Below are 57,671 nucleotides of genomic sequence, written 5' to 3'. Positions count from 1 at the left end.
ATTTTTATTTCATCATTTATATTGTCTTTTGAAGTAACTTTATATTCTAAATTTGGCATTTTATACTCTGTTCTAAGTGTTGCAGCAGTTTCTCTTGCCATTCCTATCATACTTAAACAATCTGGTCTATTTGATGTTATATCAAAATCTAAAGTTTCCTTTTTAAGTTCTAAATATTCTTTAATTTCCATTCCAATTGGAGCATCCTCTGGAAGAATCATAAGTCCATCTACTTCATCTTCTCCCTTTAAGCCAAGTTCTGCCTCTGAGCAGAACATTCCATTTGAAACAACTCCTCTAAGCTTACCTTTTTTAATTTCTGAACCATCTGCTAAAGTTGATTTATGAAGGGCAACTGGCACCTTATCTCCAACTTTCATATTAGTTGCAGCTGTTACTATTTGAAGTTCTTCCTTTTCTCCAATATCAACAAGACAGATACTTAACTTTTCTGCATCTGGATGTTTTTCTATTGAATTAAATTTACAAACAACAACTCTATTTATTAAATCTCCTTGAACTATTATTCCTTCTAATGCTGAACCTGTTAAAGTTAATAAATCTCCAAGTTCTACTGCATTTACATTTATATCAACATAATCTTTTAACCAACTATATGGTACTTTCATTTTGTTACCTCCTACTTTAAAACTAAAATATTTTAGAATTGATCTAAGAATCTCATATCACTTTCATATAGTAATCTTATATCATCTATACCATATTTAAGCATTACCATTCTGTCTACTCCAAATCCAAAAGCAAATCCTGAGTATACTTCTGGGTCTATTCCAAAATTTCTAAGTACTTGTGGATGAACCATACCACAACCTAATATTTCAATCCATCCGCTTCCTTTACAAACTTTACATCCCTTTCCTCCACAAACAAAGCATGTAGCATCCATTTCTGCTGAAGGTTCTGTAAATGGGAAGTGGTGAGGTCTAAATTTAGTTTTTACTTTGCTACCAAACATTTTCTTTGCAAATAATTCTAAAGTTCCTTTAAGATCTGCAAATGTAACTCCCTTATCAATTACTAGTCCTTCCATTTGGTAGAAGATTGGTGAATGAGTAGCATCTACATCATCTGATCTATAAACCTTTCCTGGTGATATCATTTTTATTGGTGGCTCTTGATTTTCCATAGTTCTAACTTGAACTGGAGAAGTTTGTGTTCTTAAAACTAGACTATCATTTATGTAAAATGTATCTTGTTCACTTCTAGCTGGATGATTTTTAGGAATATTTAAAGCCTCAAAATTATATTTATCAAGTTCTATTTCAGGTCCCTCTTCAATAGTAAATCCCATTGATATAAATATATCTTTCATACTTTCAAGAGTTAAATCTAGTGGATGTCTCTTACCTAATCTTTCTTTTTTTCCTGGTAATGAAATATCTATAATTTCTTTAGATAATTTTTCATTCTTTTCTTTATTCTTTATTTCTTTAGAAATACTTTCTATCTTTTCTTCTAATACTGACTTTACTTCATTAACCATCTTACCAACTATAGGTCTTTCTTCATTAGAAAGGTCCTTCATTCCTCTAAGTATAGTTGTAAGTTCCCCTTTTTTACCAAGGTATTTTACTCTTATTTCTTCAATTTTTGAAGAAGTTTTAGCATCTTCTATAACCTTTAATGCTGATTCTTGAATATCTTTTAGTTTTTCTCTCATATTCAAAGTCTCCTTTCCTTAACAATTTTAAATTAATTTTTCATAATAAAAAAACCGCCCCTAATAAAAGGGACGGAATATCCGCGTTACCACCCTAATTGGTTTAATATAATAATTAAACCCAACTCGTAAATTTAACGATTTTACCCGCTAACTGCTACTAAAAACTTTCGCAGCTAGAACTCCTGAGTGAACTTCAATATAATTCTTTTAAAGTGGCTTACAGTCTATGACCACTTCTCCCTTAAAAAGTTACTTATATTTACTCTCTCTATCAATGCTTTATTAATTTAAGATTATATCCTAGATTATACACAGTATTTTCTAAAAGTTCAATACCTATAAAGCTTTCTTTTGCCTAACTCTTTCATAAAGAACAATTGAAGTTGCTACTCCTACATTTAAAGATTCAGCTCCTCCTGGCATTGGTATTTTTACTTTTTTGTCAGAAAGATTGTATATTTCATCTGAAACTCCATTTCCTTCATTTCCAACAGTAATAACTATCTTACCTGTTAAATCTTCTTCAAAAAAATTGTTTTTCCCTTCTAAAGATGTTGAAAAAATTGAAAAGCCCATTTCTTTTAAAGATTTTATAATAGTAAGGTCATCATCCTCAATTATTGGTATATAAAACATAGAACCCATAGTTGATCTAATAGTTTTTTCATTATATATATCAACAGTTCCCTTTGTTAATATAATACCATCTATTCCTGCTGCATGGGCTGTTCTTATTATCGTTCCAAGATTTCCTGGGTCTTGTAATTTATCACATAACAAATAAAATTCTCCATTTATATCTATTTTATTTTGTTCCATTATTACAACTCCAAGAATTCCTTGAGGATTTTCTGTTCCGCAGCTTTCTAGAAATAAATTTTTATTTAAGCCAAAAATTTTGCCTTTATAATTATATTTATTTACTAATTCTTCTGTCTTTTCTTCAAGTTCCTTAAGACAAAATATAGTTTCTATATTAGCACCAGCTTTTAAAGCTTCCTCTACTAATCTAAAACCTTCAATTAAATATTTTTTTAATTTATTTCTATTTCTTCTTTCTTTTAATTTTTTTGTTTCTTTATATATAGCATTATCTTTACTTTCTATATAAATCAAAATCTGCACCTCAATTAAGTTAGAATTTAACTATCATGCCTTCTAATTTGCTTAAATCCTCTGCTGAACCTATAGCTACAAATATATCTTTACTTTCCACTACAAAATCTGCTGGAGGAGAAAGATTTATTTCATCATCTCTCTTTATGGCCATAACATTTATTCCATATTTACTTCTAAGTTTTAATTCTCTAATAGTTTTATTTTGCCATTCTTCTGGTGCTTCTATCTCCATAATACTATAATCTGGTGATAATTCTATAAAGTCTAATATACTTTCTGAAACTAGATTATGGGCAACTCTAACTCCCATATCCTTTTCAGGTAATATTACTCTATCAGCTCCAATTTTATATAATACTTTAGCATGTAAATCGCTATTTCCTTTTGCAATTATATACTTAACTCCTAATTCTTTAACTAATAGTGTTGCCATAACACTTGCTTGAATATTAGAACCAATTGTTACAACTGCTACATCAAAATTTCTAAGGCCTAAAGTTCTAAGTGCACCTTCATCAGTTGCATCCATTTGTACAGCATGAGTAACTTTATCAGATATATCTTGAATTAAATCTTCATCTTTATCTATAACAAGAACATCATTTCCAAGAGTATATAAAGTCTCTGCAATAGATGATCCAAATCTTCCAAGACCTATAATTACAAATTGTTTTTTCATCATATAATTCATCCCCTAACCAATTAAAATCTTGCCTTCTGGATATTTATGTGTTTGCTTTTTCTTGTTTCTTAAAAATGCTAAGGCTACAGTCATAGGTCCAACTCTACCACAATACATTGTTATTATTATGATAATTTTTCCAGCTGTACTTAATCTTTGAGTTACTCCTGTTGTAAGTCCAACTGTACCAAAAGCTGATGTTGCCTCATACATTAAATTTACAAATGACTCATTTGGATCTGTTATAGATAATATAAGTGTAACTCCTATAACAAGAGACATACCTATTATTAAAAGAGCAAAAGATTTATAAACTAAGTCCTTTGAAAATCTTCTTCCAAAAACTTGAGTATCTTCTCTTCCTCTAATTACTGAAATTACAGTTAATATAATAACTCCAAATGTAGCAGTTTTAAGTCCTCCTGCTGTTGACCCTGGCGATCCACCTATAAACATTAAAATTATTGTTAAAAACTTTCCAGCGTTTGTCATTCCATCTGTTGATACACTGTTAAAGCCAGCTGTTCTTGGAGATACAGAAGCAAAATAAGAATTTAGTATTTTATCTCCAACTCCCATTTTACCCATTGTTTCTGGATTGTGCATTTCAAATAAATACATTAATATAGTTCCACCAATTATAAGTATAGTTGTAATTAATAAAACAACTTTTGAATGTACAGATAATTTTTTAATTCCCCTATAATTATATAATTCCATCCATACAGTAAATCCAAGTCCACCTATAATAATAAGGCTACTTATAGTTAATAAAACTACAGCGTTGCTAGAATAGGATGTAACTGAACTAAATCCTCCAAATAAGTCAAATCCATCATTACAAAAAGCAGATATTGAATGAAAAACACTAAAGTATATTCCTTTTCCTATACCAAACCTTGGAATAAATTGAGTAGATAATAATAGTGCTCCAAAGAATTGTACTGCAAAAGTAAAACTTAAAACATACTTTACCATTTTTACTAGCCCTTGAATATTAAATGTATTCATAGCTTCTTGCATTAACAACCTATCTCTTAATGTTATCTTTTTACCTAACAAAACTGCTATAAAGGTTGCAAAGGACATAAATCCTAAACCACCAATTTCAATAAGTAACATTATAACTACTTGACCAAATTCATTCCAGTATGTTCCTGTATCCAAAGTTACAAGACCTGTTACACATACAGCTGAAGTTGAAGTAAATAAGGCATCTAAAAAATTCGTGCTTTCTCCACTTTCTGATGAAATTGGTAAGCTTAAAAGTATTGCCCCTATAAATATAACTATAAAAAACCCAAGTGCTAGAACTTGCACTCCACTTAACTTTTTTTTCATTAAACTTTTTTTCATTTAACCACCTCAAAGGTTTAGATATAACACTTAATATCTATTATACACAATATATTATAAAATATCAGAAACTTAATTTTACTATTCCCATGTTAAAGGATTATTATATCTATATTAATATTTTATAAATATGTAAACATTTCCTTCAAATTCCCCCTATATATAAAGAAAATGCGACCTAAGTCGCATCTTTATAATTAAGCGTTTATATGTTTTTTAGCTACTTCAACTAATTCTGCAAATGCTTTTGGATCGTTGATAGCTATTTCTGATAACATTTTTCTGTTTATGTCTATTCCAGCTAATTTGATTCCATTCATGAATCTTGAGTATGAAAGACCATTCATTCTTGTAGCTGCGTTTATTCTAGCTATCCATAGTCTTCTGTAATCTCTCTTCTTTAATCTTCTACCAACATAAGCATTTCTTAATGCTCTTATAACTGATTCATTAGCTGTTTTAAATAACTTGCTCTTTCCACCGTAGTATCCTTTTGCAAGCTTTAACACTTTTTTATGATTCTTACGAGCGTTAACTGCTCTCTTAACTCTTGCCATTTAATAAAACCTCCTGCGTCCAAACTCTTATAGGTATGGTAATAATTTCTTCATTACTTTTTCTTGTGCTACTGATACGTATCCACCTTTTCTAAGTTTTCTCTTAGTTTTTGAGCTCTTCTTAGTTAATATGTGGCTTCTGAAAGCTTTAGCTCTCTTAAGTTTTCCTGTACCTGTCTTTCTAAATCTCTTTGCTGCACCTCTATGTGTCTTCATTTTTGGCATGATGAAATCCTCCTCTCAAAAGTTATGCCTTTTTTGGTCCTAAAATCATTGTCATGTTTCTACCTTCTCTTTTAGGAGCTTTTTCTACGATACAAACATCTTCAAGTTTTCCGACGAAGTTGTCAAGAATTCTTTGGGCAATATGTCCTAATTCCATCTCTCTTCCTCTGAATCTTACAGTGACTTTGACTTTATCTCCATCTAATAGGAACTTCCTTGCTTTTTTAGCTTTAATTGCAATATCATTTTCTTCAATAGTAAGACTTACTCTGATTTCTTTGATATTTATAACTTTTTGTTTCTTCTTAGCTTCTTTTTCTTTTTTTGATTGCTCATATATAAACTTACCTAAGTCCATAATCTTGCATACTGGTGGATTAGCATTTGGTGATATCATCACTAAATCTAATTCATTTTCTTCTGCAATCTTAAGAGCTTCTTTAGTTGGTAATATACCAAGCTGCTCTCCATCTTTAGATATTACTCTTATTTCCTTTTTTCTAATATCTTCATTTACGATATAATTTTTACTAATGGCTTCCACCTCCGAAATTTTTAACATATAAATAAAGGACGGCACAAAGCCGTCCTGATTAATCTACAATTTAAACAAATCAAACCATACTAATAACTTAAAACTAAGCATTGCAGGTGAGAAACGGCTGTTTCTTCTTTACATAAATATATTACTATCTTCATTTATCTTTGTCAACATTTTTTTGAATTTAGTTATAATAAATTTTTATCACATTCATTAATAAATTCAACACGCTTTTCAAAGACATTTACTATTGTATCAATGAATTCTTTATTTGTACAGTACTTTTTTTTAAAAATATTAATTTTTTTTGGAGCATTAGTTATTAACCCGCTTATTATTACATCTTCAACATTTGCATCTACGCCTAATTTGCAATCTGATAGCTCCTTCATAAATTCATCAAAAAGATCAATATTATTTTGGTCTACTACACTGTACCCTCCATCTTTATTAATTATAATATCAACTCTTTCAAGTTTACTCTCTTGTATATCAACAAAATACTTTAAAAGTTTTATAAACTCTCTATATTCTTTTTCTACCATATATTTTTCAATTACTTTATCTATAACTCTTTCTATATCACCTTTAAGTTCCTTCATTCTAAATGTTATAAATCCATTTATATTAAATTCATTGTTTTCATCTAAACATTCTTTTATATTAGATGTTATTTTATTTATTTTATTTTCGCAATAAACGCTTACCTCATCTTTAATAGATAATTTCTTATAAAATGTATCCATTATACTTTTTTCTATTTCTATTATTTCATCCTGCTTTAAGAAAAAATAAGTATCTGTTAAAAATTCAAATAATTCTTTTTCCTTATAATTTTTAATTACTATTTTATATAATATTTCACTTATATATATTTTAATTTTTTCAAAAATTTTATCACTATAACACTCTTCATCACACATAACTTTTACAATATGAATTTTACCTTCTATTTTTTCAACTAAACCTATTACTATATCTTTATTTTTTAGTAGGGTTTTCAATTCTTGTAACTCTTTTATAAAGTCTAATTCTCCCATATAAGCTAACTTTAGCACAAGCATATATTTCACTCCCTTCTTAGTAATAGTATGTATTAAATACATTTTACCTATACCTTAAATCATTTTGTAAAACTTCCTATTTTTATTGATTTTTCAGCATATTAGTAGTAATTTAATTATATATTTATATTAAGGAGGATAATTTATGTATTCTTTTGTTGATTATAGAATATCAGAGGAAGAAATAGTAAATTTAAAAAGTGAAGGTGTAATTCCTATTAAAGTCCCAAAAACTACTCTTGTTTATGATGCAATTTGTGGTCATGTTGATATACAATTAAATATTTTAAACAAAAAAAATAAAACAGTAATAGTACATAAAGATATAGATAAAACCTTTTTAAAAAAATTAAAAGAGTTTTCTATAAATTATATTTTTTCTAATAACTCATTAGGAAATAAATACCCTAGTGATATTATTTTAAATGCTTTAATAACAGAAACTTTTTTAATGCATAACCTTAAATACACAGATAAAAATCTATTAGATAACTCACCATTAAAGAAATTAATTAATGTATCTCAAGGCTACACAAAATGTTCTGTATTAAATATTTATGATAAAGCCTTCATAACATCTGATAAATTAATATACAATTCTTTATTAGCTGAAGGTTTAGATACTCTTCTCCTTCCTCCTGGTGATATTATTCTTGAAGGACTAGATTATGGATTTATAGGTGGTACAGGAGGTACAATTGGCAACAACAAATTAGCTTTCTTTGGTAACTTAAATTATTATAAGTACGGAGAAGAAGTATTGAACTTTTTAAAAAAGCACAATGTAGAACCTGTTTATTTAAGAAATTCAAAGCTTATAGATAGAGGCAGCATTCTAACTTTATAAGCTTCTATATATATTACGTCCCCATATATAAAATGTTTCAATTTATAATAAAATAAAAGCTATAAAAGTTTGAACTAACAAACCTTTATAGCTTTTATCTATTTAATGAAATTTAAATTTTTATTACCACTATCTCTATATTTTTCTAAAAATTCATGGATACTAGCAATTATTTCTAATTTACCTTCTTTATCTAATCCACCTCTACCTAATCTATCACATAAAAAAACTAATGTAATATCATTTATATCAACATTTTTTATCATTTCTTTTTCATTTCCAAAGGGAAGATTATTTTTTATATATAAAAAGTGCATATGATATTTTATTAAATTTCTAACCTTCTCTATAAACTCTTCATCATTACATCCTAATTTCTTTAAAAACTTATATCCTTCCTCTGAGCCTACATTGTCATGATTATAAGATGTCCATCTTCCTTTCCTCATTTTTGTTGTTTTAATCTTACCTATATCATGTAAAAGAAGAGCCCACATAAAGGCTTTTTTATCATTTGCATATTCTCTATAATAAGCTCCATTATCAACTACTAACATAGTATGATTCCAGACGTTTCCTTCTGGGTGATGCTTTTTTGACTGCATAACATCCTTTAGTTTCTCTATTTCATTTAATGGCTCTTTTTTTAATTTTCCATTTTGTAATAAATAATTAAAATACTCAGAAGGTTTTTTATCATAAAGTAAGTGGTGTTCAATATCTTTCATTTGTAATACATCCATAAAAAAGCACTCCTTTCCTATATAATAAGTTTATCCATAAAAATTTTTTAAATGTATTTTTTATTTTTTAGTAATATATTTTTTTTATTTTAATATACTATAAATATAAGGCGCTGTGGCCAAGTGGTAAGGCAGAGGTCTGCAAAATCTTTATTCCCCAGTTCAAATCTGGGCAGCGCCTCTTTAAAAAATATAATATACAAAAAGTAGGATTCAAATTTGAATCCTACTTTTTTTTGTAAGGTACTATTAAAAATTGCTTCTATAAAGTATTATTTTATTTTTTACACTTTTCTAAAAGTTCTCCAATTTCTTCATGAGTAATCTTATATTTTTTATTACAGAAATGACAAACTATTTCTTCGTCTTTTCCATCTTCATAAATTTCTTTAAGGTCTTTTTCACCAATACTTATTAATGCCTTTTCTATTCTTTCTCTTGAACAGTCACATTTATATGTTGGTTCCATAGTTTCTAATATTTTTGGATCCATATCTTCAAAAATATCTTCCATTATTTCTTCTATTGTTTTTCCTTCTTCTATAAGAGTTGTTATTGGTTTCATATCTTGAAGTCTATAAGTTATTATATCTGCTAAAAGATCATCAGCACCTGGCATCATTTGAATTATAAATCCTCCTGAAGCCTTTATTGAAAAATCTTTATCAACTAAAACTCCAAGGGCAACTGCTGATGGAGTTTGTTCTGACACTGTAAAATAATATGCTAAATCTTCTGCTATTTCTCCAGTATAAATTGGAACCTGTCCTACATATGGATCTTTTAATCCCATGTCCTTTATTACATAAAGTAATCCCTTTGTTCCAACTGCAGTACTTACATCAAGCTTTCCATTTTCTTTTAGTGGTAAATCAACATTTGGATTTCCTATAAATCCTTTAACAGAACCATCTGAATGTCCTGTAACTGTAACACCTTTTAGTTCTCCGCCACCATCAATTTTTAATGTTATTGCTTCTTTATCTGATTTTAATTGTACTCCCATTAATGAACATGCTGTAAGCATTCTACCAAGAGCTGCTGAAGCAACTGGTGTACACTCGTGCATTTTAGTTCCTTCATTAACTAAGTTAGTAGTAATACCTCCTATAAATCTTATCATTCCATCTTTGGCTGTACCTCTAATAATTTTATCTTTCATAAACTATACCTCCCCGTCCTTCTTAACTACATATAAAATTCTCTCTGAAAGATCACAAACCTTTTTATTTGAATACCCTTCAAATTTTCCTAATACATGTAATTTACATTTTTTAAGTGCATCTTCTAAGAATTTCTCTTTGTATGCTCTTTCAAAATGTTCTTCTTCAAATCTTTCATACAGTTCTCCTTCTTTAATGAAAAAAGTTAAAAACATATTTGTAATTTCATCTTCAAAGGTATTTTCCCATGAATAAAATACATCTTCTGAATTGTATGTATAAATATTATTACCTAATATAGTAGATAATTTATAATATGAATTTATATCAAATATAAATATTCCGTCCTCTTTTAAGTGGTTATAGATTCCATTAAAATAATTTAAAATTCCAGAGTCTTCTAATATATAATTAGTAGAATCTAAAACACAAGTTATTAAATCAAATTTATGATTAAGATTTAACTCAGTCATATCTTGGCATACTATTTGACTTTTTATTTTTTCCTTTTTAAACTTTTCAAAAGCTTCCATTAACATATCATCTGAAAGGTCTACTGCAAAGGATTTTTTAAAGTCTTTTGCAAGCCTTAATGAAACATTTCCTGTTCCACAGGCTAAATCTAAATAATCTGTTTTTTCTACTTTATATTCATTTAAAATTTCTCTAATTCTATTTGCTATTTTTTCATAATCTATATCTTCATTTATTAGTTGATCGTATATCTTAGCAAATTCACCATATGCCATATAATTCCCCCATTCATTTTAGAAAAACACTACCATTTATATTATAATTATTTCTACATTTAGTCAAACTAATTTAATTACATTTTTATTAGTTATTATTTTCTTCCTAATATTTCATCATTTGTTGGAATGTGAAGCTTCTTTTTTCTACTTGTCATCATTCCACCTATCCTTCCTGTTTCCTCTGCTGTTAGTGCAGACCAGCCTCCATTATCTACCTTATCTTTTAATCCAAGTTCCTCTGCAATTTCATATTTTATTTTTTCTCTAAGTTTTTCTATTTCTGTAAGTTCTTTATTTGCTTTAATCTTAGATTTTATTATTTTTTTTAAAGGTGTTTTACTCATATTTATTCCTCCATTCTTTATATATCTTTTCCATAAAGAATAAAAAAATGTATTATATTTCTAAGGTTTTAATATAATTATGTGAAAAGTTTTTTTGATACATCTTTTTTATAAGTATTTTTTCTATAACTCTTGATATTTCTTTAATAAATACTTATAGTTATTGTATAAATATATTGTAGAAATACAATTTACAAAAAAGTATTGGAGGGATTAATTTGTATAACATTGCAATAGTTGGGGCTACTGGTAATGTCGGTAGAAAAATATTAAGCATCTTAGAAGAAAGGAATTTTCCAGTAGATAATCTTTATCTTTTTGCTTCAAAAAGATCTGCAGGCAAAAAAATGGAGTTTAAAGGAAATGAATATATTGTTGAAGAAACATGTGAAGAAAATATTAAATCTAAAAAATTAGATTTTGCATTATTTTCAGCAGGTGGTGATACAAGCCTAAAATTTGCTCCTATTTTCGCAGAAAATGGTGCTGTTGTAATAGATAATAGTAGTGCTTGGAGAATGGACCCTAAGGTTCCTTTAGTTGTTCCTGAAGTAAATCCAGAAGATATAAAATGGAACAATGGAATAATAGCAAATCCAAACTGTTCTACAATTCAAGCAATGCCTGTTTTAAAAGCAATTCACGATAAATATGGATTAAAAAGAGTTATCTATTCAACTTACCAAGCAGTATCTGGTGCAGGAATGCAAGCTATAAAAGATTTAGAAGATGGACAAAAAGGTATTGCACCTAAAAAGTTCCCAAAACCAATAGCAGGTAATGTTCTACCTCATATAGATGTATTTTTAGATAATGGATACACTAAAGAAGAAATGAAAATGATAAATGAAACAAGAAAAATTCTTCATCTTGATGATTTAAAGGTAACTGCTACAACAGCTAGAGTTCCTGTTTTAAATTCTCATAGTGAAAGTATAAATGTTGAAGTTTTAAAACCATTTGAATTATCTGATATATTTAAAACTCTAGAAGAAGCTAAAGGGGTTACTCTTTGTGATGATGTTGAAAACCTACAATATCCAACACCTCTTGAAGCATCTGATAAAGATGATGTTTTTGTTGGAAGAATAAGAAAAGACTTTAGTGTAGACAATGGATTAAACCTTTGGGTTGTTGCAGACAACATAAGAAAGGGTGCTGCATTAAATGCAGTCCAAATCGCTGAGTTAATGATTAATGATTAATAATAAATAATTAAATAAATTTTGGAGGTTTTAATATGGCAATTTTTGAAGGTTCAGGTGTTGCATTAGTTACTCCTTTTACTAATGATGGAGTTAACTATGACAAGTTAAAAGAAATTTTAGAATGGCATGTAAAAGAAGGAACTGACTCTATAATAATATGTGGAACTACAGGTGAAGCTACTACTATGACTTTAGATGAAAAGAAAGAAGTTATAAAGTTTACAGTAGACGTTATAAATGGAAGAATTCCTGTAATTGCAGGTACTGGTTCAAATAATACTAAAGCTGCTGTAGAAATGAGTAAATACGCTGAAAGCGTTGGAGTTGATGCAATTTTAGTAATTACACCATACTATAATAAAACAAACAATAAAGGTTTAATAAAACATTTTGAAGCTGTAAATGATGGAGTTAATATTCCAATAATAGTTTACAATGTTCCAAGTAGAACTGGTATGAATGTATCACCTGCTACTTTAAAGGAGCTTTCAAAGCTTAAAAATATTGTAGCTGTTAAAGAAGCTAGCGGAAATTTAAGTCAAGTTGCACAGATAAAAGCTCTTTGTGGAGATTCAATAGATATTTATTCAGGAAATGATGATCAAATCATACCTATTATGTCTCTTGGCGGAAAGGGAGTTATATCTGTTCTTGCAAATGTAATTCCAAAGGAAGTTCATAATATGACAAGAATGTATTTAGATTCTAAATGTCATGAAGCATCAAAAATTCAAATAGATACTTTAGAACTTGCAAATTCATTATTTTTAGAAACTAATCCTATTCCAGTTAAAACTGCCCTTAACTTAATGGGATTTGAAGTTGGTCCTTTAAGACTTCCTTTATATGAAATGGATGAAACACTAAAAAATAAATTAGAGGATACATTAAAAAAATATAAATTAATGTAAGGAGATAAAGTTATGACTAAAATAATATTAAACGGAGCTTCCGGTAAAATGGGAACTGTTATAACAAATATAGTAAAAGATTTTAAGGATCTTGAAATTGTAGCAGGTATTGACAGATTTCCAAAAAAAGATTCACCATACAAAATATTTGCCTCTCCTTCAGATGTAGATATTGAATATGATGTTTTACTTGATTTTTCAAGAGCTGAAGCTTTAAAAGGATTATTAGAATTAACAGAGAAAACAAAAAAGCCATTAATTATATGCTCAACTGGTTTTTCTAAAGAAGATTTAGATCTTATAGATGAAAAGAGCAAAACTCTTCCTTTATTTAGATCAGCAAACATGTCTCTTGGCATTAACTTAATAAATTCTTTATTAAAAAAGGTTGCTCCTTTATTATATGGTAATTATGATATTGAAATAATTGAAAAACATCATAACCAAAAGGTAGATGCACCAAGTGGTACTGCTCTTCTTTTAGCTGACACTATTAAAGATTCTTTAGATGAAGAAACTAAATATGTTTATGGAAGATCTGGTCATCATAAACGTGAAAAAGAAGAAATAGGAATTCACGCAATACGTGGTGGTTCAATTGTTGGAGATCATGATGTAATCTTTGCAGGTACTGGAGAAGTTATTGAATTAAATCATAAAGCGATTTCAAGGGAAGTATTTGCAGTTGGAGCTTTAAAAGCTTGTGAATATATGAGTAAAGTTACAAAACCTGGTTTGTATACTATGGATGATGTAATCGGATTATAAAAGAAAAAATATGGTAGATATAATATCTACCATATTTTTATTATAATTTTTTAATTAATGAGCTTCTACATAAGCTTTATCAAAAAATACTTGACCTAAAGTTGATGCTCTAAATCCTTTTACATAAGGTTGTGCCCCATGTATTTTAGTGTAATCATAAATTGGTATAACTGCCATTTCTTCTAATAATATTTCTTCTGCCTTTTTCATATATTCAAATCTCTTCTTATTATCTTTTTCTTTTTTAGCCTTTTTAATTAATTCATCATACTCTTTATTAGAAAAATGAGCATCATTATTTCCCCAACTATTTTTATCCTCTGCATTTCCACTTAACCACATATCTAAAAATGTCATTGGATCTGTATAATCTGCTGACCATCCATGTCTTGAAATTTGGTAATCTCCATTTTGTCTTGTATTTAAAAATACTGCCCATTCTTGATTTGTAAGTTTAACTTTAACTCCAATGTCCTTCCAATTTTGCTCAATAACTTCCATAATAGCTTTATGTCCACCTTCTGAATTATACATAAGTTCAATTTCTGGTAGTCCTTTTCCATCTGGATATCCAGCTTCTTTTAATAACTTCTTAGCCTCTTCTACATTTTCTTCCTGTTTTGTAGGATCAAATTTATTATTTTTAAATTCTTTTCCATCATCATCTTTAAGTCCAGATGGTACAAAACTTGCTGATGGTACTTGTTCTGCCTTAGCAACATCTTCAACTATTGAAACTCTATTTATAGCTAATGAAAGTGCTTGTCTTACCTTTTTATTAGAAAGAGCTTTTTGAACATTTTTATCTAGTTTATCAAATTCATTTCCTACATTTACACATATAAAATATGTTCCTAAATTAGGATATATTTTAACTAATCCCTTTTCTTTACCATCATCTATTCTTTCTATAGGAACATTTGATATAACATCAAAATCTCCAGATTCTAATGATGCATAGGAACTTGTTTCATCAGTTGCCATTTTACAAATTAACTTTTCTAATTTTATATTATCTTTATCCCAATAATTTTCATTCTTTTCAAAAGTATAAGAATCCTTCATTTGATAATCTGTTAATTTAAATGGTCCATTTGAAATATAAGTTTCTGGTTTATTAATCCACTTATCCTTATTAGCTTTTATAACATCCTCTCTTACAGGCATATATGTTGGAAATGCCATAAGTTCTATAAAATATGGAGTTGGAGAATTTAATTTAACTTCTAAAGTGTTATCATCAATAACTTTAATTCCTAAATCCTTATCTTTAACTTTTCCATTATAATATTCTTCTGCATTTTTAATATAAAATAATTGATATGCATATTCTGCTGCTGTCTTTTTTGTTAATACTCTCTTCCATGCATATTCAAAATCTTTTGCAGTAACGGCTTTACCATCTGACCATTTTGCATCATCTCGCAATTTAAAAGTATAAGTTAAGCCATCCTTTGATACTTTCCATTCCTTTGCAACTCCAGGAATAGCTTTATCATTTTCATCAAGCTTTACTAATCCTTCAAATGCATTTGATATAATTGTTGAACCATCTACTGCTGTATTAAGTGCTGGATCTATTGTTTCAACAACAGCCCCAATATTATAAGTAATTTTTTGCTCTACAGAATCAGTTCCAGATCCAGAGCCCCCTTCATTAGAATTTCCACACCCAGTAAAAACAGATGCACTTATGGCCACTGCTAAAGTAGTAGCACAAAGTTTTTTGATTTTACTTAATTTCATTTCTTATCCCCCTTTTATATTTAGTTATAATAAATTATCTATTAGATAATGAATTATTCTTAATTAAACAAATGACATGCTACGAAGTGATCTTTTTCAACTTCTTTTAAAACCGGATCTTCCCTATTACAAATATCCTTTGCATATTTACATCTACCTTTAAATCTACATCCAGGTTTTGGGTCTATTGGAGATACAACATCTCCTTCTAAAACAATTCGCTTATTTTCCTTTGCAATTTTAGGATCTGGAATTGGAACTGCTGATAAAAGTGCTTTGGTGTATGGATGTTTTGGCTTAAGATAAACATCATCACTTGGTCCCTTTTCAACCATTTGTCCTAAATACATAACTCCAATATGTGTTGAAATATGCTTAACCATAGATAAATCATGAGCTATAAAAAGATAAGTTAAAGAAAGTTCCTCTTGAAGCTCCTCTAACATATTTATTACTTGTGCTTGAATAGACACATCTAATGCTGATATTGGTTCATCACAAATAATTAATTCCGGTTCAACTGCAAGAGCCCTTGCAATACCAATTCTTTGTCTTTGCCCTCCTGAAAATTCATGGGCATACCTATTTATATGGCTTCCATTTAATCCAACCTTATTAAGTAGATATCTTATTCTCTCTTCTCTTTCCTTATCTTTATACAATTTGTGAATATCTATTGCTTCTCCAACAATATCCCCAACTGTCATTCTTGGATTTAATGATGCATATGGATCTTGAAATATCATTTGCATCTTTCTTCTTAATGGAATCATTTCTTTCTCAGATTTTTTTGTTATATCTTCTCCATTAAAAATTATCTTTCCTTCTGTTGGCTCATATAACTTTAATATAGTTCTTCCAGTTGTAGTTTTTCCACATCCAGATTCTCCTACAAGACCTAAAGTTTCACCTTTTTTTATAGAAAAGGATACATTATCCACTGCTTTAACAAAACTTTTTTTACTAAAAATACCCTTATTTGCAGGAAAATACTTACATAAATTTTCAACTTCTAAAATTGTATCTTTGGATTCTTTCATTACTCATCCCCTCCTATAGACAAATTAACTTTTGGAGCATCTTTATGACATAACCAACAAGCTGTATCATGACCTTCATCTATATTAAATAAAGGAGGTCTGTTCTCCATGCAAATCTTCATTGTATAATCACATCTATCTGCAAAAGGACATCCCTTAGGTGGATTTAAAAGATCTGGAGGTCTGCCTTCTATAGGTGTAAGTTTTTCTTTAACTTTTTTCATAGGATTTGGAACACTTCTAAGAAGTCCTAAAGTATATGGATGTGTTCCTCTATAAAAAATATCTTCAGCACTTCCTGATTCTACAATCAGACCTCCATACATAACATTTATTCTTGCACAAAGGTCTGCAACCACTCCAAGGTCATGAGTTATAAGTATAATTGAAGTATTTAACTTTTCCTTTAAACTTTTCATAAGATCTAGTATTTGTGCTTGAATAGTAACATCTAAAGCTGTAGTTGGCTCATCTGCAATAATTAATTTAGGTTCACAAATCAAACTTATTGCTATCATTGCCCTTTGTCTCATTCCTCCTGAAAATTCGTGAGGATATTGCTTCATTCTTTTTTCTGGACTTGGTATTCCAACTAATTTAAGAATTTCTATTCCCTTTTTTATTGCTTCTTTTTTAGAAATTTTTTTATGCTTTACTAAATGCTCTGTTAATTGATCTCCTATAGTATAAAGAGGATTTAAGGAAGTCATAGGGTCTTGAAATATCATCCCCATATCATTTCCCCTTATTTTTTCCATATCTTTTTCTTTATATTTACTAATATTTTTTTCATCAAATATTATTTCATCACTTTCTATAATTGCATTTTCTGATAAAAGCTTCATTATTGACATCATTGTAACTGACTTGCCACATCCAGACTCTCCAACAATTCCTAAAGCTTCTCCCTTATCTACATAAAATGAAACCCCTCGTACTGCTTGTACTTCACCTAAATGTGTATGGAAGGAGGTTCTTAAATTTTTAACTTCTAATAATTTACTCATAATTTCTAATTCCTCCTATCTTTGATGTTTAGGGTCTAAAGCTTCTGTTAATCCATCCCCTAGCATGTTAAATGAAAGTATTATTAAACATATCATAGCTGCTGGGAAAAATAGTTGATATGGATTAGTATATATTGCTGGCATTGCATCATTACATAATGTTCCTAAGGATGCAAGAGGTGCATTTAGCCCTAATCCTATAAAGCTTAAAAAAGCTTCAGTAAATATAGCTTGAGGAATTAAAAGAGTCATTGTAACTATAATTGATCCCATACAGTTTGGTATTAAATGTCTAAATAAAATTCTCTTTTTTGATGCACCTAAAGTTTTAGCTGCAAGAACAAACTCCTGCTGTTTTAATTGCAAAATATCTCCTCTAACTATTCTTGCCATACCAACCCAGTAGGATATTGAAAGAGCCACTATAATACTTAATATCCCTGTATCATCAAAGGCTGTATCTTTTAAAACTGCCATTATTATTACTACATATATAGTTGTTGGTATTGAATAAAGACAATCAACTATTCTCATCATAATATTGTCAATTTTTCCACCAAAGAATCCTGAAATTCCTCCATATAAAACTCCAACAAATAAGTTAATTACAGCAGCTGCTCCTCCAATAATTAATGAATATCTAGCTCCCATCATAACTCTTACAAATAAATCTCTTCCAAGTTTATCAGTTCCAAAAAAATGTACTCCATTAGGTTTTAAATCTTTAAGTTTTAAATTTTGAGCATCATATGAAAATTTTGAAACCATTGGAACTATTATTGCAAGTAACACTAGTACTATTACTACTATTAAAGAAATTAATGCTATTTTATTTTCTTTTAATCTATTCCATGCATCTTTCCAATATCCAACACTTGATTTTATATTCTGATCAAAACTTTTCTCTTCCTTAGATAAGGGAGCAAACATATCTTTATTAAATTCTAAATTTTCCATAAATCTTTCCCCCTATCCTTCAACATCTTCAAGTTTTATTCTTGGATCTATAATTACATATAAAATATCAACTAATAAGTTACAAATAACTATTAAAGTACAAAAGAAAACTACAACTCCAAGTAATGCTGTATAATCTCTATTTGTAATTGTTGAAACAAATTCATTTCCAAGTCCAGGTATTACAAATATTTTTTCAACAACAAAGGATCCTGTAAGTATTGAAGCTACTAGTGGTCCAAGATAAGTTACAACAGGAATAAGTGAATTTCTAAGTGCATGTTTAAAAACAACTACATTTTTATCTAATCCCTTTGCCCTAGCTGTTCTAATATAATCAGATTTTAATACATCTATAAGTTTGCTTCTTGTAAGTCTTGTTATAAACGCCATTGAACTTCCTGCAAGTGCTATAACTGGCATTATAAATGTTTCAGGTCCCTTAAGTCCTACTGCTGGAAGTAATCTTAATTTAACTGTAAAATAATAAATTAATACAGCTCCAATTACAAAACTTGGTACAGTTATACCTAAGGTTGATATAAACATACAAAACTTGTCTGGCCACTTGCCAGCTTTAAGTGCAGAAATTACTCCAAGTAATGTTCCAGCTACTAAAGAAAAAATTATAGAAACAATACCAATTTTAGCTGACTTAGGAAATGAATAAGTAATTATTTCATTTACTTCTCTTCCTCTATATTTTAAAGATTCTCCTAAATCACCCTTTAATAGATTTTTCATATAAATTGAATATTGCTCACTTAACGGTTTGTCTAGTCCATATTTTTCATTTAATACTACTTTCATTTCAGCTGTAATCTTTTCCCCATCAAATGGTCCTCCTGGCATAGCCCTTACCAAAAAGAAGGTTAATGTAACAACTGCCCATATTGTTAAAATACTAGTAAAAACTCTTTTTCCTACGTACTTTAGCATTTTTACCACCCCATTTTCTTTTTCTTGTTTAAAATGTAAATATTTGTTATTAATTATATTATATCTATGTTCATTGTCAAGGAATAATGTTAATTTTATTCTTTTATTTTTGATAAATTATCATATATATTTTTATTTTTTTGATAAACTATCAAAATATTTTCACATCTTTTGAATACGTTTACTACAGCTTTAACAGGTAATTTTTGTAAGTTATTTGTTTCTATTTTTATTTTTTTATGTATCATTATTATTCTTAAATTTAATTAATTTTAAAATTTTTATATTAATTATTTATTTACATTTATTTTCAAACATTTTTTATTTTTTGTTCGTATTTTAAAATCATATCTTATAACCTTTTTAGTAATTAAATTATCTATTTAATAATTATTTTTATATACAACTTTTTATTTAAGCAAATACCTAATAACATTTATTTAAAATTTATAATACATTTTAACCTAATGTTAATTTTAAATGAGGTTTTAACGCTTCTTAATATGTAATTAGAGTTTAATTATCCATAAAAAAATAGCAATTACAAAATGTAACTGCTACACAATAATTTATATAATTATAATTTGTCTATAAACTTCTTTATTTTATTTAAAGCTAATTCTAACTCTTCCATAGAGTAGCAATAAGAAATTCTAATAAACCCTTCTCCACCTACTCCAAAGGCTGTTCCTGGAACACAGGCTACCTTTTCTTCCTGTAATAATCTTTCACAAAATTCATCAGAGGTTAATTTAAATTTTTTAATTGAAGGAAAAACATAAAAAGCACCTTTAGGATCATTAACTTCAAAACCAATTTCTCTTAATTTATTTACAACATAATTCTTTCTGTTTAAAAACTCATTTTTCATTTTTAATACATCATTCATACCATACTTTAATCCTTCAATCATTCCATATTGAACAATAGACGGTGCACAAGATACTCCATATTGGTGAACTTTCATTATTTCCTTCATAATATTTTCACTACATGCTACATATCCAATTCTAAGACCTGTTGCTGAAAACATTTTTGAAAAACCACTAATATATATAATTTTATCTTTTATGCTCTCCTCTTGTGCTACAGAATAATAATCATCATAAATAATTGAAGCATATATTTCATCTGTAATTACAATTATATTTTCATCTTTTATAAATTTTATTAATTCATCTCTTCCACCTTTATCAAGTATTGCTCCTGTTGGATTAGTTGGAAAAGATAAAACTAAATATTTGCAATCTTCTTTTTTAAATTTTTCCTTTATATTATCTACATTAACTGTAAAATCATTATTTAATTCATAATTTACAACTGTTCCTCCAACCATATTTACAATACTTTCATAAGCTGGATAAGCTGGTGTTGGAATTAAAACTTTATCACCTTCATTTAACAATGCCATAAGGCTTGAAAATATTCCTTCGCTGCCACCAACTGTTATACATATTTCTTCTTTATTATATTTAATTCCTAATGTATTTAAATATTTTGATATTTCTTCCCTTAATTCATCAAGTCCTGCATTTTGAGTATACGTTGTTTTGTTCTCTATTAATGCTTTTTCCACACCTTTTTTTACAACATCAGGAGTATTAAAATCTGGCTGCCCAAGAGTTAAAGAAATAGCTCCTTCAACTTTTCTAACTTTATTATAAAATTTTCTTATTCCAGATATTTCAACATTTTCTACTCTATTATTCATTAAAATTCAATCCCCTTTCTTGCCTTAACACCTTCTTTAAAATAATGTTTTACTTCTCTCATTTCTGTAACTAAATTAGCTCTTTCTAATATTTCCTCTGGTACATTTCTTCCTGTCATTATTAACTCTACATTTTTAGGTTTTTTATTTATAATTTCTAAAACTTCTTCAACAGTTAAAAATTTATTTTTAAGAACACCCATAACTTCATCTATAATAAGTACATCACATTTTTCATCTTCTAATATTGAAAGTATAAAGTTATATGCAACCTTTACTTCCTTTTTAACTTCTTCCTTTTCCTCTTCACTAAGGTTCCAAACAAAACCTCTTCTTTTTTCAAACCTAAATATTTGAAAATTACTTCCTAATTCATCTACAGTTTTAAGTTCTCCTGTTTCTCCACTTTTTAAAAATTGAACCATTATAACATTAAGTCCATTTCCATAAGCTCTCATACCTTGACCTATTGCTGCAGTAGTTTTTCCCTTTCCATTACCTGTATATATCTGAACAAAACCTTCTTTTAGTTTCACAAGTATCATCTCCTTTAAAAATATTTTACATTAATCTTAATCTACTATCAAATTTTGTTCTTTTTTCACGCTAACCCTTTCATTATATAAGTTTTTTTATTATAATTAGTTTATTATTAATAAATAATGATTTTAGAAAGGATGATACTATGGAATACAATTTTACTGATCCATATGAAATAGCAAGATTTATAAAAGAAGCTAAAAAATCAACACCAGTTAAAGTATATGTAAATGGTGATTTAAGAGAAGCAAATTTAGAAGGAATAGAATGGTATGGAACTAATGGTTTCTACATATTAATAGGTGAATCTGACTTAATATCAAAGGTTATATTAGATAATAAGCATTTAATAAATCACTTTAGAATAGAAAATGATAGAAGAAACTCTGCAATTCCAATGCTTGATATTCTTGAAGTAGAAGCTAGAATTGAACCAGGTGCTATAATTCGTGATAGAGTTACTATTGGTAAAAATGCTGTTATTATGATGGGTGCCGTTATTAATATAGGTGCTGAAATAGGCGAAGGCACAATGGTTGATATGAATGCTGTTATAGGTGCTCGTGGAAAACTTGGAAAGAGAGTTCACTTAGGTGCAGGAGCAGTTGTTGCTGGAGTTTTAGAACCACCAAGTAAATCTCCTTGTGAAATTGGCGATGATGCTTTAATTGGAGCAAATGCTGTAATATTAGAAGGAGTTAAAGTTGGAAATGGTTCTGTTGTAGCTGCAGGTTCTGTTGTAACAGAAGATGTTCCAGATGGTGTTGTTGTAGCAGGTTCTCCAGCTAGAATAATCAAAACAGTTGATGATAAAACTAAAGACAAAACTCAACTTCTTGATGATTTAAGAAAATAACATATAAGAAAAAGGTATTTGAAAAATTCAAATACCTTTTTTATTTAAAATTAAATTTTATACTGCGCCTTCTTGGCCTTCATTAACTTCTTCTTTTTTAGATCTTTCCATTTTTGATATTGAAACTTCATAGGCTATCTTTTTTATTACTTCTGTTTCTGATATCTTTTTTTGATATTCTCTACTTTGTAATCTTCCCCAAACCTTAATATTATCTCCAACTTCTAATGTCTTGCAAAATCTTGAATTTCTTCCCCATGCAATTGTTGGTATATAGTCTGATTTATTATATGCTCTGTTTACTGCTAGTAAAACGTCTGCAATTTCTCTTCCAAATGGAGTAGTCCTGTATACTGGTTCCTTGCATATATATCCATCTAAAAAAATCTCATTAGGATTTTTGCTTCTTTCTATACAAGGTTCAATATTTCTAGCAAAAACTGTAAGTATTAATTTGTTAGAGCCATCTATAAATTTGTTGTATGATCTTAATTGCCCCTCAACAATTACATCTTTACCCATACTAATATCAAAACCAGCTAATAATCTTTCTGAGATTGTAACATTCAATAAATCTACTGAATCGCTTAACCTCTGTACTTCAAGGCCAAATGTATAGAACCCTTCACCATACATTTCATGACTATACTCTAACTCTGAAACTACCTTTCCTTCAAGATAAATTTTGTTGTTTAACATTAAATTATCCATTGTAAACCCTCTCTCCCTTTGTAATAAACTAATTTGTATAAAATAAAAGACCCCACTTATACTCTTTAATTATAATACACAATTTATGCCATTTTCAACATAAATTATATTTTTTTATGTTGAAGTCCTTCTGAATCAATATAATAATTTTCTTTGTAGATTATTTCACCTACAGTTTTAAACTCATACCCTTCTTCTTTAAGTTCTTTTATTATTCTTTCCAAATTTTTAGTTGTATATTTTGCATTATTATGATAAAGAATTATAGAACCATTTTTAACCTTCTTTTTAACTCTTTCATATTCTACCTTTTCTCCATCTTCACGCCAGTCTATAGAATCAACATCCCATTGAATTGGAATATATCCAAGGTCCTTAACCTTTCTTACTGCCTTTTCATTATAATCTCCACTTGGAAATCTAAATAATTTACTTACATCCTTTGTAAATTTTCTTATTGTTTCATCTGTTCTTCTTATTTCCTTTTCTATTTTTTCGTCACTTATTTGAGAAAAATTTGGATGAATATAACTATGATTTCCTATTTCGTGCCCTTTATCAGCTATTAATTTTAATTTTTCTCCATTTTCTTCTGTATAATTTATCCATGATCCCATTACAAAAAATGTTCCTTTTATATTGTATTTCTCCAGTATGTTTAATATGTCATTTAAATAATCTTTTTCTGCAAAATTTACATCAAAGGTTAATGAGATCTTTTTATCTTCAACATTCACTGAATGAATTGGTAAATTTTTCTCCTTAGCTAATACATCCTTTGTTTCATTATATTTTTTAGTAATAAGTATAATTGAAAAAAATAAAATTATTAAAGTTACTATAGATATAAACTGTAGACTTTTTTTACTTTTTAAATTCAATCTCCTCTCCCCTCTACGCTTTTTATTATATGCTGTTATATTTTTATTTAATTACACTATATTCATTATTTTAAATTTTATGCTATAATTATTAATATACCTAATATAAAATGGAGGCTTAATTATGTACGAAGAGAGTTCATTAGAATTAGCAGAAAATAAATTATTGCTTTTATATATTTTGAAAACCTTAAAACAACCTATTTCTAATACACAACTCACTGAAATAGTTCTTGAGAATAGTTTTATTAACTATTTTACTCTACAACAATACATATCAGAACTTGATGAAGCAAAATTTATTGAATATACGGAAGTAATAGATAAAAAATTATTAAAGCTTACTGATAAAGGTGATAGTGTTCTTTCATTTTTTAAGGATAGAATATCAAAATCAAAAATATCACTTATAAATGAATATGTTAAATCACATATAGATTTAATAAAAAAAGAATTAACAATACATAGTGACTACACTATAGAATCAAATGATAGCTTTATTGTTGATATTAAAGCTTTAGAGGATGATTGCACTTTAATGGAGTTAAAACTTCAAGTGCCAACAAAAAAACAAGCCACCCATCTATGCGACAAGTGGCAAAAAAATCCTTCTGAAATCTATACTCAAATAATAAATCTTTTATTTAATGATTTGAACTAACTAGAATCATTGCATTAGGCTCATTTCCTATTGCAATGGTTTTTAATTTTTCCTGTTTTTCATCTATTACATATAAAATCCCATTAATATAATCACTTATATACATTTCATTTTCTGTTTTAATAACTTTATTTAACATACCACCTAAATTTATCTTCTTAATTTCTCTCCCAGTTTTTATGTTTATTACCCTAACTGTTCCCTCTCCAAAATTAGTAACGTATATCTTTCCATTGTACTCAAATATATCTGATGGAATACTTCCGACCTTTATTCTTTTAATAAGCTTAAAATCATTAATAGAATATATTCCAATAAAACCATCTTTGTCTTCTCCTATATTAGTTTCGCAAACATAAAATAAATTTTTATCCTTTGAGAAAATTATTTTTGATGGATACTCTCCAACTTTTATTACTTTATCTAATTTTCTATTTTTTAAATCAATGCAAGATACTGTACTTTCCATTAAATTAGAAACTAACATTAAATCATTTTTACTATCTATTGTAAAACTTTCTGGATAACTTCCTGAAGGAATTACAAAATCTATAGTCTTTGACATAACATTGTATAATATTATTGAATTTATTTCATTACACAAAATACAGACATATTTTTTATAGAACTTAATATCCTTAGGATTAGGTCCTATATATTCTCTATAGTATTCATTTAAATTTATTAAATCTAAAAAAGAAATACTATTCTCATAACTATTTGCTACTACTCCAATACCTCCTTTTATATCAATACTTCTAGGTCCTATTTCTTTTCCCTTTGATTTTAATTGTAACTTTTCTAAATTAAAACCTTTCACATCTATTCTCCTTATGCAATCATCACAAGTATTACAAATATAAATATTTTCTATTAGTAACACCTCCTAAGGAGTATCTATATCTTTATATATTATGATTTTCATTTCTATTTAGCGACAAAATATACTTTATTTCTTTTATTTTTCTAAGTATAATTAATTTGAGAAATTTTATTTTGGAGGTAGTTATGTATACTTATAAAACAAGTGGTGTGTGTTCAACAGAAATACATTTAGATGTAGAAAATAATATTATAAAATCTGTAGAATTTGTTAGAGGATGTCCTGGAAACTTATTTGGAATTTCTAAACTTGTAGAAGGCATGGATGTTGATGAAGCAATTTCAAGACTTCAAGGTATTAAATGTGGAAGTAAAGACACATCTTGTCCTGATCAATTATCAAAGGCTTTAAAAGAAATTAAAGATAAAAATTTATAAAACTAAAAGAAAAGCAAAATAATAAAACTTTAAAGGATGACTAATTTTCATCATAGTATTTTATTATTTTGCTTTTTTATATTTTTATTCTATAAAATTTAATTCTTTTTTCATGCCATCATAAGCTATATGTGAATTAGTAAATACTTCCGTAGCATTATTTGTAAACTCTTCTGGATTCAACATAGAAGGAGAAAAATGAGTAAAGATTAATTCATGTGAAAAAGATCTTTTTGCTAGGGTTGCTCCTTCTTTAAAGGTCATATGTTTATTTTTAATAGCCTTTTCTAAGTCCTCATTATCCCCATAAGTTCCTTCGCATATAAATAAATCACTTTTACAAATAAAATCTATAATACTATCTATAGGTCTGCTATCTACTATATAGCTTAATACTATTCCTTTTCTTTTTTCTCCTAAAACTAAATCACTAGTATACCTAACACCTTCATAATCTACTACCTCGCCCTTTTGAAGTTTACTCCAAATAATCTTTGGAACATTATTTTTAATAGCAAGGTCTTTATCAAACTTTGCTCTTCTATTTATTTTTATCTTAGCTCCAATACAATCCATTGAATGTTCTAATGGTAAAGTATCTATTTCTATTTCACTTAACTTTTCATCACAAAAATTAATTCTTCCATCATTTAAATTAAAAAATAATTTTTCTTCTTCGCATTCAATAATTTCAATAGAGTATGTAAGATATCTAGCTGTAACCATAAGTCCTTTTATAATATCCTTAATTCCTTTAGGTCCTATAATTATTAAATCTTTTTCTCTTCCACTATTTCTAATAGTTGATAAAAGTCCTGAAATCCCATTTACATGATCTCCATGTCCATGAGTTATAAATATAATATCAATACTTTTAAAACCTAAAGAATACTCCCTTATTCCTATTTGACACCCTTCTCCACAGTCAATTAAAATTTTTCTTCCTCTATAATTAATCATAAGAGAGGAAAGATGCCTATAAGGCATAGGTATACTTCCGCCAGTTCCTATAAAAGTTAAATCTACCATAAAATCCACCTACAATCACCTTTAAATATTTTATCTAATATCTATAGTACTCTTATATTATTAAAATTGTATTATTAAAATATAAATAAACTAAAAGTAATCTTTATATATACTTTTAAACTACATAATCTAATGAAGCTTTATTTTATTTATTATTCCCCTCATCTCTCCAATCATGTATAAAGAACCTGTTACTAAAATTAAATCATCTTCCTTTGCAATACTTAATATACTTTTAAAGGCCTCTTCGTAACTTTCAAAACTTTCTACATTATTATTAACTTTTTCAATTTCCTTTTTAAGTTCACTAGAAAGCTCTGCTCTATCACTATTTGGCGTTAAAGCAATAATTTTTTCACTTAAAGGCGCTATCTCATTTATCATTTCTTCTACCTGTTTATCTGCAAGTATTCCTATTAAAAGATATAAATTATTATATTTAAAATATTTAGTTACATTTTTTGTAAGAGATTTTATTCCTTGAATATTATGAGCTCCATCTATAACAACAGTAGGCTTTTTATTTAAAACTTCAAGTCTTCCCTTCCATTTTGCCTTTTCTACTCCCTTTTCAAGGTTATTTATTTTAAATCCTTCTAATTTAGATAAAACTTCTACAGCCCTTATTGCAAGAGCACAATTTAATATTTGATGTTCTCCTAAAAGTTTTAAATTTAAATAATAATTATTAAGTTTCCCTTTTATTTTTACCTTTTGATAGTATTCATTTTCTTTTACTATACTTAATAACTCGCCATCATCTTTTTTTACTTCATATATTTTTGAATTTTTTTCTTTTGCTATATTTTTAAGTTCATTTAAAGCTTCTTCTTCTTGAGGATATAATACTAAAGGAATACTATCTTTTATTATGCCTCCCTTTTCCCTTGATATCTCTTTTAAACTGTTTCCTAATATATTTGTATGGTCAAGACTAATTGAAGCTATAACACTAACTAAAGGCTTTATAACATTAGTTGAATCTAATCTTCCTCCAAGTCCTACTTCTATAACAGCATAATCAACCTTTCTGCTATAAAAATATAAAAACATTAAACATGTTATTATTTCAAATTCTGTAGGATGACTGTAACCTTCTTTAATTACTTCATCTACTGCCTTTTTTACATCTTTCATATAAAAAGCTAATTCTTCTTTTTTTATATTTTCTCTATTTATTTGAATTCTCTCTTCAAATTCCTCTAAGTAAGGTGAAGTATACATACCCACTTTAAATCCCTCTTCCATTAAAATAGAAGTTATAATTGATGTGGTAGAACCTTTTCCATTTGTTCCTGCAATATGTATGCACTTAATCTTTTTGTGAGGATTTCCTAATATATCAAGGAGCCTTTCTGTTCTCTCTAATCCATAATTTGATCCAAAATTCCCAATTTTTTTAATGTATTCCATTGCTTCTTTATAATTCATTTCATTCGCCCCTTAAATAAATATTATATTTTAATTTTTATTAATTTAAATTTTACACTATTAATATTTTACTAGTAATTATTTTATTGTCAAAAGTTTATAATATATTATGTAATGATTTATATTTTAACAAATTTATCTATTTAATGTTAAAATATCATTTACAATCAATTGCTTTTTTGTTATCATAAATCATATCGAACAATATTTATTATTTTTTAGAAGTTATTATTACAAGAGGTGTTAAATATGAAAAATGTAGAAATAAAAAAAGATATTCATTGGGTAGGTGCATTAGACCCAAACTTAAGAGTTTTTGATATTATAATGTACACTCCATATGGTACAAGTTACAATTCATATGTAGTTAATGGAAGTGAAAAGACAGCTTTATTTGAGACAGTTAAAGAAAAGTGCTTTGATGAGTATTTAGAAACCCTTGAAACTTTAAATATAACTCCAGCTGATATTGACTATATAGTATTAGATCATACAGAACCAGATCATTCAGGTTCAGTTGGAAAACTTTTAGACCTTGCTCCACATGCAAAAGTTGTTGGAACAATGCAAGCAATTTCTTTCTTAAAAGAAATCATAAATAGAGATTTTGATTATATAGTTGCAAAAGATGGTGACACTTTATCTCTTGGAGATAAAACATTAAGATTTATTTCAGCTCCATTTTTACATTGGCCAGATTCAATGTATACATATGTTGAAGAAGATAAAGTTTTAATTACTTGTGATTCTTTTGGTTGTCACTACTCATGCAAAAATATTTTCAATGACTTAATTGAAAATGAAGAAGATTATAATGTTTCATTAAAATATTATTTTGATGCTATCTTTGGACCATTTAAACCTTTTGTTCTTAAAGGTATAGATAAAATTAAAGACTTAGATATAGATATAATTTGTCCAGGTCACGGTCCTATTTTAAGAGAAAATCCATGGGATGTAGTAAATAAGTTTAAAGAATGGGCAACTCCTGTAAAGCCTGAAATAAACGGTGATAAAAAAGTTACTATCTGTTATGTTTCAGCTTACGGCTACACAAAAGAATTAGCTAAATATATTGAAGAAGGACTTAAGAAAAATCATAATGTTGAAGTTAAATCATATGACTTAACAGTAGATAAAGATACTGATGCAATTATGAAAGATATTGATGAATCAGATGGTTTATTATTTGGATCACCAACAATAGTTGGAGAATTATTACCTCCAATTAGAATTTTATTAGCTAATTTAAATCCTATAATTAATGGTAAGAAATTTGCAGCTGCCTTTGGTTCATATGGATGGAGCGGAGAAGCAGTTCCTAGAATAGAAACTAGACTAGAAGAATTAAAGATGAAATTAGTTCATCCAGGTTTACGTGTTAAATTCAGAGCTTCTAAAGAACAAATTGAAGAAGCTATAGAATTTGGTGATAACTTCTCAAAAATAATGTTTGGAGAAAAGAGCATTAATCCTGTAGATCACGGTCAATGCGATGTAGCTAAAAAATAATTGTATATTTAAAGGAGAAGAATTAAATTCTTCTCCTTTTTTATTATTTTATTTAGTGCTTTCTATTATATTTTTCATAGTACTCTCATCCATTGCACCTGGTATATATTTTGTTATATAGCCCTCTTTATTTATTATAAATGTTGATGGATATGCACTTATTCCATATTGCTGAATCATAGTACCACCTTCATCAAATACAATTGGGAAAGTATGACCATTTTTACTTAAAAATTCTTTTATATCTTCTTTTGAACCTTCTTTTCCTAAATTAGGTGATGCCACTCCAAGTATTACTACATCTCCTTTATTCTTATTGTATTTCTTATAAATATTTTCAATATAAGGCATCTCTTCCCTACATGGCGGACACCATGTTGCCCAAAAATTCAAAAATATTGTTTTTCCCTTATATTTACTAAGTGTATGCTTTTTTCCATACTGATCATATAGAGTAAAATCTATTGGTTTTATTTTATCAGCTGAATCATCTTTATTTTCTTTTGTATCTTTATTATCCTCTGATTTTTGTATATCTTTTTCTACTATATTTGTCTTATTTTTATTATTTGCGCTTATTTCTTTATTTATATTTAAAACTCCATTAAATAACATAATTGACCCAGCTATAATAATAAATATTCCACTTAAATTTTTTATCATTCCCATATATTTTTTAGCTTTATCAATCTTTTCAAATAATTTATTATAAAATAGAGTTACAATTATAAATGGCAGTATAAACCCTATTGTATAAATTAATATAAGAAAGTTAGCTTCTAATGCATTTTTTGAAGTGGAAGACATAATTAACACAGATGATAATATTGGTCCAATACAAGGTGTCCAACCAAAACTAAAGGTAAATCCTAATAAAAAAGCAGATAATGGAGACATATTTTTCGATTTAATATTTAATCTTTTTTCTCTACTTAAAAGTTCAGATTTTATAACTCCTAAATAAAATAATCCCATAATAATTATTATGATTCCACCAAAGATCATTATCATATTTTTATTTGTATTAAAAAATGAAGTTAATGCATTTATAGATGAACCTAATATGAAAAATGTGGTAGATATACCAAGAGTAAAAAATATAGTATTTTTAAGTAATAAACTACTCTTAAAATTAGAATCCTTTATGTTATCTACACTGCTATTAGATAACATACTTAAATATATAGGTAATATTGGTAATATACACGGTGAAAAAATCGACAGTACTCCCTCTATGAATACAATAAAAAAATTAATATTTCCCATTTATAAACCCCTCCAACTCTAAAACACAGACTAATATTTTCATATAAAAATTATTATTCACAAAGTAAATTGTTATTGCTCCAATTTATCATCTTCTCCATAATAGGTAATAATAATAATCCTGACTTACTTAAATAATATGTAGATTCAACTATATTATTAATTGTCTTTTTATCGTTAATTATAATATTATTATTTATTAATAACTCTAATTGTTGTGATAACATTTTTTTACTACACCCTTTAAGATTTCTTAATAACTCTCCAAACCTTATTTTTTCCTCTTGTATACTCCATATTATTTCTGCAACCCATTTCTTTCCTAATATATTTGATAGAGCTTCAACAGGACAATCATAAATCATTTCATCTACGCTATACATTTAAAAACCCCCAATACAATAAAATTAATATAATTATAACCTACATACTAAGCTTATCAATATATCTTTAAATAACTTTTAATAAATAATTATTCTTTTCTTCACGTAAAACTCTTTAAAAATACTATATTAATGAAAACAAATCATTTAAGGATTCACTCATAGTAGGATGAGTAAATATATTATCTCTTAAAAATGTATAATCTTTACCAGATTTCATAGTAGCACTTACTATATTTATTACTTCACTTGATTCTGCTGCTAATAATGTAACTCCAAGCATTTTATCTGTTTTAGCATCAACTACAGCTTTCATAATACCTTCTGTTTCTTCTATAACTCTAGCCCTTGGAATATTTGCTACTTTTAATTTAGCTATTTTAATTTCATATCCCTTATCCCTAGCTTCTTTTTCACTTAATCCAACTCTTGATAAACTTGGTTCTATAAATACTGAATATGGTATATCCCCTCTATCATCAGTTGTTCTTACTCCTTCTCCAAATAAATTATCTTTTATAATTCTAAAGTCATCTAATGATACATAAGTAAATTGTAATCCACCATTAACATCACCAATAGCCCATATGTTTGATACATTTGTTTTTAGTCTATTATTAACAGCTATTGCACCTCTATCTGTAACCTTTACTCCTGCATTTTCTAAATTTAAACCTTCCGTATTTGGTTTTCTACCTATTGCAATTAAAACTGCATCTCCTTCTATATTTACTTCCTCATTATTTGAAATGTCTAAATAAGATACTTTAACCTTTTCCTCTTCTTCTTTAAAGGATTTCACCTTTGCATTTAGTTTAAATGAAATACCTTTTTTCTCTAATATTTCTTTTACATTAGCAGAAATTTCATCATCTTCTCTAACTGCAATTTTTGAAGAAGCCTCTATTACTGTTACCTTTGAACCAAAACTTGCATATATTGATGAAAATTCAAGCCCAATATATCCTCCACCAACTATAATCAAATGTTTAGGTAACTCTTTTAAATTCATTATTGTAGTACTTGTATATATTTTTTTACCATCTTTTATTCCATTTATTTCTGGAATTATAGTAGATGCTCCAGTATTAATGAATATATTTTCTCCTTCCAAAATAATATTTTCATTCTTTCCTTTAACTTCAATTTTTGTATTTGATATAAAGGATGCTACTCCATTATATATATCAATATTTTCATTATCATTTAACATATTAAAATTTTTAGTTCTTAACATAGATATTAAATTATCTTTATATTCTATAGCCTTTTTATACTCATTTGCTTTTTCTTCAAATGTATCTAAATCTTTATATAAAGAAATTTTAGATCTATTAACTAACACTTTTGTTGGAATACATCCAACATTAATGCATGTTCCTCCATACATTTCATTTGACTTTTCAATTAAAGCCACCTTTTTTCCTATCTTTCCTAAATATCCAGCAAGGGTTTTACCACCTTTACCAAAACCAATTATTATAGCATCATATTTATTCATTTTAATTTTTCTCCTAACCTTTATTTATTAGTTAATATAACTTTTAATTCATAAAAGATATTAAATACTTTTCTCTATAAATTCTATTAAAGATTCTTTTGGTAAAAAACCTGACTTTGTAATACTTTCCTTACCATTTTTAAATATCTTTATTGTTGGTATATTTGTAATCCTATAATCTTTTGCAACATTTTTATTTTCATCTATATTAACTTTAACTATTTTTATATTTTTCATTTCTGCTTGTACTTCTTCTAATAATGGAGCTAACATACTACATGGTCTACACCAATTTGCAAAAAAATCAACAACTACTACTCCCTTTTCTTTTAACACTTCATCTTCAAATTCTTTTTCATTTATATGTTTTACCATAATTAATTCCTCCTAAATTTCATTTTTAACTCCTTTGAATTTATTTTATCAACCTAATTTTAATTGAACAATTAGGCACTTTAAAGTTACTACCTTTCATAAATAAAATTAATTATAAAACTATAAAATATATAAAGAGTTTCGAAAAAATTTTAAATTAATATAAAAAATAAAGGATTGGTATTTAAGTATACCAATCCTTTATTTAAAATTATTTTAATGTATCGATTCTGCCTTTAACAGCTTCTAACATTTCAACATATTTAGCTCTCTTTTCCTTTTCACCTAATACTACTTTTTCAGGAGCCTTAGCTACAAAGCCTGCATTTGAAAGTTTTTTATCTATTCTTTCAATTTCTCCTTCTAATTTCTTAAGTTCTTTATTTAATCTTTCAAGTTCCTTTTCTCTATCTACTAAATCAAGAAGTGGCATAAATAATTCTCCACCATTTACAACTATTGATACAGCATTTTCTGGAACTTCATTTTTATCTTCTATAAATGAAACATTAGATGCTGATGCTAATTTTTCTATATAAGCTGCACCCTTACTAAAGGCATCCTTTGCTTCATCTGAAATATAGCATATAACATTAGCTTTTCTAGATGGCTTAACATTCATTTCAGCTCTTAAATTTCTTAAGTTTTTAATAGCTTCAATAACAAATGCCATATCCTCTTCTGCCTTTACATCAAGTAATTCTTCTTTATATTCTGGCCAAGCTGATAATGTTATTGTTTCTTCCTTATCATTTAAATGAGTAAAGATTTCTTCTGTTATAAATGGCATTACTGGATGAAGAAGCTTAAGACCTGTTTCTAGCACTGTAAATAATACATTGTATGTTATTCCCTTAGCTTTCTCATCTTCTCCATATAGAACTGGTTTTACAAGTTCTATGTACCAATCACAAAATTCAGTCCACATGAAATCATAAACTTTTTGAAGTGCTATTCCAAGTTCAAATTTATCCATATTTTCTGTAACTTCTGTAACTAAAGTATTTAATTTTGAAAGAATCCATCTATCTGCTAAAGTATAATCTTTTAAATCTTTATATTTGTTCATTAACTCTCTATCTAAGTTCATCATAACAAATCTTGAAGCATTCCAAATCTTATTTGCAAAGTTTCTAGCTGATTCTACTCTTTCTGGATAATATCTAATATCATTACCTGGTGCATTACCAGTTACAAGCATAAATCTTAAAGCATCTGCTCCATAAGTATCAATAACTTCTAATGGATCTACTCCGTTTCCTAAAGATTTACTCATTTTTCTTCCTTCTGAGTCTCTTATTATTCCATGTATTAATACATTTTCAAATGGTGTTTCTCCCATATTGTGTATTCCACTAAATATCATTCTAGCAACCCAGAAGAATATAATATCATATCCAGTAACTAAAGTATTTGTTGGATAGAAATATTCTAAATCTTCTGTTTTATCTGGCCATCCAAGAGTTGAGAAAGGCCATAATGCTGATGAGAACCATGTATCTAAAACATCTGTTTCTTGTTCTAAATTATGGCTTCCACATTTTTCACAAGTAGTTATTTCTTCTGTTGATACATTTATGTGGTTACAATCTTTACAGTACCATACTGGTATTCTGTGTCCCCACCATAATTGTCTTGATATACACCAGTCTTGAATGTTTTCCATCCAGTTGAAATAAGTTTTTTCAAATCTTTCTGGTATAAACTTAGTTTTGTTATTTCTTACAACTTCTATAGCTGGGTCTGCTAAAGATTCCATCTTTACATACCATTGTTTTGATATTATTGGTTCTATTACAGTTCCACATCTATCATGTGTTCCTACATTATGAGTGTGATCCTTTATTTTAACTAAAAGTCCAAGATCCTCAAGATCCTTAACTATAGCTTTTCTTGCTTCATATCTTTCTAAGCCTTCATATTTTCCACCATTTTCATTTATGAAGCCCCTATCATCCATAACTCTTATTTCTTTTAAGTTATGTCTCTTTCCTACTTCAAAATCATTTGGATCGTGAGCTGGAGTTATTTTAACTGCTCCTGTTCCAAATTCAATATCAACATAGTCATCTCCAACTATTGGAATTTCTCTATTTACTAATGGAAGAATTAAAGTTTCTCCTATAAGATGTTTAAATCTATCATCATTTGGATTAACTGCAACAGCTGTATCTCCAAGTAATGTTTCTGGTCTTGTTGTTGCAATTTCTAAGAAACCTTCTCCATTTTTAAGTGGATAATTTATATGCCAAAAGTGTCCATTTTGTTCTGCATATTCTATTTCTGCATCTGATAGTGCTGTTTGACATTTAGGACACCAATTAGTTATTCTATTTCCTTGGTATATAAGACCTTCATTGTATAACTTAACAAATACATGTTTAACTGCCTTATCTAAATGTTCATCCATTGTAAATGCTTCTCTTGTAAAATCAGCAGAACATCCCATCTTTTTAAGTTGAGTTCTTATTCTGCCTCTATATTCATCTGTCCATTCCCAAACTTTTTCTAGGAAAGCTTCTCTTCCCATTTCCTTCTTCTTAAGTCCCTTTTTAAGAAGTTCATTTTCAACTTTAACTTCTGTTGCAATTGATGCATGGTCTTGACCTGGAAGCCAAAGAGTTTCAAATCCTTGCATTCTTTTAAATCTTATAAGCATATCTTGAAGGGTATTATCAAGTGCATGACCTAAATGTAATTTTCCTGTTATGTTTGGTGGTGGCATAACTATTGAATATGATTTTTTATTTTTATCGATTACTGGTGTAAAATATTTTTTTTCTTCCCAATTTTTATAAATTCTATCTTCAAATTCTTTTGGATTATATGTTGTTTCAATATTTCTTATATCTGACATTTAAACTCCTCCTAAAATTAATATATTGAATAAAAAAAGAACCTTCATCCTACAAAAGGACGAAAGTTCGTGGTACCACCTTTATTCCTACAAGGTTTATTAATAAACCTTTATAAGCTCTTAATTCAAATAACGACCTAGAAAAATGGCCGTCTTTAGTTACTATTATTTCACTAAAGAAACTCAAAAGCTACCTTCAAAATATTCAGTATAAAGGGCTCTCACCTAATCCCTTCTCTCTTTGATACTTCCTAAATCTACTCCTCTTTATCTTTGCATTTAATATATACAATTTTATGTACATATTATGTTATATCATTAATTGACTTTTGTCAATTAATTATTGATGCAAAGTAACACTTGCTTCTTTAAAAGCTTGCTTTACTACTTCTTCTTCATGTACATTAATTTCTTTAACTTTACTTTCTTCTTCTTTTAATTTTTTAAATGCAACTGAAAGCATAAGTTTAATTCTATTTACTTGATTTACAACTGAAGCTCCTGGGTCGTAATCAACAGCAACTATATTTGCCTTTGGATAATTTTTCTTTAAAGCTTTCATCATTCCTTTACCAGTTACATGGTTTGGAAGGCAAGCAAATGGTTGCATACAAACAATATTGTCTGCTCCAGTTTTTATAAGCTCTATCATTTCAGCTGTTAAAAACCATCCTTCTCCAGTTTGATTTCCTAATGAAAGTATATTTGAAGCTAAACGTCCAAGTTCTTTAATATTTTTTGGTGATTCAAATCTTTCACTTTCATCTAAAGCTTTTTTCATTTCTTTTCTATAGCTTTCCATATATTTCATAGCAATAAGACTTAAATCTCTTGATGTTCTGCTAAATGCTAAATATTTATATTTAAATTCACTATCGTAAGCTGAATAGAAGAAGAAATCTAAAAGATCTGGAACAACAGCCTCTGCTCCTTCACTTTCTAAAAGACTTACTATATCATTATTAGCTGTTGGATGATATTTAACTAATATTTCTCCAACTACACCAACTCTTGGCTTTTTAATATTTAATAATTCTAATTCATCAAAGTCTTTTATTATATCTTTAACATTTTTATTAAATTCTCTCTTGCTTCCATTTTTAACATTTTCTTTTGCAATTTTATTCCACTTATTATAAAGCTCATTTGCAGATCCTTTTACCTTTTCATAAGGTCTTGTTCTATATAAGACTCTCATAAATATATCCCCATAAATAAGTGCCATTAAAGCTCTCTTTACAAGTTTTATTGTAACTTTAAATCCTGGCTGCTTTTCAAGTCCAACTGCATTTAATGAAAGAATTGGAACATTACTAAATCCAGCATTTTTCATAGCAAGCTTTAAAAATCCAATATAATTTGTAGCTCTACACCCTCCACCAGTTTGAGATATTATAACTGATGTATTATTTAAATCGTATTTTCCTGATTTTAAAGCCTTTATTATTTGTCCAATTACAATTATTGATGGATAGCATGCATCATTATTTACATACTTTAATCCCTCTTCTACTGCACCTTTATCACTAGCTGGTAATATTTCAAGGTTATATCCTGATGCCTTTATAGCCTCTTCTAAAATATTAAAATGTATTGGTGACATTTGTGGACATAATATTGTATGATTTTTTTTCATTTCCTTTGTAAATATAGGATTTTTATATTCTATATTTTGAGTTATAGGAACATAACTATTTCTTTCTCTCTCTTCTATAGCCGCCTTTAATGATCTTATTCTTATTTTAGCAGCTCCTAAATTATTTCCTTCATCTATTTTAAGTACAGTATATATTTTTCCTTTTTCCTCTAGAATTTCATTTACTTGATCTGTTGTTACAGCGTCTAATCCACATCCAAAAGAATTAAGTTGAATCATTTCAAGTACATCTGAATCTCTAACATAAGCTGCTGCTCTATATAATCTTCCATGATATGTCCATTGGTCAACAACTCTTAAAGGTGCATGTAATTCTCCAAGTTCTGATACACTATCTTCTGTTAAAACAGCCATTCCAAAGGAATTTATAACATCTGGAATACCATGATTTATTTCTGGGTCTATATGATATGGTCTTCCTGTTAGTACTATACCCTTTTTATTGTTCTTTTTAAGATATTCAATTACTTCTTTTCCTTTATCTTGTATATCTTTTTTATAGTTTTCCCTTTCAACAAAAGCTTTGTTTACAGCTTCTTTTGCTTCCTTTATATCTATATTAAAATCTTTAAATTCTTCTACTATTCTCTTAGCTAAAACTTTTTTATCATCTAAAGAGAAAAATGGTGCTATAAATTTTATATTTTTCTCTTCAAGTATATCCATATTATTTTTTATTACTTCAGGATATGAAGTAACCATTGGACAATTATAATGATTAGTAGAATCACTAAATTCCTTCTTTTCATATGGAATACAAGGATAAAATATTGTATCTACTCCATTTTCTATTAATGCCATTATATGACCATGTACAAGCTTTGCTGGATAACAAGCTGAATCTGAAGGAATTGTATCTATTCCTTTTTCATAAAGTTTCTTTGATGAAACTGGTGATGAAACAACTCTAAATCCTAGTTCTGTAAGTAAAGTAAACCATAAAGGATAATTTTCATACATGTTAAGTACTCTTGGTATTCCAATTGTACCTCTCTTTGCCTCTTCTTTCTTTAAAGGCTTATATCCAAAAGTTCTTTTAAATTTATACTTATAAAGATTTGGAACTTTTTCCTTGCTTATATTAAGTCCAAGTGGTCTTTCACATCTATTACCTGATATAAATTTTTCATTAGTTGAAAAAGTATTTTCAGTTAATAAGCAGTTATTACCGCACATTCCACATCTTCTAAATTCTGAAGTCATTTTAAAATCTTTAACTTCTTCCTTAGGTAATATAGAAGATTTTTCTCCTTCAGTGTATCTTTCTTTTGAAATTAGTGCTGCTCCAAATGCTCCCATAAGTCCTGCAATATCTGGTCTTATAACTTCTCTTCCTGATATTTTTTCAAAACTTCTAAGAACAGCATCATTATAGAAAGTTCCACCTTGAACTATTATTTTTTCTCCCATTTCCTTTTCGTCTCTAATTTTTATAACCTTATATAAAGCATTCTTAATTACTGAATAAGAAAGTCCTGCTGATATATCTCCAACAGTTGCCCCTTCCTTTTGTGACTGCTTAACTCTTGAATTCATAAATACAGTACATCTTGATCCTAAATCAACTGGTGACTTAGAAAATAAAGCTTCCTTTGCAAAATCTTGAACTTCTAATCCAAGGGATTTACCAAAGGTTTCTATAAATGAACCACAACCTGAAGAACAAGCTTCATTTAAAAGTATACTGTCTATTACTCCACCTTTTATTCTTAAACACTTCATATCTTGACCACCGATATCAAGTATAAAATCTACTCCTGGCAAGAAGTATTCAGCAGCTTTATAGTGAGCAATTGTTTCAATTTCTCCAATATCCATATGAAGAGCTGCCTTTATTAAAGCTTCTCCATATCCTGTAACTGTACTATTTGCAATTTCCACACCCTCTGGAAGTTTATTATATAAATCATTTATAATTCCTACTATAGCCTTTAATGGATTTCCTTCATTACTTCCATAAAATGAGTATACTATTTCTTTATTTTCATTAATTAAAACAACTTTAGTTGTTGTAGAACCTGCATCAATTCCTAAAAATACCTTGCCTTTAACATCCTCTAAAGAACCTCTCTTAGCTTTTGCTCTGTCATGTCTTTCTTTAAATTCTTTATAATCTGATTCTCCCTTAAATAAGGCAGGTAATCTTTCTATATTATCATCCTTTGCTTCTCCAATTGTATTAACTTTATCAATTAAGTTTTTAAAGGAAATTGCTTTTTCTTCCTCTGATAAAAGTGCTGCACCCATAGCAACAAACAATTGTGAATTCTTTGGAAATATTATTTCATTCTCTTTAAGCTCTAAAGTCTCAATAAATCTATTTCTAAGTTCTGATAAAAAGTAAAGTGGTCCTCCTAAAAAAGCAACATTTCCTTTTATAGGCTTACCACATGCAAGACCACCTATTGTTTGATTAACAACTGCCTGAAGAACAGACGCTGCTATATCTTCTTTTTTAGCTCCTTCATTAATAAGTGGTTGGATATCAGTTTTTGCAAAAACACCACATCTTGAAGCAATTGGATATATAACCTTATGCTTTTTTGCAAGTTCATTAAGTCCTGAAGCATCTGTATTTAAAAGTGATGCCATCTGATCTATAAATGCACCTGTACCTCCAGCACATGTACCATTCATTCTTTGTTCAATTCCACCCTTTAAATAAGTTATCTTTGCATCCTCTCCACCAAGTTCAATTGCAACATCAGTTTGAGGTATAACCCTCTCTATAGTTTCAGTACAAGCAATAACTTCTTGCACAAACTTAACATTAAGCCAATTAGAAACTGAAAGCCCTCCAGATCCTGTAATGGTTACTGTAATTTTCCTATCCCCTATTTTCTCATAACATTCTTTCATTAACCCAATTATAGTATTTTTTATATCTGAATAATGTCTTCTATATTCAGAAAAAATCATAGTATTATCATCTGTTAATAATACTAGTTTTACGGTAGTAGACCCTACATCTAACCCCAATTTATAATTGTTCATTAATTTACACCTACTTATCAATTTTAAATAAAACACCTATATATGTATTATATATTAACTTAATCTCAAATCAACATTTTATGCGAAATTATAATTACATTTATCTAAAATTTAAGATTAATTTAAAGTTTTTTTAAATTTTTAGTATAAATTTGGTAGACTTCGTATATAATATAAAAACTATGTACATACTATAAACACAAAGAATTTTTTTCCTTTAATAATATATGATACGATTTAAATTTTTATTATTTTTATATAAAAAGTTTATTATTCTTAAGGAGGTTACTGTGAATTACTTTAGCGAAGCAAATAGACTTTACAATACGAAAGAATATGAAGAAGCAATTAAATTTTATCAAAAGGCTGTAGAATTTAAAGAAAATGAAGCCTGCTCTTATTATAATTCTGGAGTTTGTTTTATTAAACTTAAAAATTATGAAGGGGCAATTAATATGTTAAAAAAAGCAATTACCCTTCAAAGAGATAGTAAATATTTTTTCAATCTTGGTTATTGCTACGCAATGAAACAAAATAATAATAAAGCCTTAATATATTTTAATATGTCCTGGGCTTTAGATAATAAAGATAAAGATTGTGAAAAAGCCATTAATTTAATACTTTCTAAACACAAAAAAGATTAGCATTTATATTTATGCTAATCTTTTTATATTTACCATTCACCGGCAATACTCTTTTCTTTGTGGTCAGAATTAAAATTAGGATTATCAAAATAATTTCCTGCCATATAAAATGTTGGGTCTACTTTAATCCATTTTCTTTCATTTTTTAAATAAACTTCATTCCATGCATGACTTATATATTCTTCCCCATTATAAGCCTCACCAATTACCATTCTAACTTTAAGGTTAACAGCTCTACACATGGCTACATATAGGCAGGCATAATCAAAGCAAATTCCCTTTCTTGTTTCAAAGGTTTGTATTGCTCCACTATTTGTTACATTATTTTTATTCATAACTTTTTCAGCCTTAAAATCATCATATTTTATATGAGTTCCTATCCAAGTATATATAGCTTTTGCTTTTTCTCTGTCAGTTTTTAAATTTGCTGTAATTTCCCTTGCTTTATTGTTAATAGCACTATTAGATTCTATTCCTTCTTTTAAGGTAACACCATTATAATAAACAACTGTTGAATTCGATATGTCTTGTACAAGTCCACTTTTTATTTTACTTATTTTCTTTTCATCTATTAAATTTGAAATTTTATGATATGCTTTTAGATTTGAAAACATATTTACTTTATATTTAGGACTTGCAAATCCATTATACGTAACTATTGCAATTAGGATGCATAAAACTATTAGCATTCCTCTTATAAGTCCTAAAAGAGTACTAAAAATAAATAATAAAACCTTATTATTTGAAAGTCCTCTGTTAAAATCAAAATTAAATATAGAATTAATAAGTCTAAAAATCGTATATATAATCCATTTTATAACAAAAAATATTATAAGAAATATTAATAGTTTTATTACTATATTTAAAGTTTTATCTGGACTTATATTAAGTAAAAAACTTTCTATTTTATTATTAAAAAAATTATAAAACAAAAATATTATAAAAAAACTAATTACACTTGATATACTACCAATTATAGAAGCAATAACATTTTCTAAATCTCTACTTACCATAACATTTTTTATACTTGTTATGATAGTCCAAGCAATTATTACTAAAATAATTATTTGTGATAAATTTAAATTCATACTATTCTCCCTTATACTCTAAATAAATCCTATTAATAACCTCTTTTGCTATACTATAATCATACCCTCTACCTAATAAATATCTTGTTATTTTATTTTTTATTTTAAAATCATCATCTTCTCTTTTTGAAATTGATAAATATTTCTTTTCTCCTAATATAAATGCTCTTTCTACTTCATCTTCCTTTTCTAAATCTAGAAAAGCCTCTTCAATTAAGGATTTATCAATTCCTTTTTGAATTAATAAATATTTAATCTTATTTCTTCCTTGATTTCTTATATGATCCTTCACAAACATTTTTACAAATTTAGAATCATCTATAAATCCGTATTCCCTTAAAAATTTTAAAGTTTCCTCTACAGTATTCTCATCAAATTCTTTTAAAAGTAGTTTGTCCTTTATTTCTTTTTCTGTTTTATAACTTCTCTCTACTATCCTTAAAGCACTATCTTTACATTTTGATAAATTTTCAGCCTGTATAACTTCAAGAAGTCTTTCCTTGTCAAACTCTTCATTTACTTTAATATTAAATTTATACAAAAGTTCCATATTTATTGAAAATGCATATTCATTATCCATATAAATATTTACTCTTTCTTTATTTCTTTTGCCTGTTTCTATTTTTGTTATTTTACTCAAATTAAATCACCTTAATTTTCTCTTCTTAAAATATGAATAGTAGGTTTTCTTAAAACTTTTTTTGAAACTTCATAAATTTGATTTTTTTCTATGTTATTTATTCTATCCATATCCTTAACGAATTCAAGAGTATCCTCATCACTAAGTTCTTGATGAAGAACATAATTGCAAAGGTCTGCTGAATCTTCAAGAGTTGATATAACTGCTGTTTTATGAACCTTTTTCATAATTTCTAAGTCTTTGTCTTTAAATTTTATTTTTCCACTTAAAATATTATTAATAACTTTATCTATTGCCTTTTTAGCTTCCTTTATATCTTCTTCACCAACTGATGTGTATATATATAAAACTTTAGAATCTTTGCTTATATCTAAATGGGTAAAAATATCATAAGCTAAACCTCTATTTTCTCTAACTTCTCTAAAAAGTAAAGAGTTTGCACTTTCTCCTAGTCTATGGTTTAAAATTCTTAAAGGCAATTCATCTTCTTTTTTCAAATCATTAAAGGTATATAAATATACTATAGTACTTTGTTCTATTTCACTTTTATAACTTGTTGCTTCTATTTCTTGGTTTTTTTCTAATATTATATTTTTCTTTCTACTTTCTCTTCTTTTCCAGTCTCCGAAATTATCCTTTATAAGATTTAAGGCTTCTTCATGAGAAAAGGAAGATACAATTGTAATTACAGTATTATTTGGAGCATAATTTTCTCCATAAAAATTCATTAAATCATCTCTACTAAAATTATTAACATTTTTCTCAATACCTATTACATCATACTTTAAATAACTTTCTTTAAAAGCAACTTCATCAGTCTTTTTAAAACTTAAATCTTCAATATCATCCTTGCTAGTTCTTATTTCAGCTAAAATTACTGATCTTTCCTTTTCAATTTCCTCTACTGGAAAATTTGAATTTCTTATCATATCTCCTAAAAGAACTACCCCATTTTTTATTTCTTCCTCTAAACAACTTATTGTATATACAGTTGAATCATAATCTGTATAGGCATTATATTCTCCACCTAAACATTCAAGTTCCTCATTTAATACCTCATTATTTCTTGAGGTTGTACCTTTAAAAAGCATATGTTCTATAAAATGACTTATACCCTTTTCATTTAAATCCTCATACATAGCTCCAATATTTACACCTACATTAATTGAGGCAATTTTCGTATCCTTTTTTACCGTTATAACTCTAAGGCCATTTTCTAGCACTATCTTCTTTATATCAAAATTCAATTTAATCATATTCCTCTCCCATTGTAATTCAATTACAACCTTTAATATAATATGTTTTAGTAAATAATACAATACAAAGATTATAAACTATTTAAATATTTTCATATTTGTATATAATGTAAGTAAGTGTCTTTTTAATGGAGGTAAAATAATATGAAAAAATCTATACTTATAGTAGAAGATGAACTGAAAATTAGATTTTTAATTAGAGATTATTTTTTAAAAGAAAATTTTAATATATATGAAGCTGAAGATGGTGAATCTGGCCTTGAGGTTTTTTCTAAAGAAAAAATTGATTTAATAATTTTAGATGTAATGATGCCAAAAATGAATGGCTTTACATTTTTAGAAAAAATTCGTTCTGTATCCTCTGTTCCAGTTATTCTTTTAACTGCAAAAGCTGAGGAGGATGATAAACTTCAAGGATATGAATTTGGTGCAGATGACTATATGACAAAACCTTTTAGTCCTAAGGTTTTAGTTGCAAAAAGTAAGGCTTTATTAAAGAGGACAAAAAAAGATGTTGATTCTAGTTATCAAGAATTTAATGGTCTTACAATAAATAAACTTTCCCATGAGGTTAAGGTAGACAATGAAACTATTTCTCTATCTCCAAAGGAATATGAACTTTTATTATATTTAATATCTAATGAAGGAATAGCTCTTTCAAGAGATACAATATTAGATAATGTTTGGGGAATTGATTACTATGGTGATATAAGAACTGTTGATACAAATATTAAAAGACTTCGTGAGAAGTTACTAGATAAATCAAATTATATAGTTACTGTTCGGGGAAGTGGCTACAAATTTGAGGTGAAATAATGAAAAAGACTTTATCTAGAAGATTATTTGTAATAACATCAGTATTCCTTGTTTGTTTTATGGCTTTAACTTTAATCTTTCAAACATTTATTTTTGAAGATTTTTATGAGCGTAAAAAAACTGATGTGTTAGTTAAAGAAATTGAACAATTTTCAAAACAAAATTCCTTTGAACTTAAAAATCCATCTAAATTATATGCTGCTTTAAAAGAATTTGAAAACAAAAACAACTCAAAAATAGCAATCTTCTCAGTAGATGGTAATCTTAGATATATATCAAGTAATTTGGAAAATGATAAAGAAGACATTAAAATGCTGACAGAATTTTGTAAAACTTTATTAGGAAATAAAGAAATACTATATCAATTATTTAAAACTAATACACCTGTATCAACTAACTTTTATGCAAATAATGGTACTACAAAAAGTATTGGTGTTGCAGCTCCTATGTCAATTAATGGTATAAATGATTCTTTAGTTTTATCTGTTGCTTCAATTCAACCAATTATAGAAGCAAGTAATGTAATAAATGAGTTTTATATTTATATATTTATAGGAATACTATTTATTTGCTTAATAATTTCATCTATTTTCTCTAGTTTAGTTACTCATCCTTTGAAAAAAATTAATCATATTGCAAATAAAATGTCTAAAATGGATTTTTCTGAAAAATGTGAAACCAATAGAGATGATGAAATAGGTAACTTAGCTAAAACATTAAACTTTTTATCTGAAAATCTTAATGCTTCCTTAAAGAATTTAAAGGAACAAAATAAAAAACTTGAAAAAGATATAGAAAAAGAACGTAAGCTTGAAACTATGAGAAAAGATTTTATAGCAAGTGTAAGTCATGAACTTAAAACTCCAATAGGAATAATTGAAGGTTATGCAGAAGGAATTAAAGATGGAATAGTATCTGGCACAGATGAAATAGCTTATTTAGAAACTATAATAGATGAATCTAAAAAAATGGGAAAGCTCGTTTCAAATATGCTAGAATTATCTAAACTTGAATCTGGAGTTATTAAGCCTCAACTTGAAATATTTAATATAAATAGATTAATATCAAAGGTTGTAAATACTTTAAAACCTGATTGTATTGAAAAAAATTTAGAAATTAAATTTTCTCCAAATACAGATTATTCTTATGTTAATGCTGATATTTTTCAAATGGAACAAGTCCTTACAAATATTATAACTAATGCTATAAAATATACACCAAAGGATAATACTATATTTATATCTATTGATGAAATAAATAATGATTATTTTGAAATTTCTGTATTAAATACAGGTACTTCAATACCTGAAGGTGAAAATATAAATTTATTTAATAAATTTTATAGATTAGATAAATCAAGAAATAGGAAAAGTAATAGTACTGGATTGGGACTTGCTATTGTTAAAAATATTTTAGATTTATATAATTCTTCTTATGACATTAAAAATGTTGAAAATGGAGTTTTATTTAAATTTTCACTAAAAAAAGAAGATCCTGAAGAAATGGATATTTAAAATATAAAACACTAAAGGCAAAATAAATTCTTATTGAAGTTATTTTGCCTTTTTATTTTTCTATACTTTTATAAGATATTAATTTTAGATAAAACTTTAAATCATTCCACCATCTATTCTAATTATTTGTCCTGTAATATAAGAAGATTCCTCTGAAGCTAAAAATACTACACATTTTGCAATTTCATATCCTTCTCCAAATCTTCCCATAGGAATCTCTTCCTCTAATTCAGTCTTTTCTTCTTCTCCTAAAAAGTTATTCATAGATGTATTTATAACTCCTGGTGCCACTCCATTAACTCTTATATTTGAAGGTGCAAGTTCCTTTGCAAGGGCTTTAGTAAAAAGATTAATTCCTCCTTTAGAGGCAGAATATAAAACTTCACAGGAAGCTCCAATATCACCCCACATAGAAGAAATATTTATTATATTTCCTCCCTTATTTAACATATAAGGTATTGCATGTTTTGTTATATACATAGCTCCTAAAAGATTTGTAGAAATAAGTCCATTTATATCCTCTTCACTAGAATCAATAAATAATCCTATACTACTTTTTCCTGCATTATTTACTACAATGTCTAATGCTCCAAATTTATTTATAGCTTCTTTTACTATTCTTTCTCCACCTTTAAAGGTTGAAATATCTTCCTTAAATTTTATAGCATATCCACCAAAATCTTTTATTATTTTTAAGGTTTCTTCTGCTCCACTATCATCTTTTGAATAGTTTACTAAAACATTTGCTCCATTTTTGGCAAGTTCTACTGCAATATCCCTTCCTATTCCTCTAGAAGCTCCTGTAACTATTGCAACCTTACCTAATAATTTACTCATTTTTACTACTCCTTACTACATTCCTTTAGTACTCTAATTATATTTTTATAAAATATTTTTTCTATATCATCTTCGCTAAATCCTTCTTTTTTAAGGGCATAATATAATTTATTCATTTCACTTGTATCTTTTATTTCAACTTCATTTTCTATTCCATCAAAATCACTTCCAAGGGCTAATACATCAATTCCGCCAACATTTCTAATATGTTTTGCATGCTTTACTAAATCACTAATTGAAGTTACCTCATTTTCTCCTACAAAACTACTGCAAAAGTTAAGTCCCATAACTCCACCTTTATTACTTAATAGTTTTATCATATCATCAGTTAGATTTCTTGGATGATTCATTATTTCTCTTGAGTTAGAATGAGTTGCTATAAATGGTTTTTTACATATCTCAACTAAATCATAAAATCCTCCATCAGAAAGGTGAGAAGCATCTGGAATTATTCCTACCTTCTCCATTTCCTTAACCATTTCTATCCCTTTTTCCTTTAAGCCTTTATCTTTGTACTTAAAATTATAATTTGGATATCCTAGGCTGTTTTCATAATTCCAAGTTAATGTTATTATTCTTATTCCAAGGTCATATACTCTTTTAATATTTTCTAATTTTCCTTTTAAAACTTCTCCCTCTTCTATTGAAAGAATAGCTGCTAATTTTTCTTCCCTTTCACATTCTTTCAATTCTTCTATATTTCTAACTATTTTTATGGAATCTTTATTTCTTTCAGTTTCTAAAATAAAATTATTATACATATCCATAAAACCATTAAATGGATCTTTAACCTCTTCTAAATCTAAGAAAAAAGCAAATATTTGACCAAGTGCTCCTCCCTTTTTTAAATTTTCTATATTAACTTTGCAAATGCTTTTATCTAAATGCAAGTTTTCATTTATCATCCTATAGGCTGTATCACAATGTAAATCAATATATTTCATAAAAGTTCCTCCAATATTTTTATAATAATTATATTATACATCCTAATCCTTTACAAATTTTAAATAAGCTTCAATTCTTTCAGGTCCTGCTAAAAAAGTTCTTTTTATAAATAAATTATTCTCCTTTGAAACTTCAATACTCCATTTTACAAGTGCTATAAGTCCCTTATTAATTTCTAAGGATGTTATGCTAGATGGAAGAACACAGGAACCATCATTAAAATATATTCCTTCGTTAATCTTTGGAAATCTTGCTCTATGTGTATGCCCTGCAATTAGTAATATTTTATTTTCCTTTGCAAATCCATCTAATTTTTCATCTATTTTATTTCCCTTTTTATAATTATTTGCAGGACTATTTGGTGCTTTAAATCCTGCAACACCTTCTAAGAATCTCCAAAAATATCTTACTAAAAACCTAGTAAATCCACTTAACTCGTCATTCATAAAATCTAATTGATGCCCATGAACTACAATTCCTTTTTTATTTGAAGGATTAAATTTAAGGACTAAACCATTATAAAATTCTAAATTATTTATTAAATTCAAAAACTCTTCACCAAAATTTTCACCAAACCTTTTAAATTTTCTTTCATGAAAGTTTTTAAAATCTTTGTTTTTTTTCATTTTATCATGGTTTCCATATATCATATAAAGCCTATCATTATTATTAAACTTATTATATATACTAAAAACATCTTTATAATTATAGGCTATATCTACACAATTTTTATTTTTCCAAAGTTCATCTCCATCTCCAACTTCAATTAAAGTATAATCTTCCTTATAGTAATACCTTAGTGCTGCTAAATATATATTTTTATTTCCTATTAAAGAATCTGCACTTCCTCCATCACCTCTGTGGATATCACTTATAAATACTAATTTTGAATTTAAATCAACTTCTATAGTTTTCCCATTATTTAATATATTTTTTAATTCTCTTTTACCCATAAAATATCTCTTTAAAATTACTATGTATTATAAATATATTCTCAAAATTTTAGGCTATGTTTTATGTAAGCTTTTAAATATAATTGCAAAAATATAAGCACAGATAGAGATTATAATTTCAATCTCTTTTTCTGTGCTTACCTTTAAATTTATTTATACATTCTATGTTTTGAACTTAGAGCTAAAACTCTATCTTTTAATTCTTTAGAACCTTCTTCTCTAATATTTATTGCATCATTTATTATTGAAGCAATTTCTTTCATATCTTCTTCTTTATAACCTCTAGTTGTTACTGCTGCTGTTCCAATTCTAACTCCTGAAGTAACAAATGGACTTCTCTTTTCATTTGGAACAGTATTTTTATTTAATGTAATTCCAATTGAATCTAAAATATGCTCTGCTTCTTTACCTGTTATATCTTTATTTGTTAAATCAACTAATATTAGATGATTATCTGTTCCACCTGATACAAGTTTAAAACCATGATTTACAAGTTCTTCTCCTAGTACCTTACAGTTTACTACAACTTGTTTCATATACTCTTTAAAACTAGGATCTAAGGCTTCTTTAAAGCATACTGCCTTACCTGCTATAACATGTATTAATGGACCTCCTTGCATTCCTGGGAATATATTTTTATCTATATCCTTTGCATACTTTTCTTTACAAAGAATAAGTCCTCCTCTTGGTCCTCTTAATGTTTTATGTGTTGTTGATGTTACAAAATCAGCATAAGGAACAGGTGACATATGTAATCCTGCTGCAACAAGACCTGCAATATGTGCCATATCTACCATAAGATATGCATTAACTTCATCACATATTTCTCTAAACTTTTCAAAGTCTATCTCTCTTGAATATGCACTAGCTCCTGCAACTATTAATTTTGGTTTATGCTTTAAAGCAAGTTCTCTTACATTATCATAATCTATAACTTCAGTTTTCTCATTAACTCCGTAAGATACAAAATTAAATAATTTACCTGAAAAATTAACTGGTGATCCATGAGTTAAGTGTCCACCATGGCTTAAATCCATTCCAAGAACAGTATCTCCTGGATTTAATACAGCAAAGTATACAGCCATATTAGCTTGTGAACCTGAATGAGGCTGAACGTTTGCATGTTCTGCGTTAAATAACTTTTTAACTCTTTCTCTTGCAAGTTCCTCTACCTTATCTACTACATAGCAGCCACCATAATATCTTTTATTTGGATATCCTTCAGCATATTTATTTGTTAAATATGATCCCATGGCTTCCATAACAGCTTCACTTGCAAAATTTTCTGATGCTATAAGCTCAATACCTGTTTCTTGTCTCTCTTTTTCTTCTTCAATTAAATTATAAATTTCTTCGTCTGTTTTTAATATTTCTTCAAAATTCATATTTCCACCCCAATTTCTTTAATTATAAAGATTATAAATTCTAAATTATCATTTTTCAATGTTTTTAGTGAAATTTATATTATTATTTTTATAAATAGACATTATTTATAGTAATTTATAATGATATAATTTGTAAATTTTATGATATAATACTAATTGGTAAATTTACTTTTAGGAGGGGATATTTTGGATGTAAACAGACTACTTCACCTAGCTACATATGCAGGTGTACTAATGCTTCAAAGCGGAGCAGAAATATATAGAGTTGAAGAAACTATTTGTAGAATTTGTCAATCTTATGCAATTGATGAAGTTAATAGTTTTGTTACTCCAACTGGAATAATGGTTTCTATATCTTACAATAAAGAAACTTACTCATTAGTAAAAAGAGTTCATGTAAGAGGAGTAAACCTACATAGAATTGAACAAGTTAATGATTTATCTAGAAGAATTTCAGCCTTTCACCCTTCTTTTGATTTAATAAAGACTGAACTTGATGATATAAGTAAAACTCCACGATATTCTTTGCCAGTAACTTTAATTTCTTCTGGCTTTGCAGCTGGATTTTTTTCAATAATTTTTGGAGGTACTTTTAGAGATTTAATTGCTGCTTTTTTTATAGGTGCATTTATAAAATATCTCTGTGATTTATTTGGCAAAATGTCTATTAATGACTTTTTTATAAATTGTATATGTGCTGGAACTTCAGCTGCTTTTTCAATACTATTTTTAAATTTAGGCTTTATAACAAATATAGATGAAACTATAATAGGTGCTATAATGATTTTAGTTCCAGGTCTTGCAATTACAAATGCCATAAGAGATACAATTGCAGGAGATTATCTTGCTGGAATAACAAAAGCTAGCGAAGCTTTTATGGTGGCAGTTGCTATTGCAGTTGGTACTGGTGGAGTTATTAGCTTTTGGCTTAAAGTTTTAGGAGGCATTTAATATGACTATATTTTTACAAACTATTTATTCCATTATTGCAACCTTTGGTTTTGGAATAATTTTTAATATTCATGGAAGAAATTTAATTTTTGCTTCTTTAGGTGGTGGCTTAAGCTGGTTTATATATTCTTTAAGCCTTCAAGTACATTTTTCAAATACAACATCCTTTTTCTTATCAGCTGTTGTATTTAGTATTTATTCAGAAATACTTGCAAGAAAATTAAAAACTCCAGTAACATCTCTTGTTGTTTGTGCATTAATTCCTTTAGTTCCAGGTTCTGGTATGTACTACACAATGTACGAAGCTGTAACTGGTGATATTATGAAATCACTTCAACTTGGTCTTAGTACAATTGCAAGTGCTGGTGCTTTAGCCCTTGGAGTTATATTTGTTTCAACAATAACAAGACAATATTATTTAGTAAAAGCTTTAAGAAAGAAAAAATTACAAAAAGAAAAAGAAAAAAATCTTGAGAAATAAATTCCCAAGATTTTTTTATATTTTATTTAAACTCCTAAAGGTATTCCTGTAAGGAAGAATATTACTAGAAGAATTGTCCAGCAAATTAAGAAACCTATTGAATAAGGTAACATAAGTCTTATCATATCTCCTAAAGTATATTCAGGCTTATATTTTCTCATAAATACAAGTATTACTCCAGAATAAGCCATAAGTGGTGATATAACATTTGTTGATGAATCTGCTAACCTATATGCTGCTGATACAAAATCTGGTGTTAAGTTAGAATTAACTTGATATAACATTGGAATAAATATTGGTCCAAGTAACATCCATTTTGATGTTAAACCTCCAACAAATAAATTTATTATTGAAGTTATTACTATAAATCCTATAAGTAAGATTATTGGATATTTATCTATTCCTAAACTTTGAAGGAATGTAGCTCCTAAATATGTTATATAAGTTCCAATATTTGAATAGCTAAGTAATGCTAAAAAGTTATATGAGAAAAATGTTAAAACTAATATATATCCCATACCACCCATTTGTTTTGACATAGCTCTTACTATGTCCATAGCATTTTTAAATTTACCAATTTTCATTCCAAAAAATAATCCTGGAATAAAGAATAAGAATGTGATTATTAAAATAATATTATTCATTATTGGTTTAACTGTAGCTCCATCTTCTCCTACAAATGGTGCTAATGGTCCAAAATGAAGAGCTATAACAATTAAAATACCAATTAAAAATCCAAGTCCTGCAAATTTTAAAGCCTTATTTTCCTCTTCTTTAACAGTAAAATCTTCTAGATTCATATCCTCTGGTACAACATATTTTTCTTTTTCAAGTCTTGGTTTTACAAATTTAACAGTTATAAAATATCCAACTATTGATAATAAAACTGTTGATACAACTATAAAAATATAATGCATTGTTGCAGGATTTAAAGCTTGTCCTGTTTGTGATAAAAACGGTACTCCCTGCCCCTCTGCAAATACTTTAGTATTGTTACCTACAATAACATCAATTGGAGTACTTGGTATTAAATTTGCACTAAATCCAGCTGATACCCCTGCAAAAGCAGCTGCCATACCAATTAGCGGATTTTTCTTTAATCCAACATATAAAAGTCCTGCAAGTGGTATTAAAATTATATAACCAGCATCTGTTGCAATACTACTCATAATTCCTAAGAAAACTAAAACTATAGGTAAAAATTTATCTGAAACCTTTAATCCTATTTTCTTAATTAATGTAGTTAATAGTCCTGATTCTTCTGCTAGCCCAACACCTAGCATTACAATAAGTATCGTTCCTAAAACTCCGCCTCCATATGCAAGCCAGTTATTTAATAGAGCATTATCAAAAATCCATCTAAAATTTTCTGCCTTAAACATATTTTTTATTTCATAAGCAACTGTTCCTCCATCTGCTCCTAAAGTTTCAAAAGTCATTCCTCCCATAAAAATTGTGCCTATAATTACTACAGCATACAATATTATAAATATAATTACTGGATCTGGAATCTTTTTACCAAATTTCTCAATAAAAGATTCCTTTTGTTTTTTCCCTTTTATCATTATACAAACCCCTTATCTTGTTTACTTTTTATTAACAAAATTATTATTTTGTTAATACTTTTTCCTAATTATATCATCTTTAAGAAATTTTTTCCTGAATAAACTTTATTAGAGGTGCATTTTATGAATTTATTTTCATATTTTTTATAATAAACCTTTTTATTAAAAATTTATTAAATATATATATTTTTTATTAATAATTTATTAATGATATTTCATTTATTATTTCTATATTTCGCACATTTTTTCGAATTTGTCCTACATAGATATACACTAAAAAAGAGTTTCATTTTATAAAAACGAAACTCTTTTTAATATTTATTTATAATGTTTTATTTTTATGATGATTGTAAATATAAAATGGAACTCCTATTAGCATTAATATAAATCCCCACATTACAGTTTCTGCACCTGATCCATATATTGTCCAAATTGAGTATACAAAAGCTAATATTGGAATTATAGCTCTTGTTATAAAAATTTTAAAATTAAATTCTTTTACTCCCTTAAACATTAGCATTATATCAGCTGCTGACGTTAAAAGATATATTGGTAAAAATGAAAGTGTTGCAAGTATTGTTATAAATGTAAAGGCAGATACCATACTCTTTTGAAAATTCATAATTAAAAGTATGTTTACTAATATTGATCCAACTATTAAAGCATTTGCTGGTGTGCCATACTTTGGATGAAGCTTTCCAAAAAATTTCGGGAATACTCCATCTTCTCCTGCTGCAAAAGCAACACGTGCTGTTGAAAGAAGCCAGCCAATAGTTGTACCTAATATACATATAACAACTGCTATTGTAATTGGCTTACCAATTGAACTACCTAAAATTTTAGTTAATATATCAGTAAGAGGAGCTTGACTACTTGCAAGTTCTCCATTTGACATTGCACCCATACTAGCTATGCTAATTAACATATAAATTATAGCTGCAATTATCATTCCATAAATTGTACTCTTTTTAACATTTCTTTCTGGATTTTTTATTTCTCCAGCAGTTACAGTTGCACTTTCAAGTCCTACAAAAGCCCAAAGTGTTGATGTTGCTGCTAGTGATATGGTTGATAATCCTTTTCCTTCTGGAATTAAAGGCATTATATTTGAAACATCAAAATTTAAAAATGCAACTATTATAAATATTGCAAAAAATGCAATTTTAAATACTGTTGCTATAGTTTGAAGTTTGCCTGCTTTTTTAACTCCTATAATGTTAATTATTGTGAAAAACCACAAAATTGCACTTGTATATATTATTGAGATCATTGGATCTCTAAGTGCTGGTATAACTGCTGCACTATAGCTTGAAAGTGCTACTATTATAGCTGCATTTCCTATCCATGAACCATTCCAATAAAGCCATGCACTTAAAAATCCTGCAAATTCTCCAAAGGCTAACTTTGTATATTGATAAGCGCCTCCTGTTGTAGGGTATTTTGATCCTAAATTTGCAAAGGATATAGCAATTAATATTGAACCTACTGATGTTAAAATCCAAGCAATAATTGTAGCTAGTGGTCCTGAAAGTTGTGCTAATGTAGCAGGAAGCATAAATACTCCTGAGCCTATCATATTTCCGCAAACAAGCATAGTTGCCATAAACAGGCTAATTTCTTTTTTTAAATTTTTTTCTTCCATGTTCCCCTCCTAATTTTTAGAGTAAAAAATTAAGCTTAAAGTTACTTTTAACTTTAAGCTAATAAATCTTACTATATAAACGTCTATATTACCCCACTAATATTTTAGACTCTGTAATTGTATACAAATTTTCGAAAAATGTCAAATATTTTTTAATTTTGTAACCGTTTATTCACGAAATAATTTTAATTTAATAAATAAATCCATTAATATATATTAAATTATACATTTTATAGCTATATTAAAATGCAATTATAAAAAAGCAAAATATAGCCTTTAATTAAAATAATTCTTTAATCTTTTTACCTATTCTCTCACCAAAAATCATAGGAGTATCTAAATCATCCTCATTAACTCCATTTACACTAACATATCCTAAATGGAAAACTGGCTTGCCAAAACTAGAACCACCTGAATAAAGAAGCATTCCCTTTACCATTAGATGATTTATCAAAGTAAGTAATGCAGTATCTGCTCCACCCCATATATAATTAGCTGTTGCATATACTGCTCCAAGTTTTCCTCCTAAATTTATGTTATGAGATTCATCAAGCCACTTTTTTATTTGCCATGTAGTATTTGCTAAATATGTAGGTGTCCCAAATATTACTCCTTTACTCTCATCTAAAAATTGTAAGTCAATATTATCAATAGACATACATTTAACTTCAATACCATCTACCTTTTCTAAACCTTTTTTTATAACTTCTCCTAAGTTTTTAGTTTTACCACTTTCTGAATAATATAAAATTGATACTTTCATAATTATCCTCCTTAATATTTATCTTTTATTTTTAAATTAGTTGATTCCTTCCAATTAATATTACAAAAAAAAATAAATGATTTTAAAGATTCTTTATTTTCCTCAATCATATTAATTAAAATCCTTGCTGCATATTTTCCCTCATCATGAACTGGTTGAGATATAGTAGTAACTGAAGGATTAGCATAATAAGTCCATCTACGATCCTCAAATCCTATTATCCCAACTTCATTTGGTATATTTAATCCCTTATCTTTTATATAATCATAGGCCTTTTGAAGTATTTCCCCATCTACAGTAAAAATTAAATTTTTACTTTCTTTCTTTAATGTGTTATCTATTGCTTTTTTTATATTTTCTCTCTTTATTTCATCATCAATTAATTCTACAGAATAATTAATTTTATGTCTTTCTAAAGTTTCTGTAAAAGCTTTTTTTCTTTCCTGTATAGTCATTGATATTTTAGGATTCCTTGTTAATAAAATAAAATTATTATACCCTTTATATATAAGATTCTCTATTGCTTCTTTTGTAATATCAAAGTTATTTATTTTAACAAAGCTCCCTTTAAAATTACTATTTACAGAATCTAATAATAATAATTTTTTCCCTTGTCCTTTTATCTTATCTATAAATTTTGAAAACTTTGTAGTAGCTTGAATTATAAAACCATCAACACCCATATCTAACATTTTATTTATATATTTTTCTTCATTTTTAAAATCAAATTTACTACTTCCAACAATTATTTGATATCCCTCTTTTCTTGCTGCCATATCTATTTCTTTTACTATTGCACTACTAAAAGGACTACATATATCAGCAACTATAACACCTATTAAATTTGTTCTCTTATATGTTAAGGATCTTGCAACAAAACTTGGACTATAATTTGTCTCTCTTATAATTTTCT

General features: G+C 27.5%; 55 protein-coding genes, 1 tRNA gene and 2 other annotated features (2 of these 58 cut by a window edge). Of the genes, 14 read left to right on the top strand and 42 right to left on the bottom strand.

Going from position 1 to position 57,671, the window contains the following annotated elements; translation table 11 throughout:
- The 9 genes from pheT to ytxC form a co-directional block, all read right to left on the bottom strand.
- Nucleotides 1-629, bottom strand: partial view of a phenylalanine--tRNA ligase subunit beta gene (gene pheT, locus J2S18_RS11930; RefSeq protein ID WP_307487158.1) — the 5' end (the start) only. 1,753 nt of this gene lie to the left of the window's left edge; the window shows 629 of its 2,382 coding nt (coding positions 1-629); the start codon lies at nucleotides 627-629; its stop codon lies off the left edge, out of view.
- 32 nt (nucleotides 630-661) lie between these two features.
- The gene (pheS, locus tag J2S18_RS11925) at nucleotides 662-1,681 is read right to left on the bottom strand and encodes a phenylalanine--tRNA ligase subunit alpha (protein ID WP_307487157.1); all 1,020 of its coding nucleotides are present in this window, start codon (nucleotides 1,679-1,681) and stop codon (nucleotides 662-664) included.
- A gap of 65 nt (nucleotides 1,682-1,746) precedes the next feature.
- Nucleotides 1,747-1,968: a binding site (T-box leader), on the bottom strand.
- Between the two features lie 52 nt (nucleotides 1,969-2,020).
- Nucleotides 2,021-2,800, bottom strand: coding sequence for a TrmH family RNA methyltransferase (locus tag J2S18_RS11920; RefSeq protein WP_307487156.1), 780 nt, complete (start codon nucleotides 2,798-2,800; stop codon nucleotides 2,021-2,023).
- Nucleotides 2,801-2,819: 19 nt separating this feature from the next.
- Nucleotides 2,820-3,485: a potassium channel family protein gene (locus tag J2S18_RS11915; RefSeq protein ID WP_307487155.1), complete on the bottom strand. Its 666-nt coding sequence runs from the start codon at nucleotides 3,483-3,485 to the stop codon at nucleotides 2,820-2,822.
- A 12-nt stretch (nucleotides 3,486-3,497) separates the two neighbouring features.
- Nucleotides 3,498-4,841 (bottom strand): TrkH family potassium uptake protein, encoded by a 1,344-nt coding sequence (locus J2S18_RS11910; RefSeq protein WP_307487154.1) that lies wholly within the window; start codon nucleotides 4,839-4,841, stop codon nucleotides 3,498-3,500.
- A 197-nt stretch (nucleotides 4,842-5,038) separates the two neighbouring features.
- Nucleotides 5,039-5,398: a 50S ribosomal protein L20 gene (rplT, locus tag J2S18_RS11905; RefSeq protein ID WP_209796579.1), complete on the bottom strand. Its 360-nt coding sequence runs from the start codon at nucleotides 5,396-5,398 to the stop codon at nucleotides 5,039-5,041.
- Between the two features lie 27 nt (nucleotides 5,399-5,425).
- Complete coding sequence (rpmI, locus tag J2S18_RS11900) at nucleotides 5,426-5,623, bottom strand: 50S ribosomal protein L35 (protein ID WP_209796577.1); 198 nt, start codon at nucleotides 5,621-5,623, stop codon at nucleotides 5,426-5,428.
- Nucleotides 5,624-5,645: 22 nt separating this feature from the next.
- The gene (infC, locus tag J2S18_RS11895; RefSeq protein WP_307487164.1) at nucleotides 5,646-6,167 is read right to left on the bottom strand and encodes a translation initiation factor IF-3; all 522 of its coding nucleotides are present in this window, start codon (nucleotides 6,165-6,167) and stop codon (nucleotides 5,646-5,648) included.
- A 185-nt stretch (nucleotides 6,168-6,352) separates the two neighbouring features.
- A complete protein-coding gene (ytxC, locus tag J2S18_RS11890) occupies nucleotides 6,353-7,228 on the bottom strand; it encodes a putative sporulation protein YtxC (RefSeq protein WP_307487153.1) in 876 nt (291 codons plus the stop codon).
- A gap of 145 nt (nucleotides 7,229-7,373) precedes the next feature.
- On the opposite strand from ytxC, the gene J2S18_RS11885 reads away from it, so the two are divergent.
- On the top strand, nucleotides 7,374-8,075 hold the full coding sequence (locus J2S18_RS11885) for a DUF6873 family GME fold protein (RefSeq protein WP_307487152.1): 702 nt from the start codon (nucleotides 7,374-7,376) through the stop codon (nucleotides 8,073-8,075).
- A 98-nt stretch (nucleotides 8,076-8,173) separates the two neighbouring features.
- Here J2S18_RS11885 and J2S18_RS11880 read toward each other — a convergent pair whose 3' ends face one another.
- Complete coding sequence (locus J2S18_RS11880; RefSeq protein ID WP_307487151.1) at nucleotides 8,174-8,818, bottom strand: HD domain-containing protein; 645 nt, start codon at nucleotides 8,816-8,818, stop codon at nucleotides 8,174-8,176.
- A gap of 109 nt (nucleotides 8,819-8,927) precedes the next feature.
- Here J2S18_RS11880 and J2S18_RS11875 point away from each other — a divergent pair.
- Nucleotides 8,928-8,999 (top strand) — tRNA-Cys (locus J2S18_RS11875).
- Nucleotides 9,000-9,095: 96 nt separating this feature from the next.
- Here the strand turns inward: J2S18_RS11875 and hslO are convergent.
- From hslO to J2S18_RS11860, 3 genes are all read right to left on the bottom strand, one after another.
- The gene (gene hslO / locus J2S18_RS11870) at nucleotides 9,096-9,980 is read right to left on the bottom strand and encodes an Hsp33 family molecular chaperone HslO (protein ID WP_307487150.1); all 885 of its coding nucleotides are present in this window, start codon (nucleotides 9,978-9,980) and stop codon (nucleotides 9,096-9,098) included.
- A gap of 3 nt (nucleotides 9,981-9,983) precedes the next feature.
- Nucleotides 9,984-10,730, bottom strand: coding sequence for a class I SAM-dependent DNA methyltransferase (locus J2S18_RS11865; RefSeq protein ID WP_307487149.1), 747 nt, complete (start codon nucleotides 10,728-10,730; stop codon nucleotides 9,984-9,986).
- A gap of 95 nt (nucleotides 10,731-10,825) precedes the next feature.
- Nucleotides 10,826-11,077 carry an alpha/beta-type small acid-soluble spore protein gene (locus J2S18_RS11860; protein WP_307487148.1) on the bottom strand — a complete coding sequence of 84 codons (252 nt, stop codon included), beginning with the start codon at nucleotides 11,075-11,077 and terminating at the stop codon, nucleotides 10,826-10,828.
- A 218-nt stretch (nucleotides 11,078-11,295) separates the two neighbouring features.
- Here J2S18_RS11860 and J2S18_RS11855 point away from each other — a divergent pair, with 218 nt between their 5' ends.
- The 3 genes from J2S18_RS11855 to dapB are packed head-to-tail and all read left to right on the top strand — an operon-like array spanning nucleotide 11,296 to nucleotide 13,964.
- Complete coding sequence (locus J2S18_RS11855; protein ID WP_307487147.1) at nucleotides 11,296-12,282, top strand: aspartate-semialdehyde dehydrogenase; 987 nt, start codon at nucleotides 11,296-11,298, stop codon at nucleotides 12,280-12,282.
- Nucleotides 12,283-12,317: 35 nt separating this feature from the next.
- Complete coding sequence (gene dapA, locus J2S18_RS11850) at nucleotides 12,318-13,196, top strand: 4-hydroxy-tetrahydrodipicolinate synthase (protein WP_307487146.1); 879 nt, start codon at nucleotides 12,318-12,320, stop codon at nucleotides 13,194-13,196.
- A 12-nt stretch (nucleotides 13,197-13,208) separates the two neighbouring features.
- Entirely contained in the window at nucleotides 13,209-13,964 is a 756-nt protein-coding gene (dapB, locus tag J2S18_RS11845; protein WP_307487145.1) for a 4-hydroxy-tetrahydrodipicolinate reductase, read from the top strand.
- Between the two features lie 54 nt (nucleotides 13,965-14,018).
- Here the strand turns inward: dapB and J2S18_RS11840 are convergent, their stop codons facing one another.
- The 7 genes from J2S18_RS11840 to J2S18_RS11810 form a co-directional block, all read right to left on the bottom strand.
- Nucleotides 14,019-15,710 (bottom strand): peptide ABC transporter substrate-binding protein, encoded by a 1,692-nt coding sequence (locus J2S18_RS11840; RefSeq protein WP_307487144.1) that lies wholly within the window; start codon nucleotides 15,708-15,710, stop codon nucleotides 14,019-14,021.
- A 59-nt stretch (nucleotides 15,711-15,769) separates the two neighbouring features.
- Nucleotides 15,770-16,750: an ABC transporter ATP-binding protein gene (locus tag J2S18_RS11835; RefSeq protein ID WP_307487143.1), complete on the bottom strand. Its 981-nt coding sequence runs from the start codon at nucleotides 16,748-16,750 to the stop codon at nucleotides 15,770-15,772.
- Nucleotides 16,750-17,757: an ABC transporter ATP-binding protein gene (locus J2S18_RS11830; protein ID WP_307487142.1), complete on the bottom strand. Its 1,008-nt coding sequence runs from the start codon at nucleotides 17,755-17,757 to the stop codon at nucleotides 16,750-16,752. Before J2S18_RS11830 ends, J2S18_RS11835 begins: the two co-directional genes overlap by 1 nt.
- A 15-nt stretch (nucleotides 17,758-17,772) precedes the next feature.
- Nucleotides 17,773-18,714: an ABC transporter permease gene (locus tag J2S18_RS11825; protein ID WP_307487140.1), complete on the bottom strand. Its 942-nt coding sequence runs from the start codon at nucleotides 18,712-18,714 to the stop codon at nucleotides 17,773-17,775.
- A gap of 12 nt (nucleotides 18,715-18,726) precedes the next feature.
- On the bottom strand, nucleotides 18,727-19,653 hold the full coding sequence (locus J2S18_RS11820) for an ABC transporter permease (RefSeq protein ID WP_307487139.1): 927 nt from the start codon (nucleotides 19,651-19,653) through the stop codon (nucleotides 18,727-18,729).
- A 577-nt stretch (nucleotides 19,654-20,230) separates the two neighbouring features.
- A complete protein-coding gene (locus J2S18_RS11815; protein WP_307487138.1) occupies nucleotides 20,231-21,364 on the bottom strand; it encodes a pyridoxal phosphate-dependent aminotransferase in 1,134 nt (377 codons plus the stop codon).
- Entirely contained in the window at nucleotides 21,364-21,909 is a 546-nt protein-coding gene (locus J2S18_RS11810; protein WP_307487137.1) for a cob(I)yrinic acid a,c-diamide adenosyltransferase, read from the bottom strand. The genes J2S18_RS11815 and J2S18_RS11810 overlap by 1 nt, the downstream gene beginning before the upstream one ends.
- Before the next feature lie 140 nt (nucleotides 21,910-22,049).
- Here J2S18_RS11810 and dapD point away from each other — a divergent pair, with 140 nt between their 5' ends.
- The gene (gene dapD / locus J2S18_RS11805) at nucleotides 22,050-22,760 is read left to right on the top strand and encodes a 2,3,4,5-tetrahydropyridine-2,6-dicarboxylate N-acetyltransferase (RefSeq protein WP_307487136.1); all 711 of its coding nucleotides are present in this window, start codon (nucleotides 22,050-22,052) and stop codon (nucleotides 22,758-22,760) included.
- Nucleotides 22,761-22,817: 57 nt separating this feature from the next.
- Here the strand turns inward: dapD and J2S18_RS11800 are convergent, their stop codons facing one another.
- Complete coding sequence (locus J2S18_RS11800; RefSeq protein ID WP_307487135.1) at nucleotides 22,818-23,471, bottom strand: single-stranded DNA-binding protein; 654 nt, start codon at nucleotides 23,469-23,471, stop codon at nucleotides 22,818-22,820.
- Between the two features lie 104 nt (nucleotides 23,472-23,575).
- Nucleotides 23,576-24,352 carry a polysaccharide deacetylase family protein gene (locus J2S18_RS11795; RefSeq protein WP_307487134.1) on the bottom strand — a complete coding sequence of 259 codons (777 nt, stop codon included), beginning with the start codon at nucleotides 24,350-24,352 and terminating at the stop codon, nucleotides 23,576-23,578.
- 124 nt (nucleotides 24,353-24,476) lie between these two features.
- Here J2S18_RS11795 and J2S18_RS11790 point away from each other — a divergent pair, with 124 nt between their 5' ends.
- Nucleotides 24,477-25,013 (top strand): DUF4364 family protein, encoded by a 537-nt coding sequence (locus J2S18_RS11790; protein ID WP_307487133.1) that lies wholly within the window; start codon nucleotides 24,477-24,479, stop codon nucleotides 25,011-25,013.
- On the opposite strand, the gene J2S18_RS11785 is transcribed toward J2S18_RS11790, so the two are convergent.
- A complete protein-coding gene (locus tag J2S18_RS11785; protein WP_307487132.1) occupies nucleotides 24,997-25,833 on the bottom strand; it encodes a YncE family protein in 837 nt (278 codons plus the stop codon). The genes J2S18_RS11790 and J2S18_RS11785 overlap by 17 nt on opposite strands.
- 188 nt (nucleotides 25,834-26,021) lie before the next feature.
- Here J2S18_RS11785 and J2S18_RS11780 point away from each other — a divergent pair, with 188 nt between their 5' ends.
- Nucleotides 26,022-26,273 (top strand): TIGR03905 family TSCPD domain-containing protein, encoded by a 252-nt coding sequence (locus J2S18_RS11780; RefSeq protein WP_307487131.1) that lies wholly within the window; start codon nucleotides 26,022-26,024, stop codon nucleotides 26,271-26,273.
- A gap of 84 nt (nucleotides 26,274-26,357) precedes the next feature.
- On the opposite strand, the gene J2S18_RS11775 is transcribed toward J2S18_RS11780, so the two are convergent.
- A complete protein-coding gene (locus J2S18_RS11775) occupies nucleotides 26,358-27,302 on the bottom strand; it encodes a ribonuclease Z (RefSeq protein ID WP_307487130.1) in 945 nt (314 codons plus the stop codon).
- A 129-nt stretch (nucleotides 27,303-27,431) separates the two neighbouring features.
- Nucleotides 27,432-28,733, bottom strand: a complete 1,302-nt coding sequence (locus tag J2S18_RS11770; protein WP_307487129.1) for a bifunctional folylpolyglutamate synthase/dihydrofolate synthase — start codon at nucleotides 28,731-28,733, stop codon at nucleotides 27,432-27,434.
- A 249-nt stretch (nucleotides 28,734-28,982) separates the two neighbouring features.
- Between J2S18_RS11770 and J2S18_RS11765 the strand changes: the two genes are divergently transcribed.
- Nucleotides 28,983-30,245 (top strand): FprA family A-type flavoprotein, encoded by a 1,263-nt coding sequence (locus tag J2S18_RS11765; protein ID WP_307487127.1) that lies wholly within the window; start codon nucleotides 28,983-28,985, stop codon nucleotides 30,243-30,245.
- A 48-nt stretch (nucleotides 30,246-30,293) separates the two neighbouring features.
- Here the strand turns inward: J2S18_RS11765 and J2S18_RS11760 are convergent, their stop codons facing one another.
- From J2S18_RS11760 to J2S18_RS11735, 6 genes are all read right to left on the bottom strand, one after another.
- Nucleotides 30,294-31,511: a redoxin family protein gene (locus tag J2S18_RS11760; RefSeq protein WP_307487126.1), complete on the bottom strand. Its 1,218-nt coding sequence runs from the start codon at nucleotides 31,509-31,511 to the stop codon at nucleotides 30,294-30,296.
- Nucleotides 31,512-31,564: 53 nt separating this feature from the next.
- Nucleotides 31,565-31,894 (bottom strand): winged helix-turn-helix transcriptional regulator, encoded by a 330-nt coding sequence (locus J2S18_RS11755; RefSeq protein ID WP_307487125.1) that lies wholly within the window; start codon nucleotides 31,892-31,894, stop codon nucleotides 31,565-31,567.
- 124 nt (nucleotides 31,895-32,018) lie between these two features.
- Nucleotides 32,019-33,395, bottom strand: a complete 1,377-nt coding sequence (locus J2S18_RS11750) for an FAD-dependent oxidoreductase (RefSeq protein ID WP_307487124.1) — start codon at nucleotides 33,393-33,395, stop codon at nucleotides 32,019-32,021.
- Nucleotides 33,396-33,455: 60 nt separating this feature from the next.
- Nucleotides 33,456-33,770: a thioredoxin gene (gene trxA / locus J2S18_RS11745; protein WP_307487123.1), complete on the bottom strand. Its 315-nt coding sequence runs from the start codon at nucleotides 33,768-33,770 to the stop codon at nucleotides 33,456-33,458.
- A gap of 211 nt (nucleotides 33,771-33,981) precedes the next feature.
- A complete protein-coding gene (locus J2S18_RS11740) occupies nucleotides 33,982-36,627 on the bottom strand; it encodes a valine--tRNA ligase (RefSeq protein WP_307487122.1) in 2,646 nt (881 codons plus the stop codon).
- A gap of 52 nt (nucleotides 36,628-36,679) precedes the next feature.
- Nucleotides 36,680-36,910 (bottom strand) — a binding site (T-box leader).
- 57 nt (nucleotides 36,911-36,967) lie between these two features.
- Nucleotides 36,968-41,278 (bottom strand): acyl-CoA dehydratase activase-related protein, encoded by a 4,311-nt coding sequence (locus J2S18_RS11735; protein WP_307487121.1) that lies wholly within the window; start codon nucleotides 41,276-41,278, stop codon nucleotides 36,968-36,970.
- 227 nt (nucleotides 41,279-41,505) lie between these two features.
- Here J2S18_RS11735 and J2S18_RS11730 point away from each other — a divergent pair, with 227 nt between their 5' ends.
- Complete coding sequence (locus J2S18_RS11730) at nucleotides 41,506-41,922, top strand: tetratricopeptide repeat protein (RefSeq protein WP_307487120.1); 417 nt, start codon at nucleotides 41,506-41,508, stop codon at nucleotides 41,920-41,922.
- A 29-nt stretch (nucleotides 41,923-41,951) separates the two neighbouring features.
- Here the strand turns inward: J2S18_RS11730 and J2S18_RS11725 are convergent, their stop codons facing one another.
- Genes J2S18_RS11725 through J2S18_RS11715 form a run of 3 tightly spaced genes read right to left on the bottom strand, consistent with a single transcriptional unit; the run spans nucleotide 41,952 to nucleotide 44,906 of the window.
- Nucleotides 41,952-43,010, bottom strand: a complete 1,059-nt coding sequence (locus J2S18_RS11725) for a transglutaminase domain-containing protein (protein WP_307487119.1) — start codon at nucleotides 43,008-43,010, stop codon at nucleotides 41,952-41,954.
- A 1-nt stretch (nucleotide 43,011) separates the two neighbouring features.
- Nucleotides 43,012-43,650: a recombination regulator RecX gene (gene recX, locus J2S18_RS11720; protein WP_307487118.1), complete on the bottom strand. Its 639-nt coding sequence runs from the start codon at nucleotides 43,648-43,650 to the stop codon at nucleotides 43,012-43,014.
- An 11-nt stretch (nucleotides 43,651-43,661) separates the two neighbouring features.
- Nucleotides 43,662-44,906: a M16 family metallopeptidase gene (locus J2S18_RS11715; RefSeq protein WP_307487117.1), complete on the bottom strand. Its 1,245-nt coding sequence runs from the start codon at nucleotides 44,904-44,906 to the stop codon at nucleotides 43,662-43,664.
- A 144-nt stretch (nucleotides 44,907-45,050) separates the two neighbouring features.
- Here J2S18_RS11715 and J2S18_RS11710 point away from each other — a divergent pair, with 144 nt between their 5' ends.
- Nucleotides 45,051-45,722, top strand: coding sequence for a response regulator transcription factor (locus J2S18_RS11710; RefSeq protein WP_307487116.1), 672 nt, complete (start codon nucleotides 45,051-45,053; stop codon nucleotides 45,720-45,722).
- On the top strand, nucleotides 45,722-47,236 hold the full coding sequence (locus J2S18_RS11705) for a sensor histidine kinase (protein ID WP_307487115.1): 1,515 nt from the start codon (nucleotides 45,722-45,724) through the stop codon (nucleotides 47,234-47,236). The genes J2S18_RS11710 and J2S18_RS11705 overlap by 1 nt, the downstream gene beginning before the upstream one ends.
- 96 nt (nucleotides 47,237-47,332) lie before the next feature.
- On the opposite strand, the gene ymfI is transcribed toward J2S18_RS11705, so the two are convergent.
- The 4 genes from ymfI to glyA all read right to left on the bottom strand — a co-directional run bounded on the left by ymfI (nucleotide 47,333) and on the right by glyA (nucleotide 51,356).
- Entirely contained in the window at nucleotides 47,333-48,073 is a 741-nt protein-coding gene (gene ymfI, locus J2S18_RS11700) for an elongation factor P 5-aminopentanone reductase (protein ID WP_307487113.1), read from the bottom strand.
- Nucleotides 48,074-48,078: 5 nt separating this feature from the next.
- A complete protein-coding gene (locus J2S18_RS11695; protein ID WP_307487112.1) occupies nucleotides 48,079-49,017 on the bottom strand; it encodes a dipeptidase in 939 nt (312 codons plus the stop codon).
- A 42-nt stretch (nucleotides 49,018-49,059) separates the two neighbouring features.
- The gene (locus J2S18_RS11690; protein ID WP_307487110.1) at nucleotides 49,060-49,971 is read right to left on the bottom strand and encodes a metallophosphoesterase; all 912 of its coding nucleotides are present in this window, start codon (nucleotides 49,969-49,971) and stop codon (nucleotides 49,060-49,062) included.
- 149 nt (nucleotides 49,972-50,120) lie between these two features.
- Complete coding sequence (glyA, locus tag J2S18_RS11685; protein WP_307487108.1) at nucleotides 50,121-51,356, bottom strand: serine hydroxymethyltransferase; 1,236 nt, start codon at nucleotides 51,354-51,356, stop codon at nucleotides 50,121-50,123.
- Nucleotides 51,357-51,542: 186 nt separating this feature from the next.
- Between glyA and J2S18_RS11680 the strand changes: the two genes are divergently transcribed.
- Together J2S18_RS11680 and J2S18_RS11675 are read left to right on the top strand one after the other, a co-directional pair.
- Nucleotides 51,543-52,307, top strand: coding sequence for a threonine/serine exporter family protein (locus J2S18_RS11680; RefSeq protein ID WP_307487106.1), 765 nt, complete (start codon nucleotides 51,543-51,545; stop codon nucleotides 52,305-52,307).
- A 7-nt stretch (nucleotides 52,308-52,314) separates the two neighbouring features.
- On the top strand, nucleotides 52,315-52,788 hold the full coding sequence (locus tag J2S18_RS11675; RefSeq protein ID WP_370873848.1) for a threonine/serine exporter family protein: 474 nt from the start codon (nucleotides 52,315-52,317) through the stop codon (nucleotides 52,786-52,788).
- Between the two features lie 26 nt (nucleotides 52,789-52,814).
- Here the strand turns inward: J2S18_RS11675 and J2S18_RS11670 are convergent, their stop codons facing one another.
- The 4 genes from J2S18_RS11670 to J2S18_RS11655 all read right to left on the bottom strand — a co-directional run.
- Nucleotides 52,815-54,353, bottom strand: coding sequence for an AbgT family transporter (locus J2S18_RS11670; protein ID WP_307487102.1), 1,539 nt, complete (start codon nucleotides 54,351-54,353; stop codon nucleotides 52,815-52,817).
- 322 nt (nucleotides 54,354-54,675) lie between these two features.
- On the bottom strand, nucleotides 54,676-55,995 hold the full coding sequence (locus J2S18_RS11665; RefSeq protein WP_307487101.1) for an APC family permease: 1,320 nt from the start codon (nucleotides 55,993-55,995) through the stop codon (nucleotides 54,676-54,678).
- A 280-nt stretch (nucleotides 55,996-56,275) separates the two neighbouring features.
- On the bottom strand, nucleotides 56,276-56,758 hold the full coding sequence (locus J2S18_RS11660) for a flavodoxin family protein (protein WP_307487099.1): 483 nt from the start codon (nucleotides 56,756-56,758) through the stop codon (nucleotides 56,276-56,278).
- Between the two features lie 11 nt (nucleotides 56,759-56,769).
- Nucleotides 56,770-57,671: the 3' portion of a LacI family DNA-binding transcriptional regulator gene (locus tag J2S18_RS11655; protein WP_307487097.1), read on the bottom strand. Its footprint extends 118 nt past the window's final position; the window shows 902 of its 1,020 coding nt (coding positions 119-1,020); its start codon lies off the right edge, out of view; the stop codon is at nucleotides 56,770-56,772.

The sequence above is a fragment of the Eubacterium multiforme genome, from assembly GCF_030813415.1.
GTDB lineage: Bacteria > Bacillota > Clostridia > Clostridiales > Clostridiaceae > Clostridium > Clostridium multiforme.
This window is presented reverse-complemented; position numbering and strand designations above follow the sequence as displayed.

Excerpts from the sequence above, each read along its gene's own strand:
- dapB (WP_307487145.1), top strand. The coding sequence starts at position 13,209 with ATGACTAAAATAATATTAAACGGAGCTTCCGGTAAAATGGGAACTGTT.
- J2S18_RS11800 (WP_307487135.1), bottom strand. The coding sequence starts at position 23,471 with ATGGATAATTTAATGTTAAACAACAAAATTTATCTTGAAGGAAAGGTA.
- J2S18_RS11840 (WP_307487144.1), bottom strand. The coding sequence starts at position 15,710 with ATGAAATTAAGTAAAATCAAAAAACTTTGTGCTACTACTTTAGCAGTG.
- J2S18_RS11780 (WP_307487131.1), top strand. The coding sequence starts at position 26,022 with ATGTATACTTATAAAACAAGTGGTGTGTGTTCAACAGAAATACATTTA.
- J2S18_RS11670 (WP_307487102.1), bottom strand. The coding sequence starts at position 54,353 with ATGATAAAAGGGAAAAAACAAAAGGAATCTTTTATTGAGAAATTTGGT.
- J2S18_RS11755 (WP_307487125.1), bottom strand. The coding sequence starts at position 31,894 with ATGTATAGCGTAGATGAAATGATTTATGATTGTCCTGTTGAAGCTCTA.
- J2S18_RS11690 (WP_307487110.1), bottom strand. The coding sequence starts at position 49,971 with ATGGGTAAAAGAGAATTAAAAAATATATTAAATAATGGGAAAACTATA.
- J2S18_RS11880 (WP_307487151.1), bottom strand. The coding sequence starts at position 8,818 with ATGGATGTATTACAAATGAAAGATATTGAACACCACTTACTTTATGAT.
- J2S18_RS11710 (WP_307487116.1), top strand. The coding sequence starts at position 45,051 with ATGAAAAAATCTATACTTATAGTAGAAGATGAACTGAAAATTAGATTT.
- J2S18_RS11885 (WP_307487152.1), top strand. The coding sequence starts at position 7,374 with ATGTATTCTTTTGTTGATTATAGAATATCAGAGGAAGAAATAGTAAAT.
- J2S18_RS11735 (WP_307487121.1), bottom strand. The coding sequence starts at position 41,278 with ATGAACAATTATAAATTGGGGTTAGATGTAGGGTCTACTACCGTAAAA.
- J2S18_RS11715 (WP_307487117.1), bottom strand. The coding sequence starts at position 44,906 with ATGATTAAATTGAATTTTGATATAAAGAAGATAGTGCTAGAAAATGGC.
- J2S18_RS11775 (WP_307487130.1), bottom strand. The coding sequence starts at position 27,302 with ATGGTAGATTTAACTTTTATAGGAACTGGCGGAAGTATACCTATGCCT.
- J2S18_RS11760 (WP_307487126.1), bottom strand. The coding sequence starts at position 31,511 with ATGGGAAATATTAATTTTTTTATTGTATTCATAGAGGGAGTACTGTCG.
- ymfI (WP_307487113.1), bottom strand. The coding sequence starts at position 48,073 with ATGAGTAAATTATTAGGTAAGGTTGCAATAGTTACAGGAGCTTCTAGA.
- J2S18_RS11740 (WP_307487122.1), bottom strand. The coding sequence starts at position 36,627 with ATGTCAGATATAAGAAATATTGAAACAACATATAATCCAAAAGAATTT.
- J2S18_RS11910 (WP_307487154.1), bottom strand. The coding sequence starts at position 4,841 with ATGAAAAAAAGTTTAATGAAAAAAAAGTTAAGTGGAGTGCAAGTTCTA.
- ytxC (WP_307487153.1), bottom strand. The coding sequence starts at position 7,228 with ATGCTTGTGCTAAAGTTAGCTTATATGGGAGAATTAGACTTTATAAAA.
- J2S18_RS11730 (WP_307487120.1), top strand. The coding sequence starts at position 41,506 with ATGATACGATTTAAATTTTTATTATTTTTATATAAAAAGTTTATTATT.
- J2S18_RS11660 (WP_307487099.1), bottom strand. The coding sequence starts at position 56,758 with ATGAAAGTATCAATTTTATATTATTCAGAAAGTGGTAAAACTAAAAAC.
- trxA (WP_307487123.1), bottom strand. The coding sequence starts at position 33,770 with ATGGTAAAACATATAAATGAAAAAGAATTTGAAGATGAAGTGTTAAAA.
- J2S18_RS11665 (WP_307487101.1), bottom strand. The coding sequence starts at position 55,995 with ATGGAAGAAAAAAATTTAAAAAAAGAAATTAGCCTGTTTATGGCAACT.
- J2S18_RS11830 (WP_307487142.1), bottom strand. The coding sequence starts at position 17,757 with ATGAGTAAATTATTAGAAGTTAAAAATTTAAGAACCTCCTTCCATACA.
- J2S18_RS11815 (WP_307487138.1), bottom strand. The coding sequence starts at position 21,364 with ATGAATAATAGAGTAGAAAATGTTGAAATATCTGGAATAAGAAAATTT.
- rplT (WP_209796579.1), bottom strand. The coding sequence starts at position 5,398 with ATGGCAAGAGTTAAGAGAGCAGTTAACGCTCGTAAGAATCATAAAAAA.
- glyA (WP_307487108.1), bottom strand. The coding sequence starts at position 51,356 with ATGAATTTTGAAGAAATATTAAAAACAGACGAAGAAATTTATAATTTA.
- J2S18_RS11835 (WP_307487143.1), bottom strand. The coding sequence starts at position 16,750 with ATGAAAGAATCCAAAGATACAATTTTAGAAGTTGAAAATTTATGTAAG.
- J2S18_RS11765 (WP_307487127.1), top strand. The coding sequence starts at position 28,983 with ATGAAAAATGTAGAAATAAAAAAAGATATTCATTGGGTAGGTGCATTA.
- J2S18_RS11770 (WP_307487129.1), bottom strand. The coding sequence starts at position 28,733 with ATGAATTATAAAGAAGCAATGGAATACATTAAAAAAATTGGGAATTTT.
- J2S18_RS11725 (WP_307487119.1), bottom strand. The coding sequence starts at position 43,010 with ATGAATTTAAATTTATCACAAATAATTATTTTAGTAATAATTGCTTGG.
- J2S18_RS11820 (WP_307487139.1), bottom strand. The coding sequence starts at position 19,653 with ATGCTAAAGTACGTAGGAAAAAGAGTTTTTACTAGTATTTTAACAATA.
- J2S18_RS11825 (WP_307487140.1), bottom strand. The coding sequence starts at position 18,714 with ATGGAAAATTTAGAATTTAATAAAGATATGTTTGCTCCCTTATCTAAG.
- J2S18_RS11865 (WP_307487149.1), bottom strand. The coding sequence starts at position 10,730 with ATGGCATATGGTGAATTTGCTAAGATATACGATCAACTAATAAATGAA.
- J2S18_RS11705 (WP_307487115.1), top strand. The coding sequence starts at position 45,722 with ATGAAAAAGACTTTATCTAGAAGATTATTTGTAATAACATCAGTATTC.
- hslO (WP_307487150.1), bottom strand. The coding sequence starts at position 9,980 with ATGAAAGATAAAATTATTAGAGGTACAGCCAAAGATGGAATGATAAGA.
- J2S18_RS11790 (WP_307487133.1), top strand. The coding sequence starts at position 24,477 with ATGTACGAAGAGAGTTCATTAGAATTAGCAGAAAATAAATTATTGCTT.
- J2S18_RS11810 (WP_307487137.1), bottom strand. The coding sequence starts at position 21,909 with ATGATACTTGTGAAACTAAAAGAAGGTTTTGTTCAGATATATACAGGT.
- J2S18_RS11695 (WP_307487112.1), bottom strand. The coding sequence starts at position 49,017 with ATGAAATATATTGATTTACATTGTGATACAGCCTATAGGATGATAAAT.
- J2S18_RS11750 (WP_307487124.1), bottom strand. The coding sequence starts at position 33,395 with ATGAATAAATATGATGCTATAATAATTGGTTTTGGTAAAGGTGGTAAA.
- J2S18_RS11860 (WP_307487148.1), bottom strand. The coding sequence starts at position 11,077 with ATGAGTAAAACACCTTTAAAAAAAATAATAAAATCTAAGATTAAAGCA.
- dapA (WP_307487146.1), top strand. The coding sequence starts at position 12,318 with ATGGCAATTTTTGAAGGTTCAGGTGTTGCATTAGTTACTCCTTTTACT.
- rpmI (WP_209796577.1), bottom strand. The coding sequence starts at position 5,623 with ATGCCAAAAATGAAGACACATAGAGGTGCAGCAAAGAGATTTAGAAAG.
- dapD (WP_307487136.1), top strand. The coding sequence starts at position 22,050 with ATGGAATACAATTTTACTGATCCATATGAAATAGCAAGATTTATAAAA.
- pheS (WP_307487157.1), bottom strand. The coding sequence starts at position 1,681 with ATGAGAGAAAAACTAAAAGATATTCAAGAATCAGCATTAAAGGTTATA.
- J2S18_RS11915 (WP_307487155.1), bottom strand. The coding sequence starts at position 3,485 with ATGATGAAAAAACAATTTGTAATTATAGGTCTTGGAAGATTTGGATCA.